54 protein-coding genes and 4 tRNA genes (1 of these 58 running past the window's edge) are annotated in these 56,621 nt (G+C 56.6%); 31 read left to right on the forward strand and 27 right to left on the reverse strand.

Going from position 1 to position 56,621, the window contains the following annotated elements:
• Window positions 1-427 precede the first annotated feature (427 nt).
• The 6 genes from OWK27_RS17885 to aspA all read right to left on the reverse strand — a co-directional run bounded on the left by OWK27_RS17885 (window position 428) and on the right by aspA (window position 6,206).
• Window positions 428-503: transfer RNA gene (locus OWK27_RS17885), tRNA-Phe, on the reverse strand.
• 119 nt (window positions 504-622) lie between these two features.
• A complete protein-coding gene (locus tag OWK27_RS17890; protein WP_252005089.1) occupies window positions 623-1,198 on the reverse strand; it encodes a transcriptional regulator in 576 nt (191 codons plus the stop codon).
• Window positions 1,199-1,247: 49 nt separating this feature from the next.
• The gene (locus OWK27_RS17895) at window positions 1,248-2,939 is read right to left on the reverse strand and encodes a protein-disulfide reductase DsbD (protein ID WP_252005090.1); all 1,692 of its coding nucleotides are present in this window, start codon (window positions 2,937-2,939) and stop codon (window positions 1,248-1,250) included.
• The gene (gene cutA / locus OWK27_RS17900) at window positions 2,915-3,238 is read right to left on the reverse strand and encodes a divalent cation tolerance protein CutA (RefSeq protein WP_059354422.1); all 324 of its coding nucleotides are present in this window, start codon (window positions 3,236-3,238) and stop codon (window positions 2,915-2,917) included. Before cutA ends, OWK27_RS17895 begins: the two co-directional genes overlap by 25 nt.
• Before the next feature lie 113 nt (window positions 3,239-3,351).
• A complete protein-coding gene (locus OWK27_RS17905) occupies window positions 3,352-4,653 on the reverse strand; it encodes an anaerobic C4-dicarboxylate transporter (protein WP_176608915.1) in 1,302 nt (433 codons plus the stop codon).
• 116 nt (window positions 4,654-4,769) lie between these two features.
• On the reverse strand, window positions 4,770-6,206 hold the full coding sequence (aspA, locus tag OWK27_RS17910; protein WP_003855923.1) for an aspartate ammonia-lyase: 1,437 nt from the start codon (window positions 6,204-6,206) through the stop codon (window positions 4,770-4,772).
• Window positions 6,207-6,541: 335 nt separating this feature from the next.
• Here aspA and OWK27_RS17915 point away from each other — a divergent pair, with 335 nt between their 5' ends.
• The gene (locus OWK27_RS17915; protein ID WP_176608913.1) at window positions 6,542-7,006 is read left to right on the forward strand and encodes an FxsA family protein; all 465 of its coding nucleotides are present in this window, start codon (window positions 6,542-6,544) and stop codon (window positions 7,004-7,006) included.
• A gap of 42 nt (window positions 7,007-7,048) precedes the next feature.
• On the opposite strand, the gene yjeH is transcribed toward OWK27_RS17915, so the two are convergent.
• Window positions 7,049-8,287 (reverse strand): L-methionine/branched-chain amino acid transporter, encoded by a 1,239-nt coding sequence (yjeH, locus tag OWK27_RS17920; RefSeq protein WP_252005091.1) that lies wholly within the window; start codon window positions 8,285-8,287, stop codon window positions 7,049-7,051.
• Between the two features lie 178 nt (window positions 8,288-8,465).
• Between yjeH and OWK27_RS17925 the strand changes: the two genes are divergently transcribed.
• Both OWK27_RS17925 and groL read left to right on the forward strand, forming a co-directional pair.
• The gene (locus OWK27_RS17925; RefSeq protein WP_003855929.1) at window positions 8,466-8,759 is read left to right on the forward strand and encodes a co-chaperone GroES; all 294 of its coding nucleotides are present in this window, start codon (window positions 8,466-8,468) and stop codon (window positions 8,757-8,759) included.
• Between the two features lie 39 nt (window positions 8,760-8,798).
• Window positions 8,799-10,445, forward strand: coding sequence for a chaperonin GroEL (groL, locus tag OWK27_RS17930; RefSeq protein WP_252005092.1), 1,647 nt, complete (start codon window positions 8,799-8,801; stop codon window positions 10,443-10,445).
• 141 nt (window positions 10,446-10,586) lie between these two features.
• On the opposite strand, the gene OWK27_RS17935 is transcribed toward groL, so the two are convergent.
• Both OWK27_RS17935 and OWK27_RS17940 read right to left on the reverse strand, forming a co-directional pair.
• Window positions 10,587-11,048, reverse strand: a complete 462-nt coding sequence (locus tag OWK27_RS17935) for a YjiG family protein (RefSeq protein ID WP_267590908.1) — start codon at window positions 11,046-11,048, stop codon at window positions 10,587-10,589.
• Window positions 11,045-11,692, reverse strand: coding sequence for a nucleoside recognition domain-containing protein (locus OWK27_RS17940; protein ID WP_176608911.1), 648 nt, complete (start codon window positions 11,690-11,692; stop codon window positions 11,045-11,047). The genes OWK27_RS17935 and OWK27_RS17940 overlap by 4 nt, the downstream gene beginning before the upstream one ends.
• A 233-nt stretch (window positions 11,693-11,925) precedes the next feature.
• On the opposite strand from OWK27_RS17940, the gene OWK27_RS17945 reads away from it, so the two are divergent.
• Entirely contained in the window at window positions 11,926-12,279 is a 354-nt protein-coding gene (locus tag OWK27_RS17945; protein WP_003855938.1) for a DUF4156 domain-containing protein, read from the forward strand.
• 39 nt (window positions 12,280-12,318) lie between these two features.
• On the opposite strand, the gene epmB is transcribed toward OWK27_RS17945, so the two are convergent.
• A complete protein-coding gene (gene epmB / locus OWK27_RS17950) occupies window positions 12,319-13,347 on the reverse strand; it encodes an EF-P beta-lysylation protein EpmB (protein WP_148421823.1) in 1,029 nt (342 codons plus the stop codon).
• Window positions 13,348-13,387: 40 nt separating this feature from the next.
• On the opposite strand from epmB, the gene efp reads away from it, so the two are divergent.
• From efp to ecnB, 3 genes are all read left to right on the forward strand, one after another.
• Window positions 13,388-13,954: an elongation factor P gene (gene efp / locus OWK27_RS17955; protein ID WP_003855940.1), complete on the forward strand. Its 567-nt coding sequence runs from the start codon at window positions 13,388-13,390 to the stop codon at window positions 13,952-13,954.
• A 57-nt stretch (window positions 13,955-14,011) separates the two neighbouring features.
• Window positions 14,012-14,143, forward strand: coding sequence for an entericidin A/B family lipoprotein (locus OWK27_RS17960; protein WP_148421825.1), 132 nt, complete (start codon window positions 14,012-14,014; stop codon window positions 14,141-14,143).
• A 108-nt stretch (window positions 14,144-14,251) separates the two neighbouring features.
• Window positions 14,252-14,398 carry a lipoprotein toxin entericidin B gene (ecnB, locus tag OWK27_RS17965; protein WP_003855942.1) on the forward strand — a complete coding sequence of 49 codons (147 nt, stop codon included), beginning with the start codon at window positions 14,252-14,254 and terminating at the stop codon, window positions 14,396-14,398.
• Between the two features lie 37 nt (window positions 14,399-14,435).
• On the opposite strand, the gene OWK27_RS17970 is transcribed toward ecnB, so the two are convergent.
• Window positions 14,436-15,035: a helix-turn-helix transcriptional regulator gene (locus OWK27_RS17970; RefSeq protein ID WP_148421829.1), complete on the reverse strand. Its 600-nt coding sequence runs from the start codon at window positions 15,033-15,035 to the stop codon at window positions 14,436-14,438.
• A 262-nt stretch (window positions 15,036-15,297) separates the two neighbouring features.
• Here OWK27_RS17970 and sugE point away from each other — a divergent pair, with 262 nt between their 5' ends.
• Window positions 15,298-15,615 (forward strand): quaternary ammonium compound efflux SMR transporter SugE, encoded by a 318-nt coding sequence (sugE, locus tag OWK27_RS17975; protein WP_063450951.1) that lies wholly within the window; start codon window positions 15,298-15,300, stop codon window positions 15,613-15,615.
• Here sugE and OWK27_RS17980 read toward each other — a convergent pair.
• Window positions 15,612-16,142: a lipocalin family protein gene (locus OWK27_RS17980; RefSeq protein ID WP_267590909.1), complete on the reverse strand. Its 531-nt coding sequence runs from the start codon at window positions 16,140-16,142 to the stop codon at window positions 15,612-15,614. The genes sugE and OWK27_RS17980 overlap by 4 nt on opposite strands.
• A 92-nt stretch (window positions 16,143-16,234) precedes the next feature.
• Complete coding sequence (blaACT, locus tag OWK27_RS17985; RefSeq protein WP_267590910.1) at window positions 16,235-17,380, reverse strand: ACT family cephalosporin-hydrolyzing class C beta-lactamase; 1,146 nt, start codon at window positions 17,378-17,380, stop codon at window positions 16,235-16,237.
• A 132-nt stretch (window positions 17,381-17,512) separates the two neighbouring features.
• Between blaACT and ampR the strand changes: the two genes are divergently transcribed.
• Window positions 17,513-18,388, forward strand: coding sequence for a LysR family transcriptional regulator AmpR (gene ampR / locus OWK27_RS17990; protein ID WP_267590911.1), 876 nt, complete (start codon window positions 17,513-17,515; stop codon window positions 18,386-18,388).
• A gap of 29 nt (window positions 18,389-18,417) precedes the next feature.
• On the opposite strand, the gene frdD is transcribed toward ampR, so the two are convergent.
• The 4 genes from frdD to frdA are packed head-to-tail and all read right to left on the reverse strand — an operon-like array spanning window position 18,418 to window position 21,711.
• Window positions 18,418-18,777, reverse strand: a complete 360-nt coding sequence (frdD, locus tag OWK27_RS17995; RefSeq protein ID WP_267590912.1) for a fumarate reductase subunit FrdD — start codon at window positions 18,775-18,777, stop codon at window positions 18,418-18,420.
• A gap of 10 nt (window positions 18,778-18,787) precedes the next feature.
• Window positions 18,788-19,183 carry a fumarate reductase subunit FrdC gene (frdC, locus tag OWK27_RS18000; protein ID WP_193355542.1) on the reverse strand — a complete coding sequence of 132 codons (396 nt, stop codon included), beginning with the start codon at window positions 19,181-19,183 and terminating at the stop codon, window positions 18,788-18,790.
• Window positions 19,184-19,193: 10 nt separating this feature from the next.
• The gene (gene frdB / locus OWK27_RS18005) at window positions 19,194-19,928 is read right to left on the reverse strand and encodes a fumarate reductase iron-sulfur protein (RefSeq protein ID WP_267590913.1); all 735 of its coding nucleotides are present in this window, start codon (window positions 19,926-19,928) and stop codon (window positions 19,194-19,196) included.
• A complete protein-coding gene (gene frdA / locus OWK27_RS18010) occupies window positions 19,921-21,711 on the reverse strand; it encodes a fumarate reductase (quinol) flavoprotein subunit (protein ID WP_267590914.1) in 1,791 nt (596 codons plus the stop codon). Before frdA ends, frdB begins: the two co-directional genes overlap by 8 nt.
• Window positions 21,712-22,021: 310 nt before the next feature.
• On the opposite strand from frdA, the gene epmA reads away from it, so the two are divergent.
• Both epmA and yjeM read left to right on the forward strand, forming a co-directional pair.
• Window positions 22,022-22,999, forward strand: coding sequence for an elongation factor P--(R)-beta-lysine ligase (epmA, locus tag OWK27_RS18015; RefSeq protein ID WP_176608906.1), 978 nt, complete (start codon window positions 22,022-22,024; stop codon window positions 22,997-22,999).
• A gap of 195 nt (window positions 23,000-23,194) precedes the next feature.
• A complete protein-coding gene (gene yjeM / locus OWK27_RS18020; RefSeq protein ID WP_267590915.1) occupies window positions 23,195-24,697 on the forward strand; it encodes a glutamate/gamma-aminobutyrate family transporter YjeM in 1,503 nt (500 codons plus the stop codon).
• A 35-nt stretch (window positions 24,698-24,732) separates the two neighbouring features.
• On the opposite strand, the gene mscM is transcribed toward yjeM, so the two are convergent.
• The 3 genes from mscM to rsgA all read right to left on the reverse strand — a co-directional run bounded on the left by mscM (window position 24,733) and on the right by rsgA (window position 30,194).
• Complete coding sequence (gene mscM, locus OWK27_RS18025; RefSeq protein ID WP_176608905.1) at window positions 24,733-28,056, reverse strand: miniconductance mechanosensitive channel MscM; 3,324 nt, start codon at window positions 28,054-28,056, stop codon at window positions 24,733-24,735.
• A 19-nt stretch (window positions 28,057-28,075) separates the two neighbouring features.
• Window positions 28,076-29,044 (reverse strand): archaetidylserine decarboxylase, encoded by a 969-nt coding sequence (gene asd, locus OWK27_RS18030; RefSeq protein ID WP_148421846.1) that lies wholly within the window; start codon window positions 29,042-29,044, stop codon window positions 28,076-28,078.
• Between the two features lie 97 nt (window positions 29,045-29,141).
• On the reverse strand, window positions 29,142-30,194 hold the full coding sequence (rsgA, locus tag OWK27_RS18035; RefSeq protein WP_176608903.1) for a small ribosomal subunit biogenesis GTPase RsgA: 1,053 nt from the start codon (window positions 30,192-30,194) through the stop codon (window positions 29,142-29,144).
• 107 nt (window positions 30,195-30,301) lie between these two features.
• On the opposite strand from rsgA, the gene orn reads away from it, so the two are divergent.
• From orn to OWK27_RS18055, 4 genes are all read left to right on the forward strand, one after another.
• A complete protein-coding gene (gene orn / locus OWK27_RS18040; RefSeq protein WP_013095280.1) occupies window positions 30,302-30,847 on the forward strand; it encodes an oligoribonuclease in 546 nt (181 codons plus the stop codon).
• 196 nt (window positions 30,848-31,043) lie between these two features.
• A tRNA-Gly gene (locus OWK27_RS18045) sits at window positions 31,044-31,119 on the forward strand.
• A 45-nt stretch (window positions 31,120-31,164) separates the two neighbouring features.
• Window positions 31,165-31,240 (forward strand) — tRNA-Gly (locus tag OWK27_RS18050).
• A gap of 45 nt (window positions 31,241-31,285) precedes the next feature.
• Window positions 31,286-31,361 (forward strand) — tRNA-Gly (locus tag OWK27_RS18055).
• A 271-nt stretch (window positions 31,362-31,632) separates the two neighbouring features.
• Here OWK27_RS18055 and queG read toward each other — a convergent pair.
• Entirely contained in the window at window positions 31,633-32,772 is a 1,140-nt protein-coding gene (gene queG, locus OWK27_RS18060) for a tRNA epoxyqueuosine(34) reductase QueG (RefSeq protein WP_148421849.1), read from the reverse strand.
• Here queG and nnr point away from each other — a divergent pair.
• The 14 genes from nnr to rlmB all read left to right on the forward strand — a co-directional run bounded on the left by nnr (window position 32,771) and on the right by rlmB (window position 48,562).
• Window positions 32,771-34,294: a bifunctional ADP-dependent NAD(P)H-hydrate dehydratase/NAD(P)H-hydrate epimerase gene (nnr, locus tag OWK27_RS18065; RefSeq protein ID WP_267590916.1), complete on the forward strand. Its 1,524-nt coding sequence runs from the start codon at window positions 32,771-32,773 to the stop codon at window positions 34,292-34,294. The two genes, queG and nnr, sit on opposite strands and share 2 nt — an antisense overlap.
• A complete protein-coding gene (gene tsaE, locus OWK27_RS18070) occupies window positions 34,287-34,748 on the forward strand; it encodes a tRNA (adenosine(37)-N6)-threonylcarbamoyltransferase complex ATPase subunit type 1 TsaE (RefSeq protein WP_003855970.1) in 462 nt (153 codons plus the stop codon). The genes nnr and tsaE overlap by 8 nt, the downstream gene beginning before the upstream one ends.
• Before the next feature lie 16 nt (window positions 34,749-34,764).
• Window positions 34,765-36,111, forward strand: coding sequence for an N-acetylmuramoyl-L-alanine amidase AmiB (gene amiB, locus OWK27_RS18075; protein WP_267590917.1), 1,347 nt, complete (start codon window positions 34,765-34,767; stop codon window positions 36,109-36,111).
• 9 nt (window positions 36,112-36,120) lie between these two features.
• Complete coding sequence (gene mutL, locus OWK27_RS18080; RefSeq protein WP_148421855.1) at window positions 36,121-37,965, forward strand: DNA mismatch repair endonuclease MutL; 1,845 nt, start codon at window positions 36,121-36,123, stop codon at window positions 37,963-37,965.
• Window positions 37,958-38,908, forward strand: a complete 951-nt coding sequence (gene miaA / locus OWK27_RS18085) for a tRNA (adenosine(37)-N6)-dimethylallyltransferase MiaA (protein WP_148421857.1) — start codon at window positions 37,958-37,960, stop codon at window positions 38,906-38,908. The genes mutL and miaA overlap by 8 nt, the downstream gene beginning before the upstream one ends.
• Window positions 38,909-38,993: 85 nt before the next feature.
• Window positions 38,994-39,305, forward strand: coding sequence for an RNA chaperone Hfq (gene hfq, locus OWK27_RS18090; RefSeq protein WP_148421858.1), 312 nt, complete (start codon window positions 38,994-38,996; stop codon window positions 39,303-39,305).
• Between the two features lie 74 nt (window positions 39,306-39,379).
• Entirely contained in the window at window positions 39,380-40,660 is a 1,281-nt protein-coding gene (hflX, locus tag OWK27_RS18095; RefSeq protein WP_148421859.1) for a ribosome rescue GTPase HflX, read from the forward strand.
• Window positions 40,661-40,716: 56 nt separating this feature from the next.
• Window positions 40,717-41,976 (forward strand): FtsH protease activity modulator HflK, encoded by a 1,260-nt coding sequence (gene hflK, locus OWK27_RS18100; protein ID WP_176608899.1) that lies wholly within the window; start codon window positions 40,717-40,719, stop codon window positions 41,974-41,976.
• Window positions 41,977-41,978: 2 nt separating this feature from the next.
• The gene (hflC, locus tag OWK27_RS18105; RefSeq protein WP_148421863.1) at window positions 41,979-42,983 is read left to right on the forward strand and encodes a protease modulator HflC; all 1,005 of its coding nucleotides are present in this window, start codon (window positions 41,979-41,981) and stop codon (window positions 42,981-42,983) included.
• A 71-nt stretch (window positions 42,984-43,054) separates the two neighbouring features.
• Complete coding sequence (locus OWK27_RS18110) at window positions 43,055-43,252, forward strand: DUF2065 domain-containing protein (RefSeq protein ID WP_003855996.1); 198 nt, start codon at window positions 43,055-43,057, stop codon at window positions 43,250-43,252.
• A gap of 104 nt (window positions 43,253-43,356) precedes the next feature.
• The gene (locus tag OWK27_RS18115; protein WP_032628076.1) at window positions 43,357-44,655 is read left to right on the forward strand and encodes an adenylosuccinate synthase; all 1,299 of its coding nucleotides are present in this window, start codon (window positions 43,357-43,359) and stop codon (window positions 44,653-44,655) included.
• A gap of 201 nt (window positions 44,656-44,856) precedes the next feature.
• Window positions 44,857-45,282: a nitric oxide-sensing transcriptional repressor NsrR gene (nsrR, locus tag OWK27_RS18120; RefSeq protein ID WP_014882230.1), complete on the forward strand. Its 426-nt coding sequence runs from the start codon at window positions 44,857-44,859 to the stop codon at window positions 45,280-45,282.
• A gap of 38 nt (window positions 45,283-45,320) precedes the next feature.
• Complete coding sequence (gene rnr / locus OWK27_RS18125; RefSeq protein ID WP_148421865.1) at window positions 45,321-47,762, forward strand: ribonuclease R; 2,442 nt, start codon at window positions 45,321-45,323, stop codon at window positions 47,760-47,762.
• Window positions 47,763-47,827: 65 nt separating this feature from the next.
• Window positions 47,828-48,562 carry a 23S rRNA (guanosine(2251)-2'-O)-methyltransferase RlmB gene (gene rlmB / locus OWK27_RS18130; protein ID WP_148421866.1) on the forward strand — a complete coding sequence of 245 codons (735 nt, stop codon included), beginning with the start codon at window positions 47,828-47,830 and terminating at the stop codon, window positions 48,560-48,562.
• Between the two features lie 61 nt (window positions 48,563-48,623).
• On the opposite strand, the gene OWK27_RS18135 is transcribed toward rlmB, so the two are convergent.
• Window positions 48,624-49,898, reverse strand: a complete 1,275-nt coding sequence (locus OWK27_RS18135; protein ID WP_267590918.1) for an MFS transporter — start codon at window positions 49,896-49,898, stop codon at window positions 48,624-48,626.
• A gap of 195 nt (window positions 49,899-50,093) precedes the next feature.
• Here OWK27_RS18135 and OWK27_RS18140 point away from each other — a divergent pair, with 195 nt between their 5' ends.
• Window positions 50,094-51,716: an isovaleryl-CoA dehydrogenase gene (locus OWK27_RS18140; protein ID WP_267590919.1), complete on the forward strand. Its 1,623-nt coding sequence runs from the start codon at window positions 50,094-50,096 to the stop codon at window positions 51,714-51,716.
• Here the strand turns inward: OWK27_RS18140 and OWK27_RS18145 are convergent.
• The 3 genes from OWK27_RS18145 to bsmA all read right to left on the reverse strand — a co-directional run bounded on the left by OWK27_RS18145 (window position 51,713) and on the right by bsmA (window position 54,569).
• Window positions 51,713-53,644: a methyl-accepting chemotaxis protein gene (locus tag OWK27_RS18145; RefSeq protein ID WP_267590920.1), complete on the reverse strand. Its 1,932-nt coding sequence runs from the start codon at window positions 53,642-53,644 to the stop codon at window positions 51,713-51,715. The two genes, OWK27_RS18140 and OWK27_RS18145, sit on opposite strands and share 4 nt — an antisense overlap.
• A 171-nt stretch (window positions 53,645-53,815) precedes the next feature.
• Complete coding sequence (gene yjfN / locus OWK27_RS18150; RefSeq protein WP_148421873.1) at window positions 53,816-54,091, reverse strand: DUF1471 family protease activator YjfN; 276 nt, start codon at window positions 54,089-54,091, stop codon at window positions 53,816-53,818.
• 148 nt (window positions 54,092-54,239) lie between these two features.
• On the reverse strand, window positions 54,240-54,569 hold the full coding sequence (bsmA, locus tag OWK27_RS18155) for a biofilm peroxide resistance protein BsmA (RefSeq protein ID WP_148421875.1): 330 nt from the start codon (window positions 54,567-54,569) through the stop codon (window positions 54,240-54,242).
• A 137-nt stretch (window positions 54,570-54,706) separates the two neighbouring features.
• On the opposite strand from bsmA, the gene yjfP reads away from it, so the two are divergent.
• Window positions 54,707-55,429 carry an esterase gene (gene yjfP / locus OWK27_RS18160; RefSeq protein WP_267590921.1) on the forward strand — a complete coding sequence of 241 codons (723 nt, stop codon included), beginning with the start codon at window positions 54,707-54,709 and terminating at the stop codon, window positions 55,427-55,429.
• Here yjfP and ulaR read toward each other — a convergent pair.
• Window positions 55,426-56,181, reverse strand: coding sequence for an HTH-type transcriptional regulator UlaR (gene ulaR, locus OWK27_RS18165; RefSeq protein WP_148421879.1), 756 nt, complete (start codon window positions 56,179-56,181; stop codon window positions 55,426-55,428). The genes yjfP and ulaR overlap by 4 nt on opposite strands.
• A 110-nt stretch (window positions 56,182-56,291) precedes the next feature.
• Window positions 56,292-56,621 carry the final stretch of an L-ascorbate 6-phosphate lactonase gene (gene ulaG / locus OWK27_RS18170; protein WP_267590922.1) on the reverse strand. It continues 735 nt past the right edge of the window, so only the last 330 of its 1,065 coding nucleotides appear in the window; its start codon lies beyond the right edge, outside the window — the gene reads right to left on this strand; its stop codon occupies window positions 56,292-56,294.

Below are 56,621 nucleotides of genomic sequence, written 5' to 3' on the forward strand. Positions count from 1 at the left end.
GAACTCAGAAGTGAAACGCCGTAGCGCCGATGGTAGTGTGGGGTCTCCCCATGTGAGAGTAGGGAACTGCCAGGCATCAATCAAGAAGAACCCCGTACCGTAAGGTGCGGGGTTTTTTGCTTTGTGCGTTTTAAACGCAAAAAAGTGCTGTGCGTATGGCAGGCCGGGAAAGGTGAAAACGCCACCCGGCAATGTCGATCGAACGATCCCTCCCCACGTCTATGCTTAAGAACTTACCGCGTCGTAGCGCCTCTCGTAAAGCCTGTGCGCTCATGCACGAGAAGAAGAAGAGGATAAAGATATCGGCCTGATAATGGCGGGTAGAAGCGGGTAGATAAAATTCAAACCGGCCTGGCAGGACAGGAACTTAATGCGGAGTATATGCAGAAAAGCAAAAACCCAGCCATAGGCTGGGTTCTTTGAATAGTGGTGCCCGGACTCGGAATCGAACCAAGGACACGGGGATTTTCAATCCCCTGCTCTACCGACTGAGCTATCCGGGCAACGGAGCGCATTAAACCGCAATCACGTGAGATCGTCAACACTATTTCGGGAAAAGCGGTTCAATTGCTCAACTTTACGGCAATGTGCTGGCTTTTGGTGCAAAAAAGCCAAACTACGCTTACGTTAACGCCCCACCCGCACGACACTGAGCAAACCGCAGGATATCTTCCGCCAGACGGTGCGCCGTATCCACGTCCGCCTGACTACGGTTCACCAGCATACGGCTCAGGCAACCTTCCAGGACCAGCTCCATCTGCTTCGCCACCATTGCCGGGTCATCCACTTCAAGCGTGGTCAGCAGCTCGTGCGTGAACTCATACGCAGCTCGTTTTTGCCGATCGGCCAGCTGATGAACAGGGTGTCCGGGATCGGGAAAGTAGGTGCAGGCGGCGATAAACAGGCAGCCGGGATAGCGGTTGTTGCTTACACACTCCGTCAGCGCGGTATAGCGCGCCAGCAGCTTTTGCTCTGTGCTCAGCTCTTCGTTCAACAATAGCTGCCTGCGCCAGATATCTACCTGCTGGCTGAGATAGCGCAGGGCATCGTAAATCAGCGCCTCTTTATCCGGCCAGAAGCGCTTAAGTTCATCCAGAGGGTAATCGATACGGTCGGCGACCATCTCAAGCGTGGTGCTGGCGATCCCTTGAATCTCAAGTAATTGCAGGGCTTGTCCCAGTACGTCTTCGCGTTGCACGGTTATCTCCTCCGCTATTCCCAACGGTTTGTCCCGTCTAAAGTGTTGTTTACGGTTGGCGATTGCGCAAATGCGCGCTGAAAGCCGTTGCGTCCATAAACCCGGTTACGCGCTGCGCTGGCTGCTCATTCCCCTCTTCATCGAAGAAAAGGATGGTAGGCAGGCCGAGCACGTTAAGCTGCTTCAGCAGGGCTTTATCCTGCGCGCTGTTGGCGGTTACGTTTGCCTGAAGCAGAACGGTGTCGTTCAGGGCGCGCTGTACCTGCGGATCGCTGAAGGTGTATTTTTCAAACTCCTTGCAGGCTACGCACCAGTCGGCATAGAGGTCGAGCATGACCGGTTTACCTTTCGCCTGTGCCAGTGCGTGGTTGAGGTCATCCACGTTTTTAACCGGGGTGAAATTCAGATGCGCCTGCGCCTGGGCACTCGGGGTGCCGAACGCCCAGTCCTGCAAAGGACGAACGCTCACCAGCGCGGCCGCCAGCATAAGAATTTGCACCAGACGCATCCACGGTTTTTTCGCCCCCAGGCTGACGATGAACGCCCAGCTGAAGAAGGCCACGCCAAGCATCGCCCACAGGCGAATGCCCCAGGCGTCACCGATGATACGCTCCAGCAGGAATACCGGCAGCGCCAGAATGACAAAACCGAATGCAGTTTTCACCGTCTCCATCCACGGGCCGCTCTTCGGCAGCAGGCGATTGCCAAACACCGTCACCAGAATCAGCGGCAGGCCCATGCCCAGCGCGTAGAGGTACAGCGTTCCGCCGCCGAGCCACATGTTGCCGCTCTGTGCAATGTACAGCAGGATGGCGCTCAGCGGCGCGGTGGTGCAGGGAGAGCAAATCAACCCTGCGATAGCCCCCATGGCGAATACCCCGCCCGCAGAGCCGCCCTGCTGGCGATTGCTCATCAGCGTCAGGCGGGTTTGCAGGGAAGAGGGCAGCTGCAGGGTGAACAGACCAAACATCGAGAGCGCCAGCAGGACAAATACCGCTGACAGCCCAATAAGCACATAAGGATGCTGAAGCGCAGCCTGGAACTGCAACCCGGCAGCGGCGACCACCAGGCCAAGCGCCGTATAGGTTAATGCCATGCCCTGCACGTAGATAAAGGCCAAAAGCAGCGCGCGGGCGGTGGAAAGACGTTGTTTGCCGCCCAGCACGATGCCAGAGATAAGCGGGTACATCGGCAGCACGCAGGGGGTAAAGGCGATGCCAATGCCAATCAGTAAGGCCCAAAGCGCTGAGAACGGAAGGTCTGTATTGCCTTCGCTGCTCTCGCTGGAGGGGGGCGGAGAAAGGGCGACAGCCGCTTTCACTTCGCTGAGCGGTACGACCTTCGTTTCCGGCGGATAGCAGAATCCGGCGTCGGCGCAGCCCTGATAGGTCACCGTCAGCGTAGCGCCTTTATCCGCCTGGTTCACCGTGACGGGCACGCTTAAGCGCTGACGATAAATTTCACTTTTACCGTAGAACTCGTCCTCGTGCCACTCGCCCGCGGGCATCTGCAATGCACCGACGTTAGCCTTTGCCGGCGTGATGCTGACCTGCTTGCGATAGAGGTAATACCCCTCTTTTACCTGCCAGGTGAGGCTGAGCTCGTGCTGGTTCTGCTGGAAGTCAAAAACGAACGCCTGGTCGGCAGGAATAAAGTTCGAACGGCCGGGCGCGTCAAACAACCCGGCAAAAACTGACGTGCTGCACAGCAGCAGGATCAGCGTAAGGAAGCGTTGAGCCATGAGAGATAGTCGTTATCGCCGTGGACCACTGGCAGCACCAGCAGTTCCGGGGTTTGGTATGGATGATGAGACTTGAGGCAGTCGAGGAGCGCCTGCTGATTTGTCAGATTGGTTTTAAGCAACATCTGGACTTCATACTCCTGCTCCAGCTTGCCTTCCCAGTAATAAAGGGAGGTAGCGCCGGGAAGCAGCGTGACGCAGGCAGCCAGTTTTTCGGCCAACGCTTTGGCGGCGAGATCCTGGGCAGAAGCTTCATCAGGGGCGGTACACAGTACAACAACAGCATCAGGCGTGTTCACAAGCTGACCTCCTCATCACGAAAGTCTTCACTATATCACGCAAGGCGTCTGGTCATTAATGAAACGGGCCGCAGAGCGGCCCGATTTTAACTATTTTTACAACGGCTAATCGTTTACAGCACAATGCCGCCGATGATAAAGCCGAGGACCACGCAAAGCGTAATCGCCACCACGCCCGGGATCAGGAACGCGTGGTTAAACACGTATTTACCGATACGGGTTGAGCCGGTGTCATCCATCTCAACCGCGGCGAGCAGGGTTGGATAGGTTGGCAGAACGAACAGGGCGGAAACGGCCGCGAAAGAGGCAATCGCCGTCAGCGGCGTAACGCCCAGCATCAGTGCCGCAGGCATCAGCGCTTTGGTGGTCGCCGCCTGGGAGTACAGCAGCGTCGCGGCAAAGAACAGCACCACCGCCAGCAGCCACGGATAGTTGTGCAGCAGGTCGCCTGCGACGGTCTGGATATCGCTGATGTGCGCTTTTACGAAGGTGTCACCAAGCCACGCCACGCCCAGTACGCACACGCAGGCGCTCATGCCGGATTTGAAGGTGCTGGCGTTCAGCACTTCGCTGGTGTCGATTTTGCAGGTGATGCTAATCAGCGTTGCGATGGTCAGCATGAACACCACAATCGCTTCGTTACGCGGCAGAACCGGGTTCTGAATGAGGCCTACCGTGTCGCTGATGGCGGTCGCGTAGAACATGACGGCAACGATACCAATCAGGAACAGCAGCACGGAGCGTTTTGCGTGCGGCTTCAGCCTGAAGACCTGGCTACCGCGCAGGCTCACTTCGCCTTTTGCCAGACGCTCCTGGTAAACGGGATCGTCTTTCAGCTCGGCACCGAGGAAGTTGCACAGCACGGCGGTGATCATTACCGCAATCAGCGTCACCGGAATGCAAATTGCCAGCAGCGTCAGGTAGCTCACGCCCATCGGCTCAAGAATACCCGCGAAGAAGACCACGGCCGCGGAAATAGGCGACGCGGTGATTGCAATCTGGGATGCCACCACGGCAATAGAAAGCGGGCGGGACGGGCGAATACCCTGCTCTTTCGCCACTTCGGTGATCACCGGCAGCGTGGAGAAGGCGGTGTGGCCAGTACCGGCGAGAATGGTCATAAACCAGGTCACCAGCGGGGCAAGGAAGGTAATGTATTTAGGATGGCGACGCAGCATACGCTCCGCCAGGCTCACCAGGTAGTCCATACCGCCAGCGACCTGCATGGCCGCGATAGCGGCAATAACCGCCATGATGATTTCGATAACGTCAAACGGGATGGCGCCGGGTTTAATCTGAAAGATAAGGGTAAGTACGAGCACACCGAGACCGCCGGCAAAACCGATGCCGATACCCCCGAGTCTTGCTCCCAAATAAATCGCCAACAGGACGATGACGAGTTCTGCTCCAAACATAAAGACCTGCCTTGCTCATTAACAAGTTGATATTGAATTGTTGTGTTTTGGTAACGCCCATAAAGAAAAAAGGCACGTCACAAGTGACGTGCCTTTCGGAAGCTTAGCCTGAACGGTTACTGTTCGCTTTCATCGGTATATCGTTTCGCTTTATACGCCGGGTGCATCAGGTTCTGGGCGGAGAAGATATCGTCCAGTTCGGCTTCGGTCAACAATCCTCGCTCGAGAACGACCTCACGCACGCTCTTACCGGTTTCGGCACAAATCTTCCCGACGATGTCGCCGTTGTGGTGGCCGATGAACGGGTTGAGGTAAGTAACGATCCCGATTGAGTTGTACACGTAGCCTTCGCACACCTCTTTATTGGCGGTGATGCCGTTGATGCATTTTTCCAGCAGGTTGTAGCAGGCGTTAGTCAGGATATGAATGGATTCAAACATCGCCTGGCCAATCACCGGCTCCATAACGTTCAGCTGCAGCTGACCGGCTTCAGAAGCCATGGTGACGGTGGTGTCGTTACCAATAACCTTGAAGCAAACCTGGTTCACCACTTCTGGCACCACCGGGTTCACCTTGGCTGGCATAATGGAAGAACCCGCCTGCAGCTCTGGCAGGTTGATTTCGTTCAGGCCAGCGCGCGGGCCGGAGGAGAGCAGGCGCAGGTCGTTACAGATTTTGGACAGCTTAACCGCCAGACGCTTCAGCGCGCTGTGCACCATCACGTAGGCGCCGCAATCGGAGGTAGCTTCAATCAGGTCTTCGGCAGGCACCACCGGCAGGTTAGACACTTCCGCCAGCTTCTGTACTGCCAGCTGCTGATAGCCATCCGGCGTGTTCAGGCGTGTACCGATGGCGGTTGCGCCCAGGTTCACTTCCAGCAGCAGTTCGGACGTGCGCAGCAGGTTTTTGGTCTCTTCGTTCAGCAGCACGTTAAACGCGTGGAACTCCTGGCCGAGGGTCATTGGCACCGCGTCCTGAAGCTGGGTACGACCCATTTTCAGAATGTCCTGGAACTCAACGGCTTTACGCTGGAAGCCATCGCCCAGCTGGTTAATCGCGTCCACCAGTTTCACCACAGAGGCATACACCGCGATGCGGAAGCCGGTTGGGTAGGCGTCGTTGGTGGACTGACATTTGTTAACGTGGTCGTTCGGGTTCAGGTACTGGTATTCACCTTTCTGATGGCCCATCAGTTCCAGGCCGATGTTTGCCAGTACTTCGTTGGTGTTCATGTTGACGGAGGTACCCGCGCCGCCCTGATAGACGTCAACCGGGAACTGATCCATGCACTTGCCGTTGTTCAGCACTTCATCGCACGCGGCGATAATCGCATTTGCAGCGCTTTTAGGAATGGTTTGCAGCTCTTTGTTCGCCAGAGCCGCGGCTTTTTTTACCATCACCATGCCACGCACAAATTCAGGGATGTCGCTGATTTTGCTGTTGCTGATGTAGAAGTTTTCAATCGCTCTCAGAGTATGAACACCATAATAGGCATCCGCTGGAACTTCCCTGGTACCCAACAAGTCTTCTTCGATACGAATGTTGTTTAACATGTGAACCTTCTTTTCAAGCTGCCGATGGATTGTACTAAACACACAGTATATATGTGGTTTTGAATATTTTCTGACCGACGATTATTCCCTCAATCGGCCTGATGTTCGAGATCATATGCTGATGATAGCGAATTGCCGTAAGCTGGATCACTTATTATCGACCCGATTCCATGATAATTATTAATCTGTGAAATGGGTCACCGCTTTAATATTTCCAAAAAAAATATCCGTGCAAACCGATTGAATTTTGGCTAACCGTCTCCATCTCTTACCTACGCGCTTCGCGAACACATTCAGACAGGGGCCTGAAGGCACCTGCCACACAGGAGATGCCAGTGCGCTGGATACCATTTATTGCTTTCTTTCTCTATGTTTACATTGAGATTTCGATTTTCATCCAGGTTGCCCACGTGCTGGGCGTCCTGCTGACGCTGATTCTGGTGATCTTCACCTCCGTCATCGGCATGTCGCTGGTGCGTAATCAGGGTTTCAAAAATTTCCTGTTAATGCAGCAGAAGATGGCCGCAGGCGAAAGCCCGGCAGCCGAAATGATCAAAAGCGTGTCGCTGATTATTGCTGGCCTGCTGCTGATCCTGCCGGGGTTCTTCACCGACTTCCTCGGCCTGCTGTTGCTGCTGCCGCCGGTGCAGAAGCACCTGACTCTGAAGCTGCTGCCGCATCTGCGATTCAGCCGTATGCCGGGCGGTGGGTTCAGTACCGGGCCGGGTGATACCTTTGAAGGGGAATACCAGCGCAAGGACGACCAGCGTGACCGCTTAGATCATAAGGACGATAGATAAGGAATGTAAAGCCCGGTAAGCGTTGCGCCACCGGGCTTTATTTCACAGACTGCTCCGCTTCGGTAAGAACGCCCACAGCCCCGCCAGCACGACGATAGCGTACACGCTCTTCCAGCCCACCATCGCCAGTAGCACCAGACACAGCACACACCCGACGGCCGCCAGCGCCTTATAGCGTCCCTTCAGCAGCCGACAGCCCGCCAGCATGCACAGCAGGTAGATCATGATGAAAATACCGTTGGCGTAAACAATCAGCGCGTCAAGGTTGATGTCGAGAAGATAAATACCCAGGGAACTCACCGCACAGCAGCCCAGTACGGTATTCAGCGCATTTATCGGAAGCTGCCGTGCAGAAAGGCGAGCCAGGCGGCTATCCGGTTTATAAAGCGCCTGAGACCACACCAGCCGGGCGAAGCTCTGAATATAAATATTGAGGCTGGCAAAGCAGGCGAGATACCCAATTACGCAGGCCACCCACAACGCTTTTACGCCAAACAGCTGCACCACGATGCCCGGCAGCGACGCGGCGGCGGCTTTATCGTCACCGAACGCGTTGAAATGCAGCACCAGTACCGTACAGGCCCAATACACGGTGCCCGCCAGCAGCAGGCCAATCATCAGGGCGCGCGGAAAATCACGCTCGGGCTGTTTAAATTCGGACGCCAGGTGAGCGAACGCCTCAAGGCCGACGAAACACCAGAACATGACGGATAACGCAGCAAATAGCTGCGGGCGATCGATGTCGTTCACCGCGGGGAAAGGAATATTCGCCAGGGTAATGTCGCCCGCAAGCCAGATGGCGACGATCAGCGCGACGATTAACACCGCGACCAGCGTTTGCAGATTGGCGCTGGAGCTGGCCCCGCGTGAGCCGACCCACCAGATAATCGCCAGCGTACCCAGTTCAGCCAGCAGCAGCTGTTGGTCGTGCCAGCCAAACAGCGCCTGTCCAAAGCCGGTCGCGATATGCAGGGCCGCCGGAAGGCCGACGGGGATCACCGACAGAAACAGCCAGCCGGTCACGCGCTCCAGCCGCGGACCAAACGCCATACCGACAAAATGCGCTACGCCGCCCGCGCTCGGGAAGTGCCGGCCGAGGATGGCAAACACGATTGCCACCGGGAATACCAGCACGATAAGCACCGGCCACGCCCACAGGCTGTTATTTCCTGCTACCAGCGCCGCCAGGGCGGGAACCGCAAATACGCCCGTACCTAACAATGACGTTGAGAGTAGGCCAATGCCCTGCGCCAGCCCCAACTCCTGCCTGAGTCCACTCATTTACCTCGTCCTGCCACCGTCAAAAGAGAGTCGATGGTAACACTTTCGCAAATTTTTTTTCGGCTACCCCTTGAAGGGGTAAAAAGCTATCCCCATCTCTCAGGGCACTAGCCGGAAAACCGCATGCGGACCGGCGTCATCCATAACTGATAATGACTTTCTCAAAGGAGAGCTATCAATGAGTATTCGTCCGTTACATGATCGTGTGATCGTCAAACGTAAAGAAGTTGAAACCAAGTCTGCTGGCGGTATCGTTCTGACCGGTTCTGCAGCAGCAAAATCAACGCGTGGCGAAATCATCGCTGTCGGTAAGGGCCGCATCCTGGAAAACGGAACTGTGCAGCCGCTGGACGTTAAAGTTGGTGACATCGTCATTTTCAACGATGGCTACGGCGTGAAATCCGAGAAGATCGACAATGAAGAAGTGTTGATCATGTCCGAGAGCGACATTCTGGCAATTGTTGAAGCGTAATTAACGCACGAAACTGTACGAATTTGAGGAAATAAGAACATGGCAGCTAAAGACGTAAAATTCGGTAACGACGCTCGTGTAAAAATGCTCCGCGGCGTAAACGTACTGGCAGACGCAGTGAAAGTCACCCTGGGCCCGAAAGGCCGTAACGTAGTGCTGGATAAATCCTTCGGCGCGCCAACCATCACCAAAGATGGTGTTTCTGTTGCACGTGAAATCGAGCTGGATGACAAGTTCGAAAACATGGGTGCGCAGATGGTGAAAGAAGTTGCCTCTAAAGCGAACGATGCAGCAGGTGACGGTACCACCACCGCGACCGTACTGGCGCAGGCGATCATCACCGAAGGCCTGAAGGCTGTTGCTGCGGGCATGAACCCAATGGATCTGAAACGTGGTATCGACAAAGCTGTCGCGTCCGCTGTTGAAGAACTGAAAGCGCTGTCCGTACCGTGCTCTGACTCTAAAGCTATTGCTCAGGTTGGTACCATCTCCGCTAACTCCGACGAAACCGTAGGTAAACTGATCGCTGAAGCGATGGATAAAGTCGGTAAAGAAGGCGTTATCACCGTTGAAGACGGTACCGGTCTGGAAGACGAACTGGACGTGGTTGAAGGTATGCAGTTCGACCGCGGTTACCTGTCCCCATACTTCATCAACAAGCCAGAAACTGGCGCCGTTGAGCTGGAAAGCCCGTTCATCCTGCTGGCTGACAAGAAAATCTCCAACATCCGCGAAATGCTGCCAGTACTGGAAGCCGTTGCGAAAGCAGGCAAGCCGCTGGTTATCATCGCTGAAGATGTTGAAGGCGAAGCGCTGGCAACGCTGGTGGTCAACACCATGCGCGGCATCGTGAAAGTGGCTGCGGTTAAAGCACCTGGCTTCGGCGATCGTCGTAAAGCGATGCTGCAGGATATCGCTACCCTGACCGGTGGTACCGTGATCTCTGAAGAGATCGGTATGGAGCTGGAAAAAGCGACCCTGGAAGACCTGGGCCAGGCGAAACGCGTTGTGATCAACAAAGACACCACCACCATCATCGACGGTGTGGGTGAAGAAGCCGCTATTCAGGGCCGCGTTGGTCAGATCCGTAAGCAGATCGAAGAAGCAACTTCCGATTACGACCGTGAAAAACTGCAGGAGCGCGTGGCGAAACTGGCAGGCGGCGTTGCGGTAATCAAAGTGGGTGCTGCAACCGAAGTTGAAATGAAAGAGAAGAAAGCTCGCGTTGACGATGCCCTGCACGCGACCCGTGCTGCGGTAGAAGAAGGCGTGGTTGCTGGTGGTGGTGTCGCGCTGGTGCGTGTAGCCGCTAAACTGGCTGGCCTGACCGCTCAGAACGAAGACCAGAACGTGGGTATCAAAGTTGCGCTGCGCGCGATGGAAGCTCCACTGCGTCAGATCGTATCCAACGCCGGTGAAGAGCCGTCTGTGGTAGCGAACAACGTGAAGGCGGGTGAAGGTAACTACGGTTACAACGCTGCAACGGAAGAATACGGCAACATGATCGACTTCGGTATCCTGGATCCAACTAAAGTTACCCGTTCTGCACTGCAGTACGCGGCATCTGTAGCTGGCCTGATGATCACTACCGAGTGCATGGTAACCGACCTGCCTAAAGGCGACGCGCCTGACTTAGGTGCTGCTGGCGGTATGGGCGGCATGGGCGGAATGGGCGGCATGATGTAATCATGTTGTTCTGAACCTCTCAGAACGAACCCCGGGCAGCGATGTCCGGGGTTTTTTATTGCCCGTCGAGCCGTTACTCAAACAAGATGTGCATAGCGTAAAAGCGGGGATTCCGGCACTGAAAAATCCATTTTTATCTCCTCAGAAGAGTAGCTGCATCATCCACATTGAGAGCAGGGCATTAATGACGCAGAGAGTAATTATGTGCGGGTAATATTTCGGGTTCACGCCCGCGGTGCCGAGGCAGCGGCCCGTGTTTTGCACCGGATTGCCCATCAGGTAGATGGCGGGCAGCAGGATGGTGGCATCATGGCCGCTGAGCGTGCCGGCAACGACCAGGCTGGCGCAAACCCCTACGCCGCCGCCCATACTCATCACCGAGGCAAGAAGGACCGTCGCCGCCGCGCCCGGAAGTCCCCACAGCGCCATAATCGGCTCGCATATCCTGCCGACAATATCCAGCAGGCCAGTGACCTTGAGCGCCTGAATGAGGACAAACGCCATAACCACGTTCGGCAGCAGGCTGGTGGTGGCGATGGTGAAGCCGCGGCGGGCGCCATCGATAAACATGTCCATCATATTTTTACGCGGCTGGGCGATCATTTTTCCTCCTGAATACGACGATGTTCCATGTGGGCGATCCACAGCCGCAGGAAGTTGGCGCCAACAAATTTGAATACCAGAATGACCGCCAGCGGCGCGATCGCCGGGACGGTAATGAAGGCAAAGAGGGCTGCTCCGGAAGAAAAGTAGTTAGTAATAATGGCGCTACCGCTGGTCTGGAAGGTGGCGAAAATGGCGCGCTCATGGTCCGTTATCGCCCCTTCGTCGGTCAACTCTTTGGTCATCCCTGCGGCAGCATCGGTGTTTTGCAGGTTGGCGATAAGCGCCAGAGAGCAAATGCCCGGCACGCCAAGCAGCGGGCGCAAAACGGGCGTCATAAGCTTTTGGGCGGCACGCAGCCCGCCCAGCCCTTCGGTGACGGCAATGATCCCGAGCGATAAAATGACCGACGGCGCCAGCTCAAGGGCAAACAAGAAACCGTCTTTCGCCCCCGAGCCGCCCTCGCCGCGAAACGTTAGCGCGCCGCTCACCGGCCCAAAGCTGCCGTTTAAGACGGTAAAATCCAGCACCCGCCACCATTCGGTGCTTTTGGCGAAAAAGCCCGAGAAAAATACGATGGTGAGCACGAACGCCAGATAGCCCACCCATGTCACTTTTTCCTCTCCTGAGGATGATGCACTCATGAAACCCCCTGTTCTAGTCGCGTACAAAAGTTGTACGTCGCACCACTAAAAACGATCGGGGGCTAAAACACGATATCCCAAAGGTTATTATCAGAATTCATTTAAGATGTCGGAGGAGTGCCGGGCGGAATCTGGCTCGCAGAAATGCTCAGCATTTTTCTTTTGGTCATCTTTTTAGTATAAGGTTTACACGCGGACAACTACTGTCCAGCTTATTGAAAACGAGGAATAACATGCGCATAAAAGTCTGTGCAGGGATTGTAGGTGCAGCATTGCTGCTGGCGGGTTGTAGCACCAGCAATGAGCTGACGGCAGCGGGCCAGAGCGTTCGCTTTGTGGAAGATAAGCCGGGCAGCGAATGCCAGCTGTTAGGCACCGCCACCGGCGAGCAAAGCAACTGGATGTCGGGACAGCACGGCGAAGAGGGCGGCTCTATGCGCGGTGCGGCCAACGCCCTGCGTAATCAGGCTGCGGCAATGGGCGGTAACGTGATTTACGGCGTAAGCAGCCCGACGCAGGGGATGCTGTCCAGCTTTGTGCCGACCGCCAGCCAGATGAACGGCCAGGTCTATAAGTGCCCGAACTGATAGCCTTTTCCCTCTCCCCGTGGGAGAGGGTTAGGTAAGCTAGCGTTGCCGAAGCTGCAAATCCAGCGGCGTCTTGCTCGGCTCTCCGCCAATCTCGCGTGCCAGCTTCGGCACCATATAACCTGAAACCAGCGTTAACAGTTCGCGCATAATCTGTCGGGCCTCGTCATCCGTCACCATGAAGTGTGCCGCACCCTGTACGCGATCCAGAACGTGCAGGTAATACGGCATCACGCCCGCATCAAATAAGGCATTACTGAGATCGGCCAGCACGCGGGCGCTGTCGTTTACGCCGCGCAGCAGTACGCTCTGGTTGAGCAGCGTGACGCCCGCCTTACGCAGACGCGCCATCGATGCACGAAAGTCTGCGTCAATTTCATTCGCATGGTTGATATGGTTCACCAGCAGCACCTGCAAACGGGACTGTTCGAGGCGCGTGACCAGCGCGTCGGTAATACGCGCCGGGATCACGATCGGCAGACGGCTGTGAATGCGCAGACGCTTAACGTGCGGAACGGACTCAAGCTGAGTCAGCAGCCAGTCCAGCTCATGATCTTTAGCCATCAGCGGATCGCCGCCGGAGAAGATGATCTCATCCAGCTCCGGGTGCGCCGCGATGTAGTCCAGCGCCACCTGCCAGTTGCGCTTGTTGCCCTGATTTTCGGCATACGGGAAGTGACGACGGAAGCAATAGCGACAATTTACCGCGCAGCCGCCCTTTACCAGCAGCAGGGCACGGTTGCGGTATTTATGCAGCAACCCCGGTACCACACTGTTCTGCTCTTCCAGAGGATCGGTGCTGTATCCTGGTGCCGTAATAAACTCGTCCTGAGAGGTAAGCGTTTGTTTAAGCAATGGATCGTCAGGATTCCCTTTTTCCATGCGGGCAACAAACGCGCGGGGAACGCGCAGGGCGAAAAGGCGCTTCGCCTCACGGCCTGCACGCAACGTTTCATGCTGTTCGAGGTCTAAAAGACGCAGCAATTCATCAGGACTGGTGATTACATCGGCAAGTTGCGATAACCAATCTTCTCTGGACGGGGTGTTTAGGGTTACAATATGCGCCATTTTGTGGCTTAGCTACCAGTTAACAAATTTAGAGGGCCTTATGGCAACGTACTATAGCAACGATTTTCGTGCTGGTCTTAAAATCATGATGGACGGCGAACCGTACGCGGTTGAAGCCAGCGAATTCGTTAAACCAGGTAAAGGCCAGGCATTTGCGCGCGTTAAGCTGCGCCGCCTGCTGACCGGTACCCGTGTTGAGAAAACCTTCAAATCTACTGACTCCGCTGAAGGCGCTGATGTTGTCGATATGAACCTGACTTACCTGTACAACGACGGTGAGTTCTGGCACTTCATGAACAACGAAACCTTCGAGCAGCTGTCTGCTGACGCGAAAGCGATTGGCGACAACGCCAAATGGCTGCTGGATCAGGCTGAGTGCATCGTGACCCTGTGGAACGGTCAGCCTATCGCCGTTACGCCTCCGAACTTCGTTGAGCTGGAAATCGTTGAAACCGATCCAGGCCTGAAAGGTGATACCGCAGGTACCGGCGGCAAGCCAGCAACGCTGTCCACCGGCGCTGTGGTAAAAGTGCCGCTGTTCGTTCAGATTGGTGAAGTGATCAAAGTGGATACCCGCTCCGGCGAATACGTATCCCGCGTGAAGTAATTTACGTCATGATATAAGGCGCAGCGCCCGCTGCGCCTGATTTTGCAGGCAGGGAAGATGAAACGCACCGTTAAAATTCTACTTCTGTTAGCGCTCTCCGGCGCCATTCTCTCCGGTTGCAACACCGCGCGCGGCGTGGGTGAAGATATCCAGGATCTCGGCCATATCATTTCCCATGCGGCCAGCTAATTCCGTCTAATTTTCCTAAAAATTCTTCCTTTTCCGTCAAACGACAAGATCTTGTCTATTCTTAAGTTGCTATACACAAAATAACTTTGGCTATAAAAGGAAGATATTATGGTTAAGAAAACAATTGCAGCGATCTTTTCTGTTCTGGTGCTTTCTTCGGTACTGACTGCATGTAACACCACCCGTGGCGTAGGGGAAGATATCTCCGACGGTGGTAACGCTATTTCTGGTGCAGCAACTAAAGCTCAGAACTAATAAAAGCGACGGTACGGCGCCTTGTTTCACCGTACCGTCAATTCTCCGCTTCCTGTAGCGATAAAAACGGGGAATAGCGCGTATCCATATGCAGCTTCATGCGGATGTTGCGTTTGTACGTATATACCGTCTTACCGTTAATACGTAAATTGCTGGCAATCTTCTGGTTGCTTGCGCCATCCATCCACAAAGTCAGCACTCTCTCTTCCTGACGCGTCAGCAGCGGTGCCGCAACTTTTGGTATTTCCGCAGTGGCGCATGACGTCAGGGCGTCATTGATAACCGTCGCTAATCCTTCCAGATCGGTATGCTTCGACAGCGAAGACCATACCGGGTAATGCGCAAGATAATCCGTCATCTCCTGCTCCTGCCCCGACTGCAGCAGTATAAAAGGCAGCGTTTCGCTGGCAATCAGCAGGGAAGAGAGCTGCTGGAAGTGGTGCATATCCTGCCGAAAGCTATATAAATCGGCGATCACCAGCGAAGGCTTCCATTGCAAAATATGCTCTCTGGCAAGAAAGAGATTATTTAACCCGGTTACGACGAATTGACCCGGAAACAGGCCGGAATGATTGAGCCATGCTTCAAATCCCGTGCGGGTGAAGTGACAACGGTCAACCAAAAGAATTTTGAACATAAAATATTCGCAGTCGGCTAGTGGTTTGGCTTCCTGCCATCAGAAAGCCTAACATCATAGAGAAGTCGGATGAGTTATAAATGCCGGAACTACGTGCCTTACAGAGGCTATTTCTTGCCTTAACGCGTTCAGCAGAAAAGGATTGAAAAAAAATTTCTCGCTAACCAAAATAAGAGGCTCAATCTCTGCCTTGCGGGACGACCCGTAAGCGCATCACTCATCGGGGACGGCCCCAACTTGTCGTTAAGTTAAGGAGCCTGTTATGTCCTGGATCGTTCTTGTTATTGCCGGTTTACTCGAAGTGGTATGGGCTATTGGCCTGAAATACACCCACGGTTTTACCCGCCTGACGCCCAGCGTTATTACCATTGCCGCGATGATTGTCAGTATCGTCATGCTTTCATGGTCGATGCGCACCCTGCCCGTAGGGACGGCTTACGCTGTCTGGACGGGAATTGGCGCGGTAGGCGCTGCCATTACCGGCATTCTCCTGCTGGGGGAATCCGCGAGCCTGGCGCGTATTGCCAGCCTCGCATTGATTGTCGCGGGTATCATTGGGTTAAAACTCAGCACGCACTAATGCGGCTGTTTCACCCAGATTAATTTCGTCACATCAAACCCTTGCCGGGTCGCAACGTCCAGCATCTGCTGCTTCATTTCCGCAGAGATCGCCGGCGTGCGGGAGAGGATCCACAGGTAGTTGCGATCCGGCCCACAGATCAGCGCGTGGCGGTACTCTCTGTCCAGCGCAATGACGTTATACCCGCCGTAGAACGGGCCGAAGAAGGAGATCTTCAGCGCGGCGCGGTTCGACGCGCCGGTGAAATAGGCCTGGCCAACCGACTGCTGCCACATCTGCCGATCCGGGTTATAGCCGCGATTAACGACCTGGATCCCGCCGTCATCCATCGCGCTGTAGGTGGCCGTGACTTTCTCTAAACCGCGTTCGAATCGATGATCCATACGGGCGATTTCATACCACGTACCGAGGAAGCGCTGTGCGTCGAAGTTGCTAACCACCGTAACGCCGGGAGGGGGAGTGGGGGAACTGCAGGCCACAGCTAAAAATGCGGCCGTCACTACGGCAATAACGGACAGAATGCGCATAAGAATTTCCTTACCGTTTTTTGTTAAGTGTAGATGACGGCAGGAAAATGTGGATGCGGCCGGGTAGGGTGAAGCCGCTACCCGGCAGTGTTTTACTTCAGCGCGCTCAAAATACGATAACCCGCGTCAACGCGCACCGGGTTGGGGTAACTTTTATTCGCCAGCATCACGATGCCGATCTGTTTTTCCGGAATAAAGGCCACGTAGCTGCCGAACCCGCCAGTCGATCCGGTTTTGTGCACCCAGGAGGCTTTTACAGGCGGTGCCGGAGGAACTACCTCGACCGCCGGCAAGGCGGCCAGCGCCACCTTGCCGTCACTCCCCTCGACCACCGTTTTGGCCTCCACCGGCCAGTTGAGCATCTCCCAGCCCAGACCCTGGTACATTGAACCTATCCGCCAGTAGCGCGACTGCGCCAGCGCGATGCCCTGCTTAAGTGAGGCGTCAGCGACCTTCTCCGGTGCCATGTTTGCCATCACCCAGTCTGCCATATCCTGCACGTTGGTTTTGACGCCATAGGCTTCCGCGTCCAGCATACCCGGCGAAACGTGAACGGCTTTACCATCACGGTAGCCCCAGGCGTAATTTTTCTCTTCCGCTTCTGGAACGTTAATCCAGGTGTGATGCAGCGCCAGCGGTTTAAATACCCGCTCGGTCATTGCCTGCTCGTAACGCATGCCGGAAGGTTTAACCGCCAGCGCCCCGAACAGGCCGATGCTGGCGTTTGCATAAAGACGCGTTGTGCCCGGCTTCCACTGCGGCTGCCACCGTTGATAGAAGCGCAGCAGTGAGGCGTTATCCGTCACCTCATCCGGTACCTGTAGCGGCAAACCGCCGGCGGTGTAGGTCGCCAGATCCAGCATCCGAATGCCCTGCCACTGCTTGCCTGTCAGCTCAGGCCAGTATTTGGTCACCGGATCGCCCAGAGAAATTTCACCGCGAGCGACAGCATCCCCACCCAATACCCCGGTGAAGGTTTTACTTATAGAGCCCAGCTCGAACAGGGTATCTGGGGTGACCGGTTTGTTGGCCGCGACGTCGGCTTTGCCGAAGGTGTAGTAGTGCGGTTTACCCTGATAAATAACGGCCACCGCCATGCCGGGAATGGACTGGGCCTTCATCAGCGGCGTAATCGTATCCGCGACCACCTGCGCCAGCTGTTTATCCGACACCGGCGCGGCCAGAGCAGAGCAAGAAACGCCGAGCAGCAGGGCGCAGCAAAGGGATTTTTTCATCATCAGTAATCTTCCGTAATAGCGAGTCAAGGGGATGTCCGGGCCCGTCAGACAGGCGTAGTCTGTTGGATTTGACTGTATCTGACAAACGGTTAAATTTAGCATTAGCTGTTAATTTTTCTAACGGATGAGGCCATGACGCGAAGCTATCTCCCCCTTAATTCGCTTCGAGCCTTTGAAGCGGCCGCAAGGCATCTCAGCTTTACGCATGCGGCCATTGAGCTGAACGTGACGCACTCGGCCATTAGCCAGCATGTGAAAGCGCTGGAGCAGCATCTGAACTGTCAGCTGTTTGTCCGCGTTTCGCGCGGGCTGATGCTGACCACCGAGGGCGAGAACCTGCTGCCGGTGCTGAATGATTCGTTTGACCGTATAGCCGGAATGCTGGATCGCTTTGCTAACCATCGCGCGCAGGAGAAGCTGAAAATCGGCGTGGTGGGCACGTTCGCGACCGGCGTTTTATTCTCCCGTCTGGATGATTTTCGCCGCAGCTATCCGCACATCGATCTTCAGCTTTCTACCCATAACAACCGCGTCGATCCGGCTGCCGAAGGGCTTGATTACACCATCCGCTACGGTGGAGGGGCGTGGCACGGCACCGAGGCCGAGTTTCTTTGCCATGCGCCGCTTGCGCCGCTGTGCACGCCGGATATTGCCGCCGAACTGCACAGTCCGTCCGACATCCTCAGGTTTACGCTGCTGCGCTCCTACCGACGCGACGAGTGGAGCGCGTGGATGCAGGCAGCAGGCGAACTCCCGCCTTCGCCAACGCATCGTGTGATGGTGTTCGATTCGTCAGTCACGATGCTGGAAGCGGCGCAGGCGGGCGTGGGCATAGCCATCGCGCCCGTCGATATGTTTACCCATCTGTTAGCCAGCGAGCGCATTGTGCAGCCGTTTGCGACGCAGATCGATCTCGGGAGCTACTGGCTGACCAGACTGCAGTCGCGGGCGGAAACCCCTGCCATGCGTGAATTTGCCGGGTGGCTGGTGGAGAAGATGAAAAAATAAAAGGCCCACCGGATGGCGGGCCTGTTCACTCAGATAGTGACCACGGCAATCAGCGTGACCACCGTCAGAATGGTCGCCAGACCGTAGAAGACCCATTTACCGCTCGGTACATGGATTTTCAGATCGTGCATCGCATGGTGGATACGGTGCAGGCCGCACCACAGCGGCAGAACGATCGTCAGGAAGATGAACGCGCGCCCAATAAAGCTGCTCGCAAAGGCCATCACGCGCTCGTAGCTCAGCGCATCGCCCGGGAACAGCCCCAGCGGCAGCATAATCCCGACCAGCAGGATGATGACCGGGACAATAATGGCGCTCCACATGCCGCCTGCGCCAAACAGGCCCCAGAAGACCGGCTCGTCTGAACGTTTTGGATTTGGATTGATCACAATAGTCTCCTTACCAGAACAGTGCGACAAACAGAATGACTACAGAGACCACTGCCGTCACTCCCCAGAGCCCTTTAATGACCGGCTCTGGCCCCATTTTCTCGCCTTTTACAATAATGTTCGCGGCTTTTGGCGCCAGTTCAAACCAGGTTTTGGTATGAAGCAGCGCGGCTGCGAGCACAATCAGGTTCAGAACAACGATGATTGGGTTTTGCAGGAAGCCCACAAAGCTCGCCCAGGCTTCCGGGCCGTGCTTGAGGGCAAAAACGCCGTACATCAGTTCGAGGCTGAACCAGACCGCAGGAACTGCCGTGCCTTCACGCAGCATATAGAAGCGATAAAACGGCAGTTTTTTCCACCAGGTGGACGGCATCGGCCGCACGTAGGCTTTGCGTTTAGTCGTCATCATGCACTCCTTAGCGTGGTTTCAGGGTGGCGATAAGAAAGTCTTTCGAGCTTTCTACCTTGCCCTGCTGAATGGCGGCGGCCGGGTCGACGTGCTTCGGACAGACTTCGGAGCAGTAGCCCACAAAAGTACAGCTCCAGACGCCGTTCTGGCCGTTAAGCTGCGCCATACGTTCTTTTTTACCGTTGTCGCGGCTATCCTCGTTGTAGCGGTGCGCCAGCGTGATCGCCGCCGGGCCAATGAACTCAGGGTTCAGGCCAAACTGCGGACAGGCGGCGTAGCACAGGCCGCAGTTAATGCAGCCGGAGAACTGATGGTATTTCGCCATCTGGGCCGGCGTTTGGGTGTTGGGCCCCTGATCCGGCGTGCGCGAGTTGCCGATAATGTACGGCTTAATCGCTTCCAGGCTTTCGATAAAATGGGTCATATCAACCACCAGATCGCGCTCGATCGGGAAGTTGCCCAGCGCTTCAACCTTGATGCCTTTGGTGTAATCACGCAGGAAGGTTTTGCACGCCAGCTTCGGCACCTTGTTGACCATCATGCCGCAGGAGCCGCAGATTGCCATGCGGCAGGACCAGCGGTAGCTCAGGTCTGGCGCCAGGTTATCTTTGATATAGCCGAGCGCATCCAGCAGGGAGGTTTGCTCGTCGTAAGGGACTTCATAGAAAGCGCTGTGCGGCGCGGTGTCCACTTCCGGATTGTAGCGCACCACTTCAACTTTCAGTTTTTGCATCTCAGCCATTCGCCTTCTCCTTCTTATCGGCGGCTTCTGCTTCTGCACCGTACACGCGTTTCGCTGGTGGCAGCGTGGTGATTTTCACGTCGCTGTAGCCCAGACGGGTGGTGCCATCCGCATCGCGCCAGGCGAGAGTGTGTTTAAGGAAATTAACGTCGTCACGTTCGGTGCAGCCTTCATCCAGGCGCTGGTGCGCACCGCGCGACTCTTTACGAGCCAGGGCGGAATGGGCCATACACTCCGCGACGTTCAGGCCGTGGCCCAGCTCAATGGTGTAGAGCAGGTCGGTGTTGAAGACGCTGGAGGTGTCGGTGATGCGCACGCGCTTGAAGCGCTCCTGCAGTTCCGCCAGCTTGTCGACGGTTTTCTGCATCAGCTCTGGCGTACGGTAGATCCCGCAGCCCTCCTCCATTGAGAGACCCATTTCGTCGCGGATCTTCGACCAGTTTTCGTTGCCTTCCTGGTTTACCAGCCCTTTCAGACGCTTCTCGACGTCTGCGGCCTGCGCATCCAGCGCCGCGCCGTTTGCTTCGCCTGCGGTTGCGGCACGCTCCATCGCGCGCTCGCCCGCCATGCGGCCAAAGACCACCAGTTCAGCCAGCGAGTTAGACCCAAGACGGTTTGCGCCGTGCAGGCCGACGGAGGAGCATTCGCCCACCGCAAACAGCCCTTTGATGCGGGTTTCGCACTGCTGATCGGTTTCAATACCGCCCATGGTGTAGTGCGCGGTTGGACGAACCGGAATCGGCTCTTTCACCGGGTCGACACCCACGTAGGCCTTCGCCAGCTCGCAGATGAACGGCAGACGCTCCAGCAGCTTCTTCTCGCCCAGGTGACGCAGGTCGAGATGCACCACGTCGCCGCGCGGCGTGGAGATGGTGTTGCCTTTGCGCCACTCGTGCCAGAAGGCCTGAGAGACTTTATCGCGCGGGCCGAGCTCCATGTATTTGTTTTTCGGCTCGCCGAGCGGGGTTTCCGGACCCATGCCGTAATCCTGCAAATAGCGATAGCCGTTTTTGTTGACCAGAATACCGCCTTCGCCGCGGCAGCCTTCCGTCATCAGAATGCCGGAGCCGGGCAGGCCGGTTGGGTGATACTGCACGAACTCCATATCGCGCAGCGGCACGCCGTGGCTGAGCGCCATGCCTATACCGTCTCCGGTCACGATGCCGCCGTTGGTGTTATAGCGATAAACGCGGCCCGCGCCGCCGGTCGCCATGACTACCGCGCTGGCGCGGATCTGGACCAGCGTGCCTTCCATCATGTTCATCGCCACCAGACCGCGCGCCTGGCCGTCGTCCACCAGAATGTCGAGAACGAAGTGTTCGTCGAAGCGCTGAATTTGTGGGAACTGGAGGGACGTCTGGAACAGGGTGTGCAGCATGTGGAAGCCGGTTTTATCGGCGGCAAACCAGGTGCGTTCGATCTTCATTCCACCGAAGCGGCGGACGTTGACGCTGCCGTCCGGACGTCGGCTCCACGGGCATCCCCACTGTTCAAGCTGGGTCATTTCCGTTGGGCAATGGTGTACGAAGTAATCAACGACATCCTGTTCGCAAAGCCAGTCGCCCCCTGCAACCGTGTCGTGGAAATGGTATTCGAAGCTGTCATGATCCTGCGCGACGGCGGCGGACCCTCCTTCTGCGGCCACCGTATGGCTGCGCATCGGGTAGACTTTTGAAATCAGTGCGATTTTAGCGTTCGGATTGGCTTGTGCTGCTGCGATTGCAGCGCGTAATCCAGCCCCGCCAGCGCCTATTACGGCAAGATCGGCTTGAAAAGTTTGCACGACATTCCTCCAGATTTTTGTTTTCCCGCAACGCGATGAGCTAAAGGTCGTTCACCTGCCCGAACGGGCGGTTGCGGAAGCGATTCCACTGCTCCTTTATGGGTAAAACAGTATAACCGCGTAGATGGAAGGGAAATTTGACGTGTTCGATTTTTTTGCTGTTCTGTGCGGTGATTTATCATCGTGATTAATGAATTTCGTCACAGTATTTTTCTGCGTAATTAAAAGGGACTTTTACTGCGCAAAATTTGTCTCTGCTCCGGCTTGCGAGTAGACTTCGTGCCCTTGTATGAAATCGGAGAAAATACTCATGAGCGAAACGGCCACCTGGCAGCCGAGCGCATCCATTCCAAACCTGTTAAAGCGCGCGGCAATTATGGCGGAGATCCGCCGCTTCTTTGCCGACCGCGGAGTCCTGGAGGTGGAAACGCCGTGCATGAGTCAGGCGACGGTCACGGATATTCATCTGGTCCCGTTTGAAACCCGTTTTGTTGGCCCTGGCCACTCTCAGGGCATGAATCTGTATCTGATGACCAGCCCGGAATACCATATGAAGCGTCTGCTGGCGGCCGGGTGTGGCCCGGTGTATCAGCTGTGCCGTAGCTTCCGTAATGAAGAGATGGGCCGCCACCACAATCCGGAATTTACCATGCTGGAGTGGTACCGCCCGCACTACGACATGTATCGCCTGATGAACGAAGTCGACGATCTGCTGCAGCAGGTGCTGGATTGCGCGGAAGCCGAGACGCTCTCCTATCAGCAGGCCTTCCAGCGCCATCTGGAAATCGATCCGCTCTCGGCCGATAAAACCCAGCTGCGTGAGGCGGCGGCAAAGCTGGATTTGAGCAACGTGGCGGATACCGAAGAGGACCGCGACACGCTGCTGCAGCTGCTGTTCACCTTTGGCGTTGAACCCCAGATTGGCAAAGATCGTCCGACGTTTGTTTATCACTTCCCGGCCAGCCAGGCCTCGCTGGCGCAGATCAGTACCGAAGATCACCGCGTGGCGGAGCGCTTTGAGGTGTATTACAAAGGCATCGAGCTGGCGAACGGTTTCCACGAGCTGACCGACGCGCGTGAACAGCAGCAGCGTTTTGAGCAGGATAACCGCAAGCGCAACGCGCGCGGCCTGCCGCAGCAGCCGATTGATACCAACCTGCTGGAAGCGCTTAAGGCCGGTCTGCCGGACTGCTCCGGCGTGGCGCTGGGCGTGGATCGTCTGGTCATGCTGGCGCTTGGCGCGGAACAGCTGGGCGACGTGATCGCGTTTACGGTCGATCGCGCTTAAAGATTAGCCGGGTGGCGCTGTCGCTTACCCGGCCTGTTTCAGACGGCAATTTCCCTTTCCATCTCCGCAAACAACATTAAAAACTGCCACATTCTCTGTACACGGGTCTTTTTCTTAATTTGACTCGTATAGCCACAATATTTGTCTGGTCATCTGCTACCATCCGCGCAGTTTACTTCCTTACCGGATGGCTATATGTCCCACTCGCTTAAAAAGATGACCCTTACCGGGCTCATCCTCATGATTTTTACCTCAGTGTTCGGCTTTGCCAACAGCCCGTCGGCTTTCTATCTGATGGGCTACAGCGCGACGCCGTTTTATATCCTTTCTGCCCTGTTCTTCTTTATCCCGTTTGCGCTGATGATGGCGGAGATGGGCTCGGCTTACCGAAAAGAGGAGGGCGGCATTTATTCGTGGATGAACAACAGCGTCGGGCCCCGTTACGCGTTTATCGGTACGTTCATGTGGTTTTCATCCTACGTCGTCTGGATGGTCAGCACGGCGGCTAAGGTCTGGGTGCCGTTCTCCACGTTTCTCTTCGGCGCGGATAAAACCCAGGTCTGGTCTCTGGCGGGGCTGAGCTCCACGCAGGTGGTCGGTATTCTGGCGGTGTGCTGGATGGTGGTGGTTACGCTGGTCGCCTCGAAAGGCATCAACAAAATTGCCCGTATCACCGCGGTGGGCGGAATTTCAGTGATGTGTCTGAACCTGGTGCTGCTGCTGGCCAGCATCGCCATCCTGTGCCTGAACGGGGGGCATTTCGCGCAGGAGGTGAATTTCGTTTCATCACCTAATCCGGGCTATCAGTCCGGGCTGGCCATGCTCTCCTTTGTGGTATTTGCCATCTTCGCTTACGGGGGGATTGAAGCCGTAGGCGGGCTGGTCGACAAAACAGAGAACCCGGAAAAGAACTTCGCCAGAGGCATTATCTTTGCCGCCATCGTCATTTCCATTGGCTACTCGCTGGCGATTTTCCTCTGGGGCGTCAGCACCAGCTGGCAGCAGGTGTTGAGCAACAACACCACCAACCTCGGCAACATCACCTACGTTCTGATGAAAAGCCTGGGGATGACGCTGGGTAACGCCATGAACCTGACGCCGGAAGTCTCGGCCACCCTGGGGATCTGGTTTGCGCGTATCACCGGCTTGTCGATGTTCCTGGCCTATACCGGCGCGTTCTTTACGCTGATCTACTCCCCGCTGAAGGCGATCGTTCAGGGTACGCCAAAGGCGCTGTGGCCTGATTGTATAACGCAGCTAAATACTGCCGGTATGCCCGCAAACGCCATGTGGATGCAGTGCCTGCTGGTGTGCGTGTTTATTTTGCTGGTGTCGTTTGGCGGGGATACCGCGTCGGCGTTCTACAACAAGCTAACCCTGATGGCGAACGTGTCGATGACGCTTCCGTACCTGTTCCTGACGCTGGCGTTTCCCTTCTTCAAGGCGAAGCAGGGGCTGGAGCGACCGTTTGTGATCTTCAAAACCCGCACGGCAACGCTGCTGGCGACTACCGTAGTGGTGCTTGTCGTGGCGTTTGCCAACATCTTTACCGTTATTCAGCCAGTGGCAGAGGCCGGTGACTGGAGCAGCGCGCTGTGGATGGTCGGCGGTCCGATCTTCTTCTCGCTGCTGGCAATGGGGATTTATGAGAATTACCGCCGTCGCCCGACGGCCTGCGTAGCAGACGTCGCGCAGTAGGCTAAAACCCCCTCCCGACGGGGAGGGGGAAAAGATTACAGACTGCCGGCCGGGCGCGAACGCGCCGCAGACGTTAACGTTCGTCCCGTTTTGCGTCCATCCAGCGTTTCCAGACGCATCTGGAACGGCGGGAACGGCATATCAATACCGTGCTCGCGGAAGCCTGCCAGGATCAGCTGGTGGATCTCATGGCGCAGCGGCATACGGTGCCCCATCTCCGCGGCGTAGATACGCAGCTCGAAAATCTGGATCCCCTGCTGCAAATCCACCAGGAAGACTTCCGGTGGCGGGTTGTCGATCACCAGAGAACAGCGTTCCGCAGCGGTATAGAGGATCTGGGTTACCTCTTCGCTGTTGGCATCCGACGGTGCCGGTACGGTCAGCACCACGCGCGTGACCGAGTCAGACAGCGACCAGTTGATAAACTGCTCGGTAATGAACGCCTTGTTCGGCACGATGATCTCTTTCCGGTCCCAGTCGCTGATGGTGGTGGCGCGGGTGTTGATCTTGGTAACGCTGCCGGTTAAATCGCGAATAGTCACCGTATCGCCAATGCGAATCGGCTTTTCAAACAGAATGATCAGGCCGGAGACGAAGTTGGCAAAGATCTCCTGCAAACCGAAGCCGAGGCCCACGGTCAGGGCGGCGACCAGCCATTGCAGCTTTGACCATTCGATCCCAATCATCGAGAAGCCAACCAGCCCACCAAACAGCATGATTAAGTATTTGGTGATGGTGGTGATCGCATAGCCCGTGCCGGGGGTTAAATCCAGATGCTGCAACAGCGCCAGCTCCAGCAGGGCCGGGAAGTTACGTATCAGCTGCGTGGTGATGATCAGCACCAGAATCGCAATCAACACGGCGCCTAAGGTGATTGGCTCAAGGCTTTCCACTCCCTGCACCGTAGAGGTTACATCCCATAAAGAGATGTTCTCCAGGAAGCCAAACGCGGAGTGGATTTCCGACCACAGGAAGATAACCGACAGCAGGGCGACCAGCATGAGAATGGAGCGCACCAGCCGCAGGGACTGGGTGCTGATGGCATCCAGATCCAGCTCGACTTCATCTGCATCCGTCGCCCCCTCGGTACTGTTAACGTGGTTCGGCTCTTCTTCGCCGCGCGCGCGCTGGGCCAGGATTTCCGCACGACGGTGTTTGGCACGGTCAAAGGCCAGCCGACGCCGCTGGATCAGCATGCCGCGGCGGATAACGTGGTACACCACCAGCAGCAGGAACCAGATCGCAACCGACGTTTCCAGACGGGCGAGCAGCGCCTGCGCCGTGGCAAGGTAACCGACGGCCGCCGCCAGCATCGCCGCCAGCGGCGCGCCGAGCAGCAGGTTCCACAGCAGACGGTTAAACATGTTATCGCCAGTGCCGGACTTATCGAGATAGAGCGGGATCCCGGCGCGCTTCAGGCTGAGCGTCACCACCGCTAGCGCCCCGCAGATCAGCATGAAGCACAGGCGCCCCAGCGATCCGGAGAACTCCCGGTCATTAAGGTTATCGAACATGATCAGCGCCATAATCAGCGGCACAATCAGCCCGATACTCATCAGGTAGTAGCGCATCGCTCGCGCAACGCGGTTTCGCGGCCAGCCAAAGTGGGCGATAAACAGACCGTTTGGCCGCGCGAACGTGGCGCAAATCATCACGACCCACAGCAGCGGCACGGTGGCGGTCACGCCATCACCAATCGCGACGGCGAGCGGGTAAGGCCAGGCTTCGCGCAGGCCGTATCCAAGCGTCATCCATAGCACCGGCAGCGGAGACGCAACCAGAATCGACCAGAACACCGTACGCAGCGTCAGCCAGAAGTGGTCCTGGGTCACTTTCCCCACCCGGGCGCTGGAGCGCTCAAGGAAACGGGTAAAATGGCGACGGGAATATATGCTGAAGCCCACCAGAATCAATGCCCCCAGCAGCGGGAAGATGGTCTCCTTGCTGGTAATCATCATCACGCTGGCGAGGCCCAGCTGGCTAAAGGTGTCGAGCGAAATGAGGCGGCGCAGATCCTGCACGATCTCAATCGGCCAGGCGAAGGTCATCGGCCGCACGTCAGACGTCCAGAAGAGATAACGGTGCGTCGCCTCGTTCACCTCTTTCAGCGCGTCCTCCAGCTGGCTATTGGAAACTTTCAGCTTGGTCAGCTCCAGGATCAGCGTATCGCCACCCTGTAGCAGAGAGTTCAGCAGCTCACGCTGGGTGCGCAGCTGCGCTTCCAGAATACGGCTCTGCTCGCCGGTGAGCGGCTTTCCGTCGGCCTGACGGATCTGGCGGATTTGCGGCTGCTTGTTGAGAAGATCTTCATAGTGCAGGCGCTGAACGCGCAGCTGCGCCATTTCGGTATCAAGCTGCTGCGGTTTCGGCATCTCCGGCAGGCGAGCAACCTGGGCGCGTAACGCCTCGCCCAGCAGGTTCGACGCGCCAAGCCACTGGGACTGCTCGCGCAGCGTGTTAAGCGCCTGACGAACCTGGAGCGTCTGATTGGTGGCCTGACGCTGCTGCGACGCGACCAAATCCATACGCTGCGCCTGCTGATTCAGCGCGGCGGAAAGCTCGCGGTTAACCTTAAACTGATCGACGATGCCGGCGGGCAGGTTTGCGCTGTTTTCGGCCAGCAGCTCGGTGCTCTCCAGCGCACGTTCAGCTTCACGCTGACGCTGGCTGTTGAGGTGATTTCTCAGGGCCTGGAGATACGCGTCAAGCTGCTCGCTCTGCTTTTGCGCCAGCTCGGAGCGCATACGCGACAGCTCCTGGCGGTTGTTAGCGGAAAGCTGCGCCAGCTCAAGCTCATCGACCAGCGCTTTGAGTCTGGCGGATTCCGCCTGAAGCCCAAGATTTTGCGCCTGGTTTTGCGGCGTGCTGCCTGTCTGCGCCCCGAGACGGCGTTCCACCTCGTTCAGCTGACGGCGGGCATCGGTCTGCTGCTGCGGAAGCTGGCTGAGCGAGTCGGCAATTTCACGCGCCCGCTCCTGCTCCTGCTGCGCCTGGCGGCTTTTTTCCAGAAGCTGGCTGCTGACCTGGAGGATCTCCTGGTTCAGCGCCTCGGAGGTCATGCCTGCCGGGACTTCGCGTGGCTCATCGCGCAGGTTAGTTAACTGCGAACGCAGGGTCTGTGAGAGTTTAGGGAAATTGTCGATAACCTGCTGATACTGCTGCGCGCGCTCGAGGGAGCCTTTCCGCTCCTCAAGCGCGTTCAGTGCAGACTGGAGCGACTCAACGGCCTCCGGCTGAGCGGGTTTCGCCGCCTTTGCCTGCTCCAGCTCCTGGGCTATCTGTTTGGCGTCGGGGGCCGTCGCTGCGTACGCCCCCATGCTGAGGCACCAGGCCATCAGTAATACGATAATCGGGCGCACGTCAGCGATCCTTCTGTTGTTAGCCTTCGTCTTTTTTGTCGTCAACCAGCGGGCTGGCGTCGTGTTCGGCTTTGATCTCTTCTTCAGACAGCGGCGCAGGCTCTGCATCCGGCGTCACGAAGGTTTCGGTAGAGATTGCCAGAGGCTGGCCGAGTTTGGTCACTGACAGGCTCTTAAGCTCATCAACCAGGTTAACTTTGCCCGGTGCGAACAGGTTAATCACCGTTGAGCCCAGCTTGAAGCGGCCCATCTCCTGGCCTTTCAGCAGGGCAACGGAGCCTTCTTCTTCACCGGCAGGCCACGTCCAGCGCTTGATCACGCCTTCGCGCGGCGGGGTGATGGTGCCAGCCCAGACGGTTTCGATGCTGCCTACAATGGTCGCACCCACCAGAATCTGCGCCATTGGGCCAAATTCAGTATCGAACAGGCAGATGACGCGCTCGTTACGGGCAAACAGGTTAGGGACGTTTTGCGCCGTCAGGTGGTTTACGGAGAACAGATCGCCCGGCACGTAGATCATTTCGCGCAGGATACCGTTACACGGCATATGAACGCGGTGGTAGTCGCGCGGGGAGAGATAGGTGGTGGCGAACGTACCGTTGCGGAACAGGTCCGCCATCAGGTAGTTCCCGGCCAGCAGCGCTTCGAGGCTGTAGTTATGGCCTTTCGCCTGCAAAATTTTGTCGTCTTCAATTTTACCAAGCTGGCTGATCACCCCATCCGCAGGCATGACCAACACGTTAGGGTCGGTATTCAGCGGGCGCACTTCGTCGCGCAGTGGGCGCACGAAAAATTCGTTAAACGTGCGGTAGCTGGCCGTATCCGGCTTCTGCGCTTCCTTCATGTCGACCTTGTAGTATTTCACAAACAGATCGATGACCAGTTTGGTCAGCCAGCCCGCTCGTTTGCTCGCGCCCCAGCCCGCCAGGCGAGTGAGCCACAGTTTCGGCAGAATGTATTGAAGCGAAAGTTTAAATGAGTTTAACAAGGTAGCCTCCAGGCCATTGTTTTGTCGTTCCTGATCCGGCAGCACGCCGCCGGAACCTGAAAAAAGGGGACGATTTTAGCGACGCTTAGCTTAGTTGTCAGTTATCAGAATCAGAAAAGTTTTTACGCGTTTTTACCTGGTCCATGCTTTCGAGAATACGGTGGTAATTTTCGAAACGGGTTTCCGCAATTTCACCGTTCTCTACCGCTTCGCGGATTGCGCAGCCCGGATCGTTGTCATGTTTACAGTCGCGATATTTGCAAGCGCCTAAATAGTCATGGAATTCGACAAATCCGTTGAAGATTTGTTCCGGCTCAAGATGCCAGAGACCAAATTCACGCACGCCCGGAGAGTCAATCACGTCGCCGCCGTGCGGGAAGTGGTAGAGGCGTGAGGCGGTGGTCGTGTGCTGGCCGAGGCCGGAGACGTCCGACACATCGTTAGTGAGGATCTCCTGCTGAAGGCCAAGCAGGTTGTTAAGCAGGCTCGATTTACCTACGCCGGATTGCCCTGCAAAGATGCTGATGCGGTCCGTCAGCGCATCTTCCAGCGGCTTCAGGCCATCTTTGGTGCGGCTGGAAACCATCAGTACGCGATAACCGATATGGCGGTAGATATCCATCTGCTCATTCACAAAGGCCATGGCCTCGTCATCCAGCAGATCGATTTTATTCAGGACGATAAGCGGCTCAACCTGCAAGGTTTCGCAGGCCACCAGGTAACGGTCGATAATATTGAGCGAAAGCTCGGGCAAAATCGCCGAAACGATCACAATCTGGTTGATATTGGCGGCAATAGGCTTCACGCCGTCATAGAAATCGGGGCGGGTAAGGACCGACGTGCGTTCATGTACGGCCTCAACAATGCCTTTAACCGTTACCCCTTCCGCTGCCGCTTTGCCTGGACGCCAGACCACGCGGTCACCGGTAACCAGTGAACGGATGGTGCGACGGATATTGCAGCGGTGGATGTTCCCGTCGGCGGATTCGACATCGGCGTGCATACCGAAGCGGCTAATCACAACGCCTTCTGTCGCTTCACCAAACAGGTTGTCGTCGTAATCGGGCTTCTCCGTAGTGGTTTTAAGACGGCGCTGGTGATTAGCGTTCACGCGGCGCTGCTGCCCTTTGGAGAGTTTATTTTTACTCAATCGCGCTGGCTCCTGGTCGCCCGTAGCGGGCAAAACCTCTATGATACACTCTAATTAATACTAGTTAACCTGCTACTGCCGGTTATGCGAGAAGGGTGGAAAATAACATGAGCGCGGACGAAAATAACCTGATTTGGATCGATCTGGAGATGACCGGGCTGGATCCCGAGCGCGATCGCATTATTGAGATCGCCACGCTGGTCACCGATGCTAACCTCAATATCCTGGCGGAAGGCCCAACGATTGCGGTGCACCAGTCTGATGACCAGCTTGCGCTGATGGATGAGTGGAACGTGCGTACCCATACCGGCAGCGGGCTGGTGGAGCGGGTGAAGGCCAGCACCATGGGCGACCGCGAAGCGGAGCTGGCGACGCTTGAATTTCTTAAGCAGTGGGTGCCCGCAGGAAAATCGCCTATCTGTGGCAACAGCATTGGCCAGGATCGTCGTTTCCTGTTTAAGTACATGCCGGAGCTGGAGTCCTACTTCCACTACCGCTATCTGGACGTGAGCACCCTGAAAGAGCTGGCCCGCCGCTGGAAACCGGAAATTCTCGACGGCTTCAAAAAGCAGGGGACGCACCAGGCAATGGACGACATCCGCGAGTCTGTGGCGGAGCTGGCGTACTATCGCGAAAACTTTATTAAGCTGTGATTTTGCGATCCGGCGCCTTGCGCGGCCGGGTTTTTGTCGTTAAATTGTTCAGCTTGCCGATTAAATAAGCACTTGAACTTAATTTCGAAAAAATCGCTTTGAGGGGGGTTGCAGCTAAACGGATTTCTCGTATAATGCGCCTCCCGTAACGACAGAGAATTACACGTTACGACAGCAACAAAAGCAGTACAGATTTGCGGGAATAGCTCAGTTGGTAGAGCACGACCTTGCCAAGGTCGGGGTCGCGAGTTCGAGTCTCGTTTCCCGCTCCAAAATTTGAAAAGTATCGCAAGATACGCCAGCACCAGAACACCCAAGCGGGAATAGCTCAGTTGGTAGAGCACGACCTTGCCAAGGTCGGGGTCGCGAGTTCGAGTCTCGTTTCCCGCTCCAAAATTTGAAAGTATCGCAAGATACGCACAGCTTCAGAACACCCAAGCGGGAATAGCTCAGTTGGTAGAGCACGACCTTGCCAAGGTCGGGGTCGCGAGTTCGAGTCTCGTTTCCCGCTCCAAATTTTTACTTCTTATCAAAATCATCCACAGCGAGTTTCATCGTTGGGGACATCTTTCGTTGTATCTGAAATACTCTTGTAAACAGAGTTATCCACAGAAAAGTCGCTTAACCAGAACCGTTCAAAAAGTTAGCAGGGTGAATGAAATTCTCCTAATTGCATGAATTATATTGATAAAATTTCATGTCAAAATGTTATTGAGATCACTTGACCTGTTTGCTAAGCCTGATGGCGCCTGCGTTCTTATTTTTATTCACAGGCTGTGAATATATCACGCATCCCGCGGAAGCCCTTTTTCAATGACCCTGACCAGACGCTGTTTTTTCGGTAACTGCACCTCGACCACGCAGGCATTTCGCTTCTCGATTTGCTGCGCAATCGCCCATTCTATGTGTTCATCGAGAAGTGGGTGCTCACCTCTTCGGCTTTCGAGCGCCTGAATATTTGCTTCATCCCACGGGGCATTACCCAGCGCGACGGCCACATTTCGCAGCCAGCGCAGATGGCCGATACGACGAATGGCGGAACCTTCCGTCACTTTCAGGAACCAGGCTTCGGTCCAGGCGAATAGCTCGATTAAGGGCGGAGCATGTAACGCCTTGCGCGGGCTAAAATCTTCTTCGTCCGTCAGCTGTGAATAGCGGTTCCACGGACAGATCAGCTGGCAGTCATCGCAGCCGTAGATGCGGTTGCCGATAAGCGGGCGGAATTCCTCCGGAATAGCCCCTTCCAGTTCGATAGTGAGATAAGAGATACAGCGACGCGCATCAACGGTATACGGCTCAACGATAGCGCCCGTTGGGCAGATGGTCATACAGGCCACGCAGCGTCCACAGCCTTCTTCCACCGGGCCGTCTACCGGCAGCGGTAAATCAATCAGCAGCTCGCCCAGGAAAAAGAACGAGCCCGCGTCGCGGCTTAAGATAAGTGAGTGCTTACCTGTCCAGCCAAGCCCGGCTTTTTCAGCGATTGGACGTTCCAGAATAGGCGCAGAATCAACAAAGGGTCTAAAATTCAGCGAAACACAGTGCTGCTGAATGGTTTCCCCGAGCTTTTTTAGGCGGTTGCGCAGAAGCTTATGGTAATCACGCCCCAGAGCGTAACGGCTGACGTAGCCCAGAGAGGGATTTTTTAGCGTACGCGCAAAGGCCGCACTGGCGGGAAGATAGTTCATGCGTACGCTAATGACGCGTAACGTACCCGGCAAAAGCTCGTGAGGGCGGGCACGCATCATGCCGTGACGCGCCATCCACTCCATTTCGCCGTGATATTGTTTATCCAGCCATGCCTGTAGCTTAGGCTCGCTGGCAGAGAGATCGGTGTCGGTGATACCGACCTTCTGGAAGCCCAGTTCAGCACCCCACTGTTTTATTTTTTGCGCTAATTCATTGAGATCGAGGGGCTGTGACATGACGGACCATACTGTGAAGAAAAACCCCGCAAGTATACCACATTCCATCTGGCATGCGGATGACCTCCGACGCGCCGAAAAAGAGGCCGCAGACAGCCTGGGCATCACCCTTTATGAACTGATGCAGCGCGCGGGCGAGGCGGCGTTCAACGTTGCGCGCATGGCCTACCCGGATGCTTCGCATTACCTGATATTGTGCGGGCACGGCAATAACGGTGGCGACGGCTATGTCGTGGCTCGTCTGGCGGTGGCGGCGGGGCTGCGCGTCACCCTGCTGGCGCTGGAGAGTGATAAACCGCTGCCGGAAGAAGCCGGTACGGCGAGAGAAGCCTGGCTGAACGCCGGGGGCGTTATTCACGCGCCTGATATCGCCTGGCCCGATGACGTGGACGTGATTGTTGATGGGCTGCTGGGAACGGGACTGATGCGCGCCCCCCGCGATAACGTCGCCGCCCTGATTGCGCGCGCCAACGCGCATCCCGCTCCGGCGATTGCGCTGGATATTCCCTCCGGCCTGATGGCGCAAACCGGCGCGACGCCGGGAGCGGCGATCGAGGCCGCGCATACCGTGACCTTTATCGCCCTGAAGCCGGGCCTGCTTACCGGCAAGGCGCGGGACGTGGTGGGTATCCTGCACCACAACGCGCTGGGGCTGGAAAACTGGCTGGCGGGGCAGGAAACCCAGCTTTCCCGCTTTGATGCCTCTCAGCTTGCACGGTGGCTGCCGCCGCGCCGGCCCACGTCCCATAAGGGCGACCATGGCCGGCTGGTGATTATTGGTGGCGATAGCGGTACCGCAGGCGCGATTCGTATGGCCGGAGAAGCGGCCCTGCGCAGCGGTGCCGGTTTAGTGCGCGTGCTCACCCGCAGCGAAAACATTGCGCCGATCGTTACCGCGCGTCCGGAACTGATGGTCCACGAGCTTACCCCGCAGTCGCTGGAGGAGAGCCTCGAATGGGCGGATGTGGTGGTAATTGGCCCCGGGCTCGGGCAACAAAGCTGGGGTAAACAGGCCCTGCAAAAAGCCGAGAATTTTCGTAAACCGATGCTGTGGGACGCCGACGCGCTTAACCTTCTGGCAATAAATCCGGATAAGCGTCACAATCGCATTCTGACGCCACACCCCGGCGAAGCCGCGCGGCTGCTTAACTGTAGCGTGGCAGAAATTGAAAGCGATCGCTTACTTTCTGCCCAACGTCTGGTAAAACGTTACGGAGGTGTTGCCGTTTTGAAAGGGGCGGGAACCGTCATCGCCAGCGATGACGCCGTGGGCATTATTGATGCCGGTAATGCAGGCATGGCGAGCGGCGGCATGGGCGATGTGCTCTCCGGCATCATTGGCGCATTGCTCGGACAGAAACTTCCCCTTTATGATGCAGCCTGTGCTGGCTGCGTGGCCCACGGTGCGGCGGCTGACGGGCTGGCTGCCCGTTATGGCACGCGCGGTATGCTGGCCACCGATCTTTTTTGCACGCTGCGGCGTGTTGTTAACCCGGATGTGATTGACGTAGAAAATGACTAATCGAGCGATTCCTTTACCTGATGAACAAGCCACTTTAGATCTCGGCAAGCGCGTGGCGCAGGCCTGTCAGGGGGCGACCGTCATTTATCTGTATGGCGATTTAGGCGCGGGTAAAACAACCTTCAGCCGCGGTTTTTTGCAGGCGTTAGGCCATAACGGGAACGTAAAAAGCCCGACCTACACGCTGGTAGAACCGTACACGCTTGAAAATATCATGGTGTACCACTTTGATTTATATCGTCTTGCGGACCCGGAGGAGCTGGAATTTATGGGGATCCGCGATTACTTTGCCAACGACGCCATCTGCCTGGTGGAGTGGCCGCAACAAGGTGCGGGTGTGCTGCCTGACCCGGATGTCGAAATTCACTTAGATTACCAGGCACAAGGGCGTGAGGCGCGCATCAGTGCGGTTTCCTCATCAGGCTGTTCCTTACTGGCGCGTTTAGCCGGTTGAGCGTAGGGATAACGGGATGATTAATCGCGTTAAAAGTTGGGTGTTGGCTGCCACGGTACTGCTGTGCGCGCAGGCCGGGGCGGCAAGCCTCTCGGATATTCAGGTGTCGAATGGCGATAGCCAGGCCCGCATTACGTTCAGCTTTATGGGCGATCCTGAATATGCTTTTTCACAAATCGACAGCCGCAGCGTGGCGCTCGATATTAAACAGTCCGGAGTGATCCAGGGGCTGCCGCTTCAGTTCAGCGGTAATAATCTGGTGAAAAGCATCCGTTCGGGTACTCCGAAGGATGCTCAGTCTCTGCGCTTGGTGGTTGACCTCACCGAAAAAGGCAAAACGAAGGCGGTTAAGCAGCAAAACGGCGCGAATTATACGGTGGTCTTCACCATCAATGCCGACGTGCCGCCACCACCGCCGCCACCGCCTGCACCCGTTGTGGCGAAGCGCGTAGAGGCACCGGTGTATACCTCACGACCGTCTGAGCCTGCCCGTAATCCGTTTAAATCACAAAATGACCGTCTTACCGCCGTGACCAGCAGCAACACGGTGACGCGTCCGGCGGCCAGCGCGCGACGTACGCCAGCTAGCGGCGATAAGGTGATTATCGCCATTGACGCCGGACACGGCGGGCAAGATCCCGGCGCGATTGGCCCGGGCGGCACGCGTGAGAAAAATGTCACCATTGCCATTGCCCGCAAGCTGCGCGCGCTTCTGAATGACGATCCGATGTTTAAGGGCGTGTTAACCCGCGACGGGGATTACTTTATCTCCGTGATGGGACGCTCGGACGTGGCGCGCAAACAGAACGCCAACTTCCTGGTCTCGATTCATGCGGACGCTGCGCCGAACCGTAGCGCGACCGGTGCGTCCGTGTGGGTACTGTCCAACCGTCGCGCCAACAGCGAAATGGCCAACTGGCTTGAAGAGCATGAGAAGCAGTCGGAACTGTTAGGCGGGGCAGGCGATGTGCTGGCAAACAGCCAGGCCGATCCGTATCTCAGCCAGGCAGTGCTGGATTTACAGTTCGGTCATTCTCAGCGCGTCGGGTATGATGTCGCCACTAACGTACTCAATCATCTGCAAAGCGTTGGATCGCTGCACAAGCGTCGCCCGGAGCATGCGAGCCTCGGCGTGCTGCGCTCGCCGGATATTCCGTCGATTCTGGTAGAGACCGGCTTTATCAGCAATCACGGTGAAGAGCGTCTACTGGGAAGCGACAGCTATCAGCAGCAAATTGCCGAAGCGATTTATAACGGCCTGCGTAAATACTTTGAGGCGCATCCGCTTCAGTCTGCACCACAGGGCGGTGCAGCCCAGACGGCCAGTGCAGCGCTGCCGGGTGAGATGACCGCGACTAATTAAGGAGAATTCATGCCGATTCAGGTTCTACCGCCGCAGCTCGCGAACCAAATCGCCGCCGGTGAGGTGGTGGAACGCCCTGCGTCGGTAGTGAAAGAGCTGGTGGAAAACAGCCTCGATGCGGGGGCAACCCGCATTGATATCGATATTGAACGCGGGGGCGCAAAGCTCATCCGCATTCGCGACAACGGCTGCGGCATTAAAAAAGACGAGCTGGCGCTGGCGCTGGCGCGTCATGCCACCAGTAAAATTGCCTCGCTGGACGATCTGGAAGCGATTATCAGCCTGGGGTTTCGCGGCGAAGCGCTGGCCAGTATCAGCTCCGTTTCCCGCCTGACCCTTACTTCCCGTACGGCGGAGCAGCAGGAAGCCTGGCAGGCCTACGCCGAAGGGCGCGATATGGACGTCACGGTCAAGCCAGCGGCGCATCCGGTAGGCACCACGCTGGAAGTGCTGGATCTCTTCTACAACACGCCCGCTCGCCGCAAGTTTATGCGAACCGAAAAGACTGAATTCGGACATATCGACGAGATCATCCGCCGCATCGCGCTGGCGCGTTTTGACGTCACCATTAACCTCAGCCATAACGGCAAGGTGATGCGCCAGTATCGCGCGGTGGCGGAAGGCGGGCAAAAGGAGCGTCGGCTGGGGGCCATCTGCGGCACGCCGTTCCTGGAAAAAGCGCTGGCTATTGAATGGCAGCATGGCGATCTGGCCCTGCGCGGCTGGGTTGCCGATCCGAACGCGAGCAGCGCCGCCTTTGCTGAGATCCAGTATTGCTACGTTAACGGCCGCATGATGCGTGACCGCCTGATTAACCACGCTATTCGCCAGGCCTGCGAGGATAAGCTCGGCGCCGATCAGCAGCCCGCCTTTGTACTCTATCTGGAAATTGACCCGCATCAGGTTGACGTTAACGTGCATCCAGCCAAGCATGAGGTGCGTTTCCACCAGTCGCGTCTGGTGCATGATTTTATCTATCAGGGCGTGGCCGCTGTATTGCAGCAGCAGGCCACGCCAGAGCTGCCGCTGGCAAAGGAACAACCCGAGCCGCGTCCGCTTCCGGAAAACCGCGTGGCGGCCGGACGGAATCACTTTGCCGAACCGGCGGCGGTGCGCGAGCCGTCTGCGCCGCGCTTAGCCTCGGCGGGCAACGCTCCGCGACCGAACGGGGCGAACTATCCCAACGCCCAGCCGGGCTATCAAAAGCAGCAGGGAGCGCTGTACCGCAAACTGCTGGATACGCCGTCAGTAGAGCATAAAGAGCACATCACGGTTTCAACACCCTCTCTGGACGGGCATAGCCAGAGCTTTGGCCGGGTGCTGACCATCGTCGCGCCTGACGTGGCCCTGCTTGAACGCGAGGGTAAGCTGATGTTGCTGGCCCTTACCGTAGCGGAGCGCTGGCTCAAGCAGGCGCAGCTAACGCCCGGCGTGAATGCTGCCTGCGCGCAGCCGCTGCTGATCCCCGTTCGCCTGAAAATATCCCCGGAAGAAACAAGGGTTTTGCAGCAGGTACAGGCGCAGCTGGCCGAAATGGGCATCGAAATCGTACTGGACGCGCAGCATGTGACAATTCGCGCAGTGCCTTTACCCTTACGCCAACAAAATTTACAAAACTTGATTCCTGAACTGATAGGCTACCTGGCGCAGCAAACGACGTTTGATGCCGCCGATACCGCGCAGTGGATCGCCCGCCGTCTGGCCAGCGAACATTCGCCGTGGAGTATGGCGCAGGCGATTACCGTGCTGGCGGAGGTGGAACGTCTCTGCCCGCAGCTGGTGAAAGCGCCGCCAGGGGGGTTGTTACAACCTGTTGATTTACAAAAGGCGATGACCGCCCTGAAACATGAATGACGTAAGTAAGGCGAGCCTGCCAAAGGCAATTTTTTTAATGGGCCCAACGGCCTCCGGCAAAACGGCGTTAGCCATTGAGCTACGTAAAGTTTTGCCAGTAGAGTTGATTAGCGTCGATTCTGCCCTCATTTACCGAGGGATGGACATCGGCACGGCGAAGCCCGGCGCAGAGGAACTGCGTGCGGCACCGCACCGTTTGCTGGATATTCTCGACCCGGCGCAGGCTTATTCCGCGGCAGATTTTCGCCGCGATGCGTTAGCCGAGATGGCCGAGATTACCGCCGCGGGACGTATACCGCTGTTGGTTGGCGGAACCATGCTCTACTTTAAGGCGCTGCTGGAGGGGTTATCGCCTCTGCCATCGGCAGATCCTGAAGTGAGGGCAAAGATTGAGCAGCAGGCGGCAGAGCAGGGTTGGGACGTTTTGCACAAGCAACTGGAAGAGATTGACCCGGTTGCCGCAGCGCGGATCCATCCAAACGATCCGCAAAGGCTTTCCCGGGCACTGGAAGTTTTTTTCATTTCGGGTAAAACTTTAACGGAACTGACGCAAACGTCAGGAGACGCTCTGCCGTATCAGGTGCATCAGTTCGCCATCGCCCCGGCGAGCCGTGAACTGCTCCATCAACGAATTGAGCAGCGTTTTCATCAGATGTTGGCTTCAGATTTTGAAGCAGAAGTGCGGGCGCTTTTTGCCCGTGGAGATTTGCATACGGACATGCCTTCCGTTCGTTGTGTGGGATACCGCCAGATGTGGTCGTATCTTGAAGGCGAGATTTCATACGATGAAATGGTTTATAGAGGTGTTTGCGCCACGAGACAGTTAGCGAAGCGCCAGATCACCTGGTTGCGCGGTTGGGAGGGAGTTCACTGGTTAGACAGCGAAAAACCGCAACAGGCGTTAAACGAAGTGATTGAGGTTATTGGTGATATCGCTCACTGAATGTGTACAATTGAGGCGTATCGTGCGCAATTTTTCAGAATCGCAAGGTTCTAAGTACAAAACAAGCATATAAGGAAAAGATAGAATGGCTAAGGGGCAATCTTTACAAGATCCGTTCCTGAACGCATTGCGTCGGGAACGTGTTCCAGTTTCTATTTATTTGGTGAATGGTATTAAGCTGCAAGGTCAGATTGAGTCTTTCGATCAGTTCGTGATCCTGTTGAAAAACACGGTCAGTCAGATGGTCTATAAGCACGCTATTTCTACTGTTGTTCCGTCCCGTCCGGTATCTCATCACAGCAATAACGCTGGCGGCGGCACTGGTAGTAACTACCATCATGGCAGCAACGCGCAGGGTTCTTCTTCTCCTGCGCAGGACAGCGACGAGACCGAATAAGGTTTCGTACTGTTATCCACACGGGGAGCCAGGGATCCTGCGTTCCCCGCTGATCTTTTTAGAGAGGTTTACGCTTGTTTGACCGTTATGACGCCGGTGAGCAGGCGGTGCTGGTACACATCTATTTTTCGCAAGACAAAGATATGGAAGACCTCCAGGAGTTTGAATCTCTGGTCTCTTCCGCCGGTGTCGAAGCAATGCAGGTGATTACCGGTAGCCGTAAAGCGCCGCACCCGAAGTATTTTGTTGGTGAAGGTAAAGCAGTAGAAATTGCGGATGCCGTAAAAGCAACCGGCGCATCCGTTGTGCTGTTTGATCATGCGCTGTCTCCGGCTCAGGAACGTAACCTGGAAGCTCTCTGCGAATGCCGTGTTATCGACCGCACGGGGTTGATCTTAGATATTTTTGCTCAGCGTGCGCGTACCCACGAGGGTAAGCTGCAGGTTGAGCTGGCGCAGCTGCGCCATCTGGCGACGCGTCTGGTGCGTGGCTGGACACACCTTGAAAGACAAAAAGGCGGGATTGGTTTGCGCGGCCCGGGTGAAACCCAGCTCGAAACCGACCGCCGTTTGCTGCGTGGCCGTATTACCCAGATCCTTTCACGTCTGGAACGTGTAGAGAAACAGCGCGAGCAGGGGCGTCGTGCGCGAACCAAAGCGGACATCCCGACGGTGTCGCTGGTGGGCTATACCAACGCCGGTAAATCCACCCTGTTTAACCAGATAACCGAGGCCCGGGTTTATGCCGCAGACCAGCTGTTTGCGACCCTGGACCCCACGCTGCGCCGGATTGACGTAGCTGACGTCGGTGAAACGGTGCTGGCGGATACCGTAGGGTTTATCCGCCATCTGCCGCACGATCTCGTCGCGGCGTTTAAAGCGACGTTGCAGGAGACGCGTCAGGCAACCCTGCTGCTGCACGTGATTGATGCAGCAGACGTACGCGTGCAGGAAAACATCGACGCGGTGAATGTGGTGCTCGAAGAGATCGACGCCCACGACATTCCCACGCTGTTGGTAATGAACAAGATCGATATGCTGGACGATTTCGAACCGCGTATCGACCGAGATGAAGAGAACAAACCGATTCGGGTCTGGCTGTCTGCGCAGTCCGGGATTGGTGTGCCACTGCTTTTCCAGGCTTTGACAGAACGTCTTTCCGGTGAGGTAGCTCAGCACACGCTGCGACTGCCGCCACAGGAAGGCAGGCTGCGCAGCCGGTTTTATCAGCTTCAGGCGATAGAAAAAGAGTGGATGGAGGATGACGGCAGCGTGGGGATGCAGGTGCGTATGCCGATCGTTGACTGGCGTCGCCTCTGTAAACAAGAACCTGCGCTGGCGGACTATATCGTCTGATCAGAAAGGGGAAGCCTGAATAATTCGCCCTTGCATAACAAATATGGAGCATATACATGGCGTGGAATCAGCCCGGTAATAACGGACAAGACCGCGACCCGTGGGGAAGCAGCAATAATCAAGGCGGCAACTCTGGGGGAAATGGCAACAAAGGTGGTCGCGAGCAGGGGCCACCGGATCTGGATGATATCTTCCGCAAACTGAGCAAAAAGCTTGGTGGCCTCGGCGGAGGAAAAGGTTCTGGCTCGGGTGGCAATTCCACTCAGAGTTCGCGCCCGCCTATGGGTGGCCGCGTAGTCGGCATTGTGGCCGCTGCGGTGGTAATCATCTGGGCAGCCAGCGGGTTCTACACCATTAAAGAAGCAGAGCGCGGCGTGGTAACCCGTTTCGGTAAGTTCAGCCATCTGGTTGAGCCGGGCCTGAACTGGAAGCCGACCTTCATTGACAACGTGACCGCGGTGAACGTGGAGTCCGTTCGCGAACTGGCAGCCTCCGGCGTGATGCTGACGTCTGACGAAAACGTGGTGCGCGTTGAGATGAACGTGCAGTACCGCGTGACGGATCCTGAACGTTATCTGTTTAGCGTGACCAGTGCGGATGACAGCCTGCGTCAGGCGACCGACAGCGCCCTGCGTGGCGTGATCGGTAAATACACCATGGACCGCATCCTGACCGAAGGTCGTACCGTTATTCGTAGCGATACCCAGCGCGAGCTGGAAGAGACCATCCGTCCGTACAACATGGGTATCACCCTGCTGGACGTCAACTTCCAGGCTGCTCGTCCGCCGGAAGAGGTGAAGGCCGCGTTTGACGATGCGATTGCTGCGCGTGAAAACGAACAGCAGTACATCCGTGAAGCGGAAGCGTACACCAACGAAGTTCAGCCGCGTGCTAACGGTCAGGCGCAGCGTATTCTGGAAGAGGCGCGTGCGTATAAGACCCAGACCATCCTGGAAGCGCAGGGTGAAGTGGCTCGCTTCGCGCGTATCCTGCCGGAATATAAAGCGGCTCCGGAAATTACCCGCGAGCGTCTCTATATCGAGACCATGGAAAAAGTGCTGAGCCATACCCGCAAAGTGCTGGTTAACGACAGCAAGGGTGGAAACCTGATGGTGCTTCCGCTGGATCAGATGCTGAAAGGCGGTTCTGCGCCAGCCGCGAAAGATAACAGCGGTGCGAACAACCTGCTGCGTCTGCCGCCAGCCTCGTCTGGCAGCGCCAGCGCGAACACAACGCCTTCTTCGAACGATGGTGACATTATGGACCAACGCCGTGCTAACGCGCAGCGTAACGACTACCAGCGTCAGGGGGAATAAGGATGCGTAAGTCAGTTATTGCGATCGTCGTCATCGTACTTGTCGTGCTTTATACCTCGATCTTTGTGGTGAAAGAGGGCGAGCGTGGGATCAAGTTCCAGTTCAGCAGCGTCGTGCGTGACGGCGACAAGCGTCCGGTGATTTACGAGCCGGGCCTGCACTTCAAGGTGCCTTTCATTCAGTCTGTTAAAACGCTCGACGCGCGTATCCAGACCATGGATAACCAGGCCGACCGTTTTGTGACTAAAGAGAAGAAAGACCTGATCGTTGATTCCTATATTAAATGGCGTATCAGCGATTTCAGCCGCTACTTCCTGGCAACAGGCGGCGGCGACGTTTCTCAGGCGGAAGTGCTGCTGAAGCGTAAGTTCTCTGACCGTCTGCGTTCCGAGATTGGTCGTCTGGATGTGAAAGACATCGTGACCGACTCCCGTGGCCGACTGACGCTGGAAGTGCGCGATGCGCTGAACTCCGGTACCGCGGGCACGGAAGACGAAGTGGAAACGCCAGCAGCGGATGATGCGATTGCTAAAGCGGCTGAACGCGTTCAGGCTGAAACCAACGGTAAAGTGCCGGTGATCAACCCGAACAGTATGGCGGCGCTGGGTATTGAAGTGGTCGACGTGCGTATCAAGCAGATCAACCTGCCGGCGGAAGTGTCTGAGGCTATCTACAACCGTATGCGCGCCGAGCGTGAGGCGGTAGCCCGTCGTCACCGTTCACAGGGTCAGGAAGAAGCGGAAAAACTGCGCGCGGCAGCGGACTATGAAGTGACCAAGACGCTGGCGGAATCTGAGCGTCAGGGCCGTATCCTGCGCGGTGAAGGTGATGCCGAAGCGGCGAAACTGTTTGCTGATGCATTCAGCCAGGATCCTGACTTCTACGCCTTTATCCGTAGCCTGCGAGCTTATGAGAATAGCTTCAAGAGCAACCAGGATGTGATGGTGCTCAGCCCGGACAGCGATTTCTTCCGTTATATGAAGACGCCATCCAACGCAACGCGATAAACTCAGTCTCGTTTGAGTATTCAAACCACCGCTTCGTCAGGAGCGGTGGTTTTCTTTTATAAGGATGAAAAATGAATTCAACGATCTGGCTCGCTCTGGCCTTGGTTCTGGTGCTGGAAGGTCTCGGCCCGATGCTTTATCCCCGCGCGTGGCGTCGAATGATCGCAACAATGAGCCAGCTGCCGGACAATATTTTGCGTCGTTTCGGCGGCGGTCTTGTGGTTGCCGGTATCGTTATCTACTACATGTTGAGGAAAACGATTGGCTGATCAAAAACTAACCGTTACTGGCATATTTTAGGGTCAAAAAGTGCTGTATATCTGAAAAAGCGATGGTAGAATCCATTTTTAAGCAAACGGTGATTTTGAAAAAAATGGGTAACAACGTCGTCGTACTGGGCACCCAATGGGGTGACGAAGGTAAAGGGAAGATTGTCGATCTTCTGACTGAACGGGCTAAATATGTTGTTCGCTACCAGGGCGGTCACAACGCAGGCCATACTCTCGTAATCAACGGTGAAAAAACCGTCCTCCATCTTATTCCATCAGGCATTCTTCGCGAAAACGTCACCAGCATCATCGGTAACGGCGTTGTGCTGTCTCCAGCTGCGCTGATGAAAGAGATGAAAGGTCTGGAAGACCGTGGTATCCCTGTTCGTGAGCGTCTGCTGCTCTCCGAAGCCTGCCCGCTGATCCTGGATTATCACGTGGCGCTGGACGTTGCGCGTGAAAAGGCGCGTGGCGCGAAAGCTATCGGCACCACCGGTCGTGGTATCGGTCCGGCTTACGAAGATAAAGTTGCACGCCGCGGTCTGCGCGTGGGCGATCTGTTCGACAAAGCCACCTTCGCTGAAAAACTGAAAGAAGTGATGGAATATCACAACTTCCAGCTGGTGAACTTTTACAAAGCTGACGCTGTTGACTACCAGAAAGTGCTGGATGACGTCATGGCGATCGCAGACATTCTGACCGGTATGGTTGTTGATGTGTCCGATCTGCTGGACCAGGCGCGTAAGCGTGGCGATTTCGTCATGTTTGAAGGTGCGCAGGGTACGCTGCTGGACATCGACCACGGTACCTATCCGTACGTAACCTCCTCTAACACCACCGCCGGTGGCGTGGCAACCGGCTCCGGCCTGGGCCCACGTTATGTGGATTACGTTCTGGGTATCATCAAAGCTTACTCCACTCGCGTGGGTGCAGGTCCATTCCCGACCGAACTGTTTGATGAAACCGGCGAGTTCCTGTGCAAGCAGGGTAACGAATTTGGCGCGACCACCGGTCGTCGTCGTCGTACCGGCTGGCTGGACGCCGTTGCCGTGCGTCGCGCAGTGCAGATCAACTCCCTGTCTGGCTTCTGCCTGACCAAGCTGGACGTGCTGGACGGCCTGAAAGAAGTGAAAATCTGCGTAGGCTACCGTATGCCGGATGGCCGTGAAGTGACTACCACTCCGCTGGCTGCTGACGACTGGGAAGGCATCGAGCCAATCTACGAAACCATGCCGGGCTGGTCTGAGACCACCTTCGGCGTGAAAGAGCGTAGTGGCCTGCCAAAAGCCGCGCTGGATTACATTAAGCGTATTGAAGAACTGACCGAAGTGCCGATCGATATTATTTCCACCGGCCCGGATCGTACTGAAACGATGATCCTGCGCGATCCGTTCGACGCATAATGATGGTTTCGCCCGGCGGCGCTGCGCTTGCCGGGCCTGAAAAACCTATCTCAGGCCGGATATGCAACGCGCATCCGGCTTTTTCGTTCTCCTTCCCCCTTTCAGTTCAAATAAATTAGCCGCTACCTATCTGGCTGGTTTATCATCATTAATGAATATCTCTGCGGTTTAACCGCGTTTTCCCTTTTTCCTGAGGTTGATGTGCAGTTAACAAGTTTCACCGATTACGGCTTACGCGCGCTGATTTACATGGCGTCGTTACCCGATGGGAAGATGACCAGTATCTCTGAAGTCACAGAGGTGTACGGTGTATCCCGTAATCATATGGTCAAAATAATCAATCAACTTAGTCGTGCCGGATACGTTGCTGCCGTCCGCGGGAAGAATGGAGGGATCCGTCTCGGTAAACCGGCACAGAGTATTCGTATCGGCGATGTGGTACGTGAGCTGGAGCCGCTATCTCTGGTGAACTGTAGCAGCGAGTTCTGCCACATTACGCCCGCCTGTCGCCTGAAACAGGCGCTTTCAAAGGCCGTGCAAAGTTTTCTCAAGGAACTGGATAACTACACGCTGGCCGATTTGGTTGAAGAGAATCAACCGCTTTATAAATTATTGCTGGTGGAATGAAGAAAATTTCCACCGGAGCTGACAACGGAGGAACCGACATGTCACAAGATCCTTTCCAGGAACGCGAAGCAGAAAAATACGCGAATCCTATCCCCAGCCGCGAGTTCATCATTGAACACTTAACAAAACGCGAAAAACCCGCCAATCGTGAAGAACTTGCCGCTGAATTAAACATTGAAGGTGAAGAGCAAATTGAAGCCCTTCGCCGCCGCCTGCGCGCCATGGAGCGCGACGGGCAGCTGGTCTTTACCCGTCGCCAGTGCTACGCGCTGCCGGAACGCCTCGACCTGCTGAAAGGCACCGTTATAGGTCACCGCGATGGCTTTGGCTTCCTGCGTGTGGAAGGCCGTAAGGACGATCTGTACCTCTCATCCGAACAGATGAAAATGTGTATCCACGGCGACCAGATCCTGGCGCAGCCGCTGGGTGCAGACCGTAAGGGCCGCCGCGAAGCGCGCGTGGTCCGCGTGCTGGTGCCGAAAACCAGCCAGATTGTGGGCCGCTACTTTACCGATGCGGGCGTAGGCTTTGTGGTGCCGGACGACAGCCGTCTGAGCTTCGACATCCTGATCCCGCCTGAAGAGGTGATGGGCGCGCGTATGGGCTTTGTGGTGGTGGTTGAACTTACCCAGCGCCCGACCCGCCGTACCAAAGCGGTAGGTAAAATCGTCGAAGTGCTGGGCGATAACATGGGCACCGGCATGGCCGTTGATATGGCGCTGCGCACCCATGAAATTCCGTACGTCTGGCCGAAAGCGGTGGAAGACCAGATCGAAAACCTGCGTGAAGAAGTGCCGGAAGAGTCCAAAGCAGGCCGCGTGGATTTACGCGATCTGCCGCTGGTCACCATTGATGGTGAAGACGCTCGCGACTTTGATGACGCCGTGTACTGCGAGAAAAAACGCGGTGGCGGCTGGCGCCTGTGGGTAGCCATCGCTGACGTGAGCTATTACGTTCGCCCGCATACGCCGCTGGATAATGAAGCGCGCAGCCGCGGCACGTCGGTTTACTTCCCGTCTCAGGTTGTGCCGATGCTGCCGGAAGTGCTTTCCAACGGTCTGTGTTCCCTGAACCCGCAGGTTGATCGCCTGTGTATGGTCTGTGAAATGACCATCTCCAGCAAGGGACGCCTGACCGGATACAAGTTCTACGAAGCGGTCATGAGTTCCCATGCGCGCCTGACCTACACCAAGGTCTGGCATATGCTGCAGGGCGACCGTGACCTGCGCGAACAGTACGCGCCGCTGGTCAAACATATTGAAGAGCTGCACAACCTCTACAAAACGCTGGATCAGGCGCGCGAAGAGCGCGGTGGGATCTCGTTTGAGAGCGAAGAGGCGAAGTTTATCTTCAATGCCGAACGTCGCATCGAGCGTATCGAACAGACCCAGCGTAACGATGCCCACAAGCTGATTGAAGAGTGTATGATCCTGGCGAACATCTCGGCGGCACGTTTCGTTGAGAAAGCCAAAGAGCCTGCGCTGTTCCGTATTCACGATAAGCCGACCACGGAAGCCGTTACCTCGTTCCGCTCCGTACTGGCCGAGCTCGGTCTGGAACTGCCGGGCGGTAATAAGCCTGAGCCACGCGATTACGCCGAGCTGCTGGAGTCCATCAGCGATCGTCCTGACGCGGAAATGCTGCAAACCATGCTGTTGCGCTCCATGAAGCAGGCGATTTACGATCCGGAAAACCGCGGTCACTTTGGCCTGGCGCTACAGTCTTACGCGCACTTTACCTCGCCGATCCGCCGTTATCCGGATCTGTCGCTGCACCGTGCGATCAAGTATCTGCTGGCGCATGAGCAGGGCCACAAAGGCAACACGACCGAAACCGGGGGGTATCACTACTCCGTGGAAGAGATGCTGCAGCTGGGCCAGCACTGTTCCATGACCGAGCGCCGTGCCGATGAAGCCACGCGCGACGTGGCGGACTGGCTGAAGTGTGACTTTATGCTGGATCAGGTAGGTAACGTCTTTAAGGGCGTGATTGCCAGCGTCACCGGCTTTGGTTTCTTCGTGCGTCTGGATGAGCTGTTTATCGACGGCCTGGTGCACGTTTCCAGCCTCGATAATGATTACTACCGCTTTGACCAGGTTGGCCAGCGCCTGATTGGCGAATCTGGCGGCCAGACCTACCGTCTGGGCGATCGTGTGGAAGTGAAGGTCGAAGCCGTCAATATGGACGACCGTAAAATCGACTTTAGCCTCATCTCCAGCGAGCGTGCGCCGCGTAACGTCGGCAAAACCGAGCGCGAAAAGGCGAAGAAAGGCGGCAACGGCAAAGCGGGCGGCAAGCGCCGTCAGGCGGGTAAGCGCGTGAACTTTGAGCCAGACAGCGCCTTCCGTGGCGAGAAGAAGCAGAAGCCAAAGGCGGCGAAGAAAGATGCCCGTAAAGCGAAAAAACCGTCGACTAAGACCCAAAAAATAGCGGCCGCGACCAAAGCGAAGCGCGCGGCGAAGAAACAGCAGGCGGAGTAAATTCTCCCCTCAACCTGACCCTCTCCCCCAGGGGAGAGGGGAAATATTTATTACGAGAACCATCAATGAGTGAAATGATTTACGGCATCCACGCGGTGCAGGCCCTGCTGGAGCGCGCACCAGAGCGTTTTCAGGAAGTATTTATTCTGAAAGGGCGTGAAGATAAGCGTCTGATGCCGCTGATCCATGCCCTGGAAGCGCAGGGCGTGGTGATCCAGCTGGCGAACCGCCAGTATCTGGATGAGAAAAGCGAAGGTGCGGTGCATCAGGGCATTATCGCGCGCGTGAAGCCGGGCCGTCAGTATCAGGAAAACGATCTGCCGGATCTGATCGCCGGGCTGGAGAACCCGTTCTTCCTAATCCTCGATGGCGTAACCGATCCCCATAACCTTGGCGCGTGCCTGCGTAGCGCGGATGCGGCAGGGGTGCATGCGGTGATTGTGCCGAAAGATCGCTCCGCACAGCTGAACGCGACCGCTAAAAAAGTGGCCTGCGGCGCGGCGGAAAACGTGCCGCTGATCCGCGTCACCAACCTGGCGCGCACTATGCGTCTGTTGCAGGAAGAGAATATCTGGATCGTCGGCACCGCCGGTGAAGCGGATCACACCCTGTATCAGAGCAAAATGACCGGCCGTCTGGCGCTGGTGATGGGTGCTGAAGGCGAAGGTATGCGCCGTCTGACGCGCGAGCACTGCGACGAGCTAATCAGCATCCCGATGGCGGGCAGCGTGTCGTCACTGAACGTTTCCGTTGCGACGGGCATCTGCCTGTTTGAAGCGGTGCGCCAGCGCGGAGCATAAACAGCCATTCGCCCTCTCCCTGTGGAGAGGGCCGGAGTGAGGGCACCAGACGGTGATAACCTCACTCCTCCAGCGACCGCAAATGGTCATCCTTCCTCAACGTCATCAGCGCGAAAATGCTCACCACCGCCGTTGCCATTACGTAATACGCCGGAATATCCAGATTCCCCGTCTCTTTAATCAGCCCGGTAATGATTAGCCCCGCACAGCCCGAGAAGATCGCGTTCGACAGGGAATAGGCCAGCCCCAGCCCGGTATAGCGCACGCGCGTCGGGAACATTTCAGACAGCATTGCCGGCCCCGGGCCTGCCAGCATTCCCACCAAACCTCCCGCAATCAACACCACAATCGCTTTGACCGCCAGCGTGCTGGACTCCGCCTGCAGTATTTTCAGCAGCGGCAGGGCGAGGATCAGCAGCAGCACCGTGGCGATAACCATTACCGTACGCCGCCCGATTTTGTCGCTGAGCATTCCCGACGGAATGATGGTGAGCGCAAAGCCAACATTAGAAATCACCGCAATCAGCAGCGCCTGGTTAAACCCGGTGTGCAGCGCCGATTGCAGATAGGTCGGCATAATCACCAGATAGGTATACCCCGCCGCAGACCAGACCATAACGCGACCAATGCCCATCAGGATGGTTTTGAAGATGGCGGCGGTGCTGGCCCGTGCAATAACCGGTTTTTCCTGCTGCTGCACGAAGCTTGGCGTCTCTTCCATGCTCACCCGCAGCCATAGCGCGACCGCACCCATCGGCAGCGCCAGGAAGAACGGGATCCGCCAGCCCCAGTCGTGCAGGGCTTCGGGTGTGAGGAGGGCGGAGAGCAACGCGACAATGCCTGCGCCCGCTAACAGTCCGAGCGCTACGGTGAAGGATTGCCAGGCGCCGTAAAGGCCGCGCTTGCCGCGCGGAGCGAACTCCGTCATCAACGAAACCGCACCGCCATACTCACCGCCCGCGAACAGACCTTGCAGAATACGCAGCAGCGTAACGATCAGCGGCGCGGCAATCCCGATGCTGGCGTAGACCGGCACAATACCGATGGCGGCGGTGGCGAGCGTCATCAGCACCAGCACGATAATCAGCGTCGGTTTACGGCCGATCCGGTCGCCAGTGCGGCCAAACACCACCGCCCCCAGCGGGCGGAAGAAGAAGGCGATGGCGAACGAGGCCCAGGTGAGGATCAGGCTCGTCAGTCCCGCTTCCCCTTCAAGCTGGAAGAAATTTTTCGCAATAACGGTTGCCAGAAAACCGTACACCGCAAATTCATACCACTCGATGAAGTTACCAATGGAGCCTGCTATTAATGCACGCTTGTGCGCATCCTGTTGCATAACGATCCTCACAACGACGGGTTAAGAATAAATTATTCAACATAAGCGGAGTAATGAAATAGTTTATTCTTATGTTCTGTGAGCTAATTCACGAATGATATCAGTGCGATCGCCATCGTGTGACCCCCCTCCCATGCAGCGTTCATGCGCTCTGTCCATACTTACGCTAATTGCCAATGAAAGGAGGGAGACAGCATGCACTGGCAGACGCATACCGTTTTTAATCAACCCGCGCCGCTTTCGAACAGTAACCTTTTTCTCTCTGACTGTGCCCTGCGCGATGCGGTTGCGCGCGAAGGGGCTGAATGGGATATGGAGCTTCTTGCCAGCATCGGACAGCAGCTGGGCACGGCAGAGTCGCTGGAGCTGGGCAGGCTGGCGAACGTTAACCCGCCGGAGCTGCTGCGTTATGACGCTACGGGAGAGCGGCTGGATGACGTTCGCTTTCATCCGGCATGGCATCTTCTGATGCAGGGGCTTTGCGCTAACCGGGTCCACAACCTGGCGTGGGAGGAGGCGGCGCGAAAAGGATCTTTCGTCGCCAGGGCCGCGCGCTTCGTGCTTCATGCTCAGGTGGAGGCCGGGACGTTATGCCCGGTGACCATGACCTTTGCCGCCACGCCGCTGTTGCAGCAGTCGCTGCCCGCGCCCTTTCATGACTGGCTAACGCCGCTGATGAGCGATCGCTACGATCCCCATCTTGCGCCGGGCGCCCAAAAGCGTGGCCTGCTGATAGGTATGGGGATGACGGAAAAGCAGGGCGGATCGGACGTTCTCAGCAATACCACCAAAGCAGAAAAATGCAGCGATGGCAGTTACCGGCTGGTGGGCCACAAATGGTTTTTCTCCGTGCCGCAGAGCGATGCGCACCTGGTGCTTGCGCAGGCGAAAGGCGGTTTATCCTGCTTTTTTGTCCCGCGTTTCCTGCCTGACGGCCAGCGTAATGCCATTCGCCTGGAGCGTCTGAAGGATAAGCTCGGCAACCGCTCGAACGCCAGCAGTGAAGCGGAGTTCCTTGATGCTTCCGGCTGGCTGCTGGGCGAAGAGGGCGAAGGCGTCCGGCAAATCCTGAAGATGGGTGGGCTGACGCGCTTTGACTGCGCGCTGGGCAGCCACGGACTGATGCGCCGGGCGCTCTCGGTGGCGCTTTATCATGCCCATCAGCGCCAGACCTTCGGTAAAAACCTTGTCGATCAGCCGCTGATGCGCGAGGTGCTAGGCCGTATGGCGCTGGTGCTGGAGGGACACACGGCGCTGCTGTTCCGCCTGGCCCGCGCGTGGGACAAACGTGAAAACGCGCAGGAAGCCGCATGGGCGCGGCTTTTCACTCCGGCGGCTAAATACAGCGTCTGCAAAGCAGGTATCCCCTTTGTGGCGGAAGCGATGGAGGTGCTGGGCGGCGCAGGCTATTGCGAAGAGAGCGAACTGCCGCGGCTGTACCGTGAAATGCCGGTTAACAGCATCTGGGAAGGTTCAGGCAATATTATGTGCCTGGACGTCCTGCGCGTGCTGGCGAAGCAGCCGGGCATTCTCGAGCTGCTCACCGACGATTTTGCGCAGGTGAAAGGCCAGGACAGACACTTCGATCGCAGCTGGCGGCAGCTGCAGCAGAAGCTGCGTAAACCGCAGGAGGCGCAGGGCAGGGAGATCGTCCAGCAGCTCTTTTTACTCGGCGCCGGAAGTCAGATGCTGCGGCACGCATCGCCGCCCGTGGCGCAGGCGTGGTGCCGCATGATGCTGGATGCCCGGGGCGGTACGCTGTTGAGCGAGCAGGTGCAAAATGACCTGCTGCTGCGCGCCACGGGCAGAGTCGGTTAACCCTTCAGCTGGAACAGGCTTACCAGCCTTGTGAGGTGGGAGCCCTTCTCGCGCAGCGTTTGCGCCGTCTGCTCGCTGCGTGAGATGCGATCGGCGTTGATGTGCGAGGCCTCCCCGATGTGCGTCATCGCCAGATTCACCTGACCAATCCCCGCAGACTGTTCGCGGGACGCGTGGTTGATCTCGGTAACGAGCTGGCTGATGTTATCGATATGGACAATGATCGAGTCCATCGCCAGGCGCGTCTGTTCAGACAGCGCATGGCCTTCGCTCACCTTGTTCAGCGTGTCGCCAATCAGCTGCTCAATCTCCTTCACCGCATTGGCGCTGCGCGCCGCCAGGGCACGCACCTCCTGCGCCACCACGGCAAAGCCCTTGCCGTGTTCGCCTGCCCGCGCCGCTTCAACCGCCGCATTGAGTGCCAGAATATTGGTCTGGAAAGCGATGGACTCAATCACGCGGGTGATGTCTTCGATACGTTTCGATGCGTCGCGAATATCATCCATGGTTGATACGGCGTGCGTTACCGTCTCTCCGCCGTGGTGTACCGCCCGCGAAGTTTCTCCCACCAGCTGCTGCGTTTGCTCCATGTTGGCGGCGTTTTGCTGCACGGTCGCGGCTAATTGCTCCATGCTGGCAGACGTTTCCTCAACGCTGCTGGCCTGCTTGTTGATTTGCTCAGAAATCTCGCCAGTGTCTGAGGCCAGCGCGTTAGTGCCCTGATGGATCTCGCCGGCGGCCTCGCGGACCTGCAGCACAATTTTTTGCAGGCCATCCCCGATGCCGTTGATGGCGTCAACCAGCTGGCCGACCTCATCCTGACGCGTTACCGGCAGGCTGGCGCGAAGATCGCCTGCGGCATACTGGCGGGCAAGATCGATTACCCCGCGCAGCGGGCGGGTCAGCATCCGGCGAATGATGAGAACGAACAGGCCAGCGAAGAGTGCAGACAGCGCCACGCCCGCCAGCAGGAAGCGATCGCGCAGGGTCGTCACGCTTGAAAGCAGCACGGCTTTATCCACTTCACCCACGATGGTCCAGTTCCAGCCCGGCAGCGGCGTATAGGCGACTTTTAGCGTACGGCCATCCGCGCTCACGCGTTCCAGCGTGCCGGGTTTATCACCCAGAAGCTGCTGCTGTGTGGCGGCGTCCCAGTTCGGCAGCTTACCCTCTTCGGTGGCGTGGAACAGGTACTGGCCGCGCGTTTTGCCATTGCTGCGGTCCAGTACAAAGAAGCGACCGCTCTCGCCCAGACGACGGTTCAGGATTTTCTCGCGCATGACGTTCCACGAATGGGTGATGTCCACGCCGACAAAGATAATCCCGATAACCTGGCCTTGCGGATCCTTAACGGGCTGGTACTGCGTGATGTAGCGCTTACCAAACAGCAGCGCCAGCCCACGATAGACTTCCCCTTTGGCTACCGCCGCGAACGCCGGGCCGGTGGCGTCGAGTACGGTTCCGATCGCGCGTTCCCCATTCTCTTTGCGCAGCGACGTCGCCACGCGGATAAAGTCATTACCGCTGCGGACAAACAGCGTCGAAATGGCCCCCGTACGGCTCAGGAAGTCATCAGAAAGCGTATTGTTCTCGTGTAGTTCCGTTTCCCCACCTTTGAGCAGGGGAACGGTAAGCCCGTTGATGGTCCGGCTCTGGCTGCTGTCGCTATTCAGCGGCTGCGGCAAAAAGGTGGTGAACAGGCGAGTATAGCTTTCGACCTCTTCGCTCAGGCTGGTGTTGAACATCTGCACCATATCCACCATGCCGGTAGACTGATTGTGCAGGTCTTCAACCGCTAAATCTTCGAGCTGCTGGCTGGCTTTGTGGCTGAGAAGAAAGGTGAACAGCAAAAAAAGCGTGGCGACACCCGCGCCTGTCAGCAGCGATAGCTTCGTGCCCAGGCCTGCCCGGTGGAAGAAAGTGATCATAAATTGCTCATCATTGAAAAGGTATGGCTGTTCAACGGCAGAGCGAAGCGAACGTTTATCACTTTAATGTAACCAGATGTTGCATGGTTGTTTTTATTTGGTTTCGGAGATGAGAAAAAATTTGCAAATACGAAAAGCCACTAAAATTAAGTGGCTTTTATCGGGAGGAAGTTATGCATAAAGAATGGCCTGGACCCGCCAGTGGTTAATATGGCGGTCTTCCTGCATCTGGACGATGCGATACCAGGAGGCGCCCTGTTCGTCCGCCTTCAGGGCCACGACACGTTCAACGTCCTGCGGGCTCCCCGTAATATTCGTCACGGAGATCTGACCAATTTCGTTCAGGCCAGTGACACAATCAGCGCTGGCAAATTCGGCTGACTGCGCCGTGGTGCTCAGCAGGCCTGCTGAAAGTAATAACGTCGTTAAGGCAAGGGTTCGTTTCATCGTCAGCTCCTTTTCACGTGTCTCCGGTATCCGCCGGGCAATCCTTCGCGAATAAACTCATTTCCATTGTTGCTGGCATGGAGTTTATTGTGGACAGGAAAATGTCTACGGACGCAAAGCAGTGTAAAAGTCGTTTAAATGATGATGCTTACCTGCGGTACAAAATCCCCTGTGCGTACCACTGTCCTGTAATAATGGTTTCATCAATCATCGTGATGACGTAATAATCTGCTTTTGCGGCGACGGCCTGTGCTTCAATTGCGTCTTCTGCATCATCCGGGGAACCGCGAACCATCGCGGAGACGGAACCCAGACGTTGTAATCCTTCCGTCTGGTTACGACGAATTTCCTGAGGACGATCGGTAACCGGTGGAGCCGGTTCTGGCGTACCCTGCAGTACGGAACATCCGCTAAGCAGTGAGACCAGCAATAAAGCGGTAAGCCTGCGCATAAACCTGTCTCTTTTCCTGATAGCCATAGTGTAGTTGTCTGCGAATTTAGTTTTGGGGGAATGTTCCCGAAGTGTTATCTGGGGCGTAGATTTCGAATGAAAATATCGCGAAACCGTAATCCAGCTCTCAACATTATGAATCATTCATCAGTTCAGGATCGACAATGATTGAAATTGAAACCCGGCGCCTTGGTGACCATGAAATCCTCCATGCATTCCCGACAGGCAAAGCTGAACAACCGTTGCCGACGGTGGTTTTTTATCACGGCTTTCTCTCCTCTAAGCTGGTCTACAGCTATTTTGCCGTAGCGCTGGCGCAGGCCGGTTTTCGTGTGGTCATGCCCGATGCGCCGAATCATGGTGCCCGCTTTACGGGCGATGAACAGGCGCGGCAGGGGCTGTTCTGGCAAACGCTGCACGGCAGCTTGACCGAGTTTGCCGGGCTGCGCGACGCGCTCCTGTCGGGCGGGCTGGTGGAGGGGAAACGGCTGGCGGTAGCGGGCGCATCGATGGGCGGAATGACGGCGCTGGGGATCATGGCCCGACATCCTGAAGTGACGTCCGTGGCGTGCCTGATGGGGTCGGGCTATTTTACCTCACTGGTAAAGACGCTGTTCCCGCCGCAGGGGCCTCAGGAGATTGAGGCTTTGCTATCCGAGTGGGACGTCAGCCATGTGCTCCCGCAGCTGGCCGATCGCCCGCTGCTGCTGTGGCATGGCGATGCCGACGACGTGGTCCCGCCCGGTGAAACGTTCCGTCTGCAGCAGGCGCTACAGCGCGAAGGGCTGGATGGCAATCTGACCTGCCTGTGGGGAGCCGGCGTCCGGCACCGCATTACGCCCGCGGCGCTGGATGCGACCGTCGCATTTTTCCGCCAGCATCTTTAGACGCGAAGCACCTTAACGCCCTGATCCTCAAGCTTGCTGAGGATATCAGGGTTGGCGTTTTTGCCGGTGATCACCATGCTGATTTGCTCGGCGCGGCTGAAAAGCATCCCGGCGCGTTCACCGACCTTGCTGCTGTCCACCAGCACCACCAGCTTGCCCACCACGTTAAGCATATTTTGTTCCGCCATGGCGGTGAGCATATCCGTCTTATAGAGGCCTTCTGCGGTCAGCCCCTTGCCGCTGGTAAACATCCAGTGCCCGGCGTAGAGGCTGTTTTCACTGTCCTGCGGGCTGAGGGTAATGGACTGGCTCTTGTTGTACTGGCCGCCCATGATCACCACGCTTTCATGTTCCTGGTCAATGAGATAGTTGGCCAGCGGCAGATAGTTGGTAATGATTTGCACTGGCTTGCCGCACATCTCCCGACCCAGCAGAAATGCCGTTGAGCCACAGTTGATCACGACGCTTTCACCGGGATTCACCAGCTGTGACGCTGCCCGGGCAATCCGCACCTTTTCATCGTGATTCTGCGCCTGGTGGATGTTCATCGGCGTCCAGCGTGGACGCTGCTGGCTAATGGCCTCTGCGCCGTTGCGGACTTTTTTCAGCTTGCCGCTTTCATCCAGCTTGTTGATGTCCCGCCGCGCGGTGGCGGGGGAGATCCCTAAACGTTCGATCACTTTCTCGACGGTGATAAACCCGGTTTGCGCCAGGAGTTCCAGTAAAATTTGATGCCGTTGCGCTTCCGTCATGAGCTATTCCGATAAGAATTGATTTGAAAAGATGATATTTGAAATAGCGTGAAATTACTAAAAGAAATATGACATCGCCAGACACAGGGTCTGGCGATTTGGCTTCACAATCAGAGGAAGGACTTGAACGGCAGATCTGGCTCAATAGTAAAGCAATCATCGAAGCCACGCGGGTAGTGGTACTCAAGATTGTCTTTGTCCAGCGGCCAGGTGAACTTGCCGCCAACCTGCCAGATAAACGGCTTGAAGCCATACTTGAGGCGATCTTTTTTCATCTCCCACAGAACGCGGATCTCTTGCGGATCGGCCTGGAAATTCGACCAGATATCGTGGTGGAACGGGATCACCACCTTGGTATTCAGCGCTTCCGCCATGCGCAGCATATCCGCGCTGGTCATTTTGTCGGTAATACCGCGCGGGTTTTCACCGTAAGATCCGAG

Source organism: Enterobacter cloacae complex sp. 2022EL-00788 (genome assembly GCF_026627565.1).
Lineage (GTDB): Bacteria > Pseudomonadota > Gammaproteobacteria > Enterobacterales > Enterobacteriaceae > Enterobacter > Enterobacter pasteurii.

Excerpts from the sequence above, each read along its gene's own strand:
- OWK27_RS17895 (WP_252005090.1), bottom strand. The coding sequence starts at position 2,939 with ATGGCTCAACGCTTCCTTACGCTGATCCTGCTGCTGTGCAGCACGTCA.
- OWK27_RS17905 (WP_176608915.1), bottom strand. The coding sequence starts at position 4,653 with ATGTTTGGAGCAGAACTCGTCATCGTCCTGTTGGCGATTTATTTGGGA.
- aspA (WP_003855923.1), bottom strand. The coding sequence starts at position 6,206 with ATGTTAAACAACATTCGTATCGAAGAAGACTTGTTGGGTACCAGGGAA.
- yjeH (WP_252005091.1), bottom strand. The coding sequence starts at position 8,287 with ATGAGTGGACTCAGGCAGGAGTTGGGGCTGGCGCAGGGCATTGGCCTA.
- OWK27_RS17925 (WP_003855929.1), top strand. The coding sequence starts at position 8,466 with ATGAGTATTCGTCCGTTACATGATCGTGTGATCGTCAAACGTAAAGAA.
- groL (WP_252005092.1), top strand. The coding sequence starts at position 8,799 with ATGGCAGCTAAAGACGTAAAATTCGGTAACGACGCTCGTGTAAAAATG.
- OWK27_RS17935 (WP_267590908.1), bottom strand. The coding sequence starts at position 11,048 with ATGATCGCCCAGCCGCGTAAAAATATGATGGACATGTTTATCGATGGC.
- OWK27_RS17940 (WP_176608911.1), bottom strand. The coding sequence starts at position 11,692 with ATGAGTGCATCATCCTCAGGAGAGGAAAAAGTGACATGGGTGGGCTAT.
- OWK27_RS17945 (WP_003855938.1), top strand. The coding sequence starts at position 11,926 with ATGCGCATAAAAGTCTGTGCAGGGATTGTAGGTGCAGCATTGCTGCTG.
- epmB (WP_148421823.1), bottom strand. The coding sequence starts at position 13,347 with ATGGCGCATATTGTAACCCTAAACACCCCGTCCAGAGAAGATTGGTTA.
- efp (WP_003855940.1), top strand. The coding sequence starts at position 13,388 with ATGGCAACGTACTATAGCAACGATTTTCGTGCTGGTCTTAAAATCATG.
- OWK27_RS17960 (WP_148421825.1), top strand. The coding sequence starts at position 14,012 with ATGAAACGCACCGTTAAAATTCTACTTCTGTTAGCGCTCTCCGGCGCC.
- ecnB (WP_003855942.1), top strand. The coding sequence starts at position 14,252 with ATGGTTAAGAAAACAATTGCAGCGATCTTTTCTGTTCTGGTGCTTTCT.
- OWK27_RS17970 (WP_148421829.1), bottom strand. The coding sequence starts at position 15,035 with ATGTTCAAAATTCTTTTGGTTGACCGTTGTCACTTCACCCGCACGGGA.
- sugE (WP_063450951.1), top strand. The coding sequence starts at position 15,298 with ATGTCCTGGATCGTTCTTGTTATTGCCGGTTTACTCGAAGTGGTATGG.
- OWK27_RS17980 (WP_267590909.1), bottom strand. The coding sequence starts at position 16,142 with ATGCGCATTCTGTCCGTTATTGCCGTAGTGACGGCCGCATTTTTAGCT.
- blaACT (WP_267590910.1), bottom strand. The coding sequence starts at position 17,380 with ATGATGAAAAAATCCCTTTGCTGCGCCCTGCTGCTCGGCGTTTCTTGC.
- ampR (WP_267590911.1), top strand. The coding sequence starts at position 17,513 with ATGACGCGAAGCTATCTCCCCCTTAATTCGCTTCGAGCCTTTGAAGCG.
- frdC (WP_193355542.1), bottom strand. The coding sequence starts at position 19,183 with ATGACGACTAAACGCAAAGCCTACGTGCGGCCGATGCCGTCCACCTGG.
- frdB (WP_267590913.1), bottom strand. The coding sequence starts at position 19,928 with ATGGCTGAGATGCAAAAACTGAAAGTTGAAGTGGTGCGCTACAATCCG.
- epmA (WP_176608906.1), top strand. The coding sequence starts at position 22,022 with ATGAGCGAAACGGCCACCTGGCAGCCGAGCGCATCCATTCCAAACCTG.
- yjeM (WP_267590915.1), top strand. The coding sequence starts at position 23,195 with ATGTCCCACTCGCTTAAAAAGATGACCCTTACCGGGCTCATCCTCATG.
- orn (WP_013095280.1), top strand. The coding sequence starts at position 30,302 with ATGAGCGCGGACGAAAATAACCTGATTTGGATCGATCTGGAGATGACC.
- nnr (WP_267590916.1), top strand. The coding sequence starts at position 32,771 with ATGACGGACCATACTGTGAAGAAAAACCCCGCAAGTATACCACATTCC.
- queG (WP_148421849.1), bottom strand. The coding sequence starts at position 32,772 with ATGTCACAGCCCCTCGATCTCAATGAATTAGCGCAAAAAATAAAACAG.
- tsaE (WP_003855970.1), top strand. The coding sequence starts at position 34,287 with ATGACTAATCGAGCGATTCCTTTACCTGATGAACAAGCCACTTTAGAT.
- amiB (WP_267590917.1), top strand. The coding sequence starts at position 34,765 with ATGATTAATCGCGTTAAAAGTTGGGTGTTGGCTGCCACGGTACTGCTG.
- mutL (WP_148421855.1), top strand. The coding sequence starts at position 36,121 with ATGCCGATTCAGGTTCTACCGCCGCAGCTCGCGAACCAAATCGCCGCC.
- miaA (WP_148421857.1), top strand. The coding sequence starts at position 37,958 with ATGAATGACGTAAGTAAGGCGAGCCTGCCAAAGGCAATTTTTTTAATG.
- hfq (WP_148421858.1), top strand. The coding sequence starts at position 38,994 with ATGGCTAAGGGGCAATCTTTACAAGATCCGTTCCTGAACGCATTGCGT.
- hflK (WP_176608899.1), top strand. The coding sequence starts at position 40,717 with ATGGCGTGGAATCAGCCCGGTAATAACGGACAAGACCGCGACCCGTGG.
- hflC (WP_148421863.1), top strand. The coding sequence starts at position 41,979 with ATGCGTAAGTCAGTTATTGCGATCGTCGTCATCGTACTTGTCGTGCTT.
- OWK27_RS18110 (WP_003855996.1), top strand. The coding sequence starts at position 43,055 with ATGAATTCAACGATCTGGCTCGCTCTGGCCTTGGTTCTGGTGCTGGAA.
- OWK27_RS18115 (WP_032628076.1), top strand. The coding sequence starts at position 43,357 with ATGGGTAACAACGTCGTCGTACTGGGCACCCAATGGGGTGACGAAGGT.
- rnr (WP_148421865.1), top strand. The coding sequence starts at position 45,321 with ATGTCACAAGATCCTTTCCAGGAACGCGAAGCAGAAAAATACGCGAAT.
- rlmB (WP_148421866.1), top strand. The coding sequence starts at position 47,828 with ATGAGTGAAATGATTTACGGCATCCACGCGGTGCAGGCCCTGCTGGAG.
- OWK27_RS18135 (WP_267590918.1), bottom strand. The coding sequence starts at position 49,898 with ATGCAACAGGATGCGCACAAGCGTGCATTAATAGCAGGCTCCATTGGT.
- OWK27_RS18140 (WP_267590919.1), top strand. The coding sequence starts at position 50,094 with ATGCACTGGCAGACGCATACCGTTTTTAATCAACCCGCGCCGCTTTCG.
- OWK27_RS18145 (WP_267590920.1), bottom strand. The coding sequence starts at position 53,644 with ATGATCACTTTCTTCCACCGGGCAGGCCTGGGCACGAAGCTATCGCTG.
- yjfN (WP_148421873.1), bottom strand. The coding sequence starts at position 54,091 with ATGAAACGAACCCTTGCCTTAACGACGTTATTACTTTCAGCAGGCCTG.
- bsmA (WP_148421875.1), bottom strand. The coding sequence starts at position 54,569 with ATGGCTATCAGGAAAAGAGACAGGTTTATGCGCAGGCTTACCGCTTTA.
- yjfP (WP_267590921.1), top strand. The coding sequence starts at position 54,707 with ATGATTGAAATTGAAACCCGGCGCCTTGGTGACCATGAAATCCTCCAT.
- ulaR (WP_148421879.1), bottom strand. The coding sequence starts at position 56,181 with ATGACGGAAGCGCAACGGCATCAAATTTTACTGGAACTCCTGGCGCAA.